The organism is Streptomyces sp. NPDC052910 (assembly GCF_055585605.1).
In genome coordinates this window covers 884,307-939,939 of record NZ_JBVJJR010000001.1, presented here as the reverse complement: position 1 = coordinate 939,939, position 55,633 = coordinate 884,307, and the positions used below count along the sequence as shown (strand labels likewise).

General features: G+C 73.0%; 54 protein-coding genes and 1 pseudogene (2 of these 55 only partly in view). 23 read left to right on the top strand and 32 right to left on the bottom strand.

Features of this window, described 5'->3' with window-relative positions; all coding sequences use genetic code 11:
- Positions 1-859, bottom strand: the 5' portion of a protein-coding gene (locus ACZ6X9_RS04010; protein ID WP_469776309.1) for an MFS transporter. 497 nt of this gene lie to the left of the window's left edge; the window shows 859 of its 1,356 coding nt (coding positions 1-859); it begins with the start codon at positions 857-859; its stop codon lies beyond the left edge, outside the window.
- 141 nt (positions 860-1,000) lie between these two features.
- Between ACZ6X9_RS04010 and ACZ6X9_RS04005 the strand changes: the two genes are divergently transcribed.
- Positions 1,001-1,975 carry a LysR family transcriptional regulator gene (locus tag ACZ6X9_RS04005; RefSeq protein ID WP_469776308.1) on the top strand — a complete coding sequence of 325 codons (975 nt, stop codon included), beginning with the start codon at positions 1,001-1,003 and terminating at the stop codon, positions 1,973-1,975.
- A 12-nt stretch (positions 1,976-1,987) separates the two neighbouring features.
- On the opposite strand, the gene ACZ6X9_RS04000 is transcribed toward ACZ6X9_RS04005, so the two are convergent.
- Positions 1,988-2,668 carry an alpha/beta hydrolase family protein gene (locus ACZ6X9_RS04000; RefSeq protein ID WP_469776307.1) on the bottom strand — a complete coding sequence of 227 codons (681 nt, stop codon included), beginning with the start codon at positions 2,666-2,668 and terminating at the stop codon, positions 1,988-1,990.
- Positions 2,669-2,985: 317 nt separating this feature from the next.
- Between ACZ6X9_RS04000 and ACZ6X9_RS03995 the strand changes: the two genes are divergently transcribed.
- Together ACZ6X9_RS03995 and ACZ6X9_RS03990 are read left to right on the top strand one after the other, a co-directional pair.
- Entirely contained in the window at positions 2,986-4,101 is a 1,116-nt protein-coding gene (locus tag ACZ6X9_RS03995) for an adenosine deaminase (protein ID WP_469776306.1), read from the top strand.
- Positions 4,102-4,292: 191 nt separating this feature from the next.
- Positions 4,293-4,691: a hypothetical protein gene (locus ACZ6X9_RS03990; RefSeq protein WP_469776305.1), complete on the top strand. Its 399-nt coding sequence runs from the start codon at positions 4,293-4,295 to the stop codon at positions 4,689-4,691.
- A 109-nt stretch (positions 4,692-4,800) separates the two neighbouring features.
- Here ACZ6X9_RS03990 and ACZ6X9_RS03985 read toward each other — a convergent pair whose 3' ends face one another.
- From ACZ6X9_RS03985 to afsQ1, 5 genes are all read right to left on the bottom strand, one after another.
- On the bottom strand, positions 4,801-5,010 hold the full coding sequence (locus ACZ6X9_RS03985) for a PspC domain-containing protein (RefSeq protein WP_469776304.1): 210 nt from the start codon (positions 5,008-5,010) through the stop codon (positions 4,801-4,803).
- 78 nt (positions 5,011-5,088) lie between these two features.
- The gene (locus tag ACZ6X9_RS03980) at positions 5,089-5,745 is read right to left on the bottom strand and encodes a VanZ family protein (RefSeq protein ID WP_469776303.1); all 657 of its coding nucleotides are present in this window, start codon (positions 5,743-5,745) and stop codon (positions 5,089-5,091) included.
- A gap of 81 nt (positions 5,746-5,826) precedes the next feature.
- Positions 5,827-6,399 carry a hypothetical protein gene (locus ACZ6X9_RS03975; protein WP_469776302.1) on the bottom strand — a complete coding sequence of 191 codons (573 nt, stop codon included), beginning with the start codon at positions 6,397-6,399 and terminating at the stop codon, positions 5,827-5,829.
- On the bottom strand, positions 6,396-8,003 hold the full coding sequence (locus ACZ6X9_RS03970) for an ATP-binding protein (protein WP_469776643.1): 1,608 nt from the start codon (positions 8,001-8,003) through the stop codon (positions 6,396-6,398). The genes ACZ6X9_RS03975 and ACZ6X9_RS03970 overlap by 4 nt, the downstream gene beginning before the upstream one ends.
- Positions 8,004-8,118: 115 nt before the next feature.
- A complete protein-coding gene (gene afsQ1 / locus ACZ6X9_RS03965; RefSeq protein ID WP_436781058.1) occupies positions 8,119-8,796 on the bottom strand; it encodes a two-component system response regulator AfsQ1 in 678 nt (225 codons plus the stop codon).
- 235 nt (positions 8,797-9,031) lie between these two features.
- On the opposite strand from afsQ1, the gene ACZ6X9_RS03960 reads away from it, so the two are divergent.
- Positions 9,032-9,808: a SigE family RNA polymerase sigma factor gene (locus ACZ6X9_RS03960; protein WP_469776301.1), complete on the top strand. Its 777-nt coding sequence runs from the start codon at positions 9,032-9,034 to the stop codon at positions 9,806-9,808.
- Positions 9,809-10,259: 451 nt separating this feature from the next.
- On the opposite strand, the gene ACZ6X9_RS03955 is transcribed toward ACZ6X9_RS03960, so the two are convergent.
- Entirely contained in the window at positions 10,260-10,928 is a 669-nt protein-coding gene (locus tag ACZ6X9_RS03955) for a uridine kinase family protein (RefSeq protein WP_469776300.1), read from the bottom strand.
- An 85-nt stretch (positions 10,929-11,013) separates the two neighbouring features.
- Between ACZ6X9_RS03955 and ACZ6X9_RS03950 the strand changes: the two genes are divergently transcribed.
- Complete coding sequence (locus ACZ6X9_RS03950; RefSeq protein ID WP_469776299.1) at positions 11,014-11,469, top strand: hypothetical protein; 456 nt, start codon at positions 11,014-11,016, stop codon at positions 11,467-11,469.
- 138 nt (positions 11,470-11,607) lie between these two features.
- On the opposite strand, the gene ACZ6X9_RS03945 is transcribed toward ACZ6X9_RS03950, so the two are convergent.
- The 3 genes from ACZ6X9_RS03945 to deoC are packed head-to-tail and all read right to left on the bottom strand — an operon-like array spanning position 11,608 to position 14,913.
- Positions 11,608-12,495 (bottom strand): aldehyde dehydrogenase family protein, encoded by an 888-nt coding sequence (locus ACZ6X9_RS03945; protein WP_469776298.1) that lies wholly within the window; start codon positions 12,493-12,495, stop codon positions 11,608-11,610.
- Complete coding sequence (locus tag ACZ6X9_RS03940; protein WP_469776297.1) at positions 12,488-13,918, bottom strand: aldehyde dehydrogenase family protein; 1,431 nt, start codon at positions 13,916-13,918, stop codon at positions 12,488-12,490. The genes ACZ6X9_RS03945 and ACZ6X9_RS03940 overlap by 8 nt, the downstream gene beginning before the upstream one ends.
- 2 nt (positions 13,919-13,920) lie before the next feature.
- Positions 13,921-14,913 (bottom strand): deoxyribose-phosphate aldolase, encoded by a 993-nt coding sequence (deoC, locus tag ACZ6X9_RS03935; protein ID WP_469776642.1) that lies wholly within the window; start codon positions 14,911-14,913, stop codon positions 13,921-13,923.
- 289 nt (positions 14,914-15,202) lie between these two features.
- On the opposite strand from deoC, the gene ACZ6X9_RS03930 reads away from it, so the two are divergent.
- Positions 15,203-15,862, top strand: coding sequence for a hypothetical protein (locus ACZ6X9_RS03930; RefSeq protein WP_469776296.1), 660 nt, complete (start codon positions 15,203-15,205; stop codon positions 15,860-15,862).
- Between the two features lie 248 nt (positions 15,863-16,110).
- Positions 16,111-16,728 carry a PH domain-containing protein gene (locus ACZ6X9_RS03925; RefSeq protein ID WP_469776295.1) on the top strand — a complete coding sequence of 206 codons (618 nt, stop codon included), beginning with the start codon at positions 16,111-16,113 and terminating at the stop codon, positions 16,726-16,728.
- A 450-nt stretch (positions 16,729-17,178) separates the two neighbouring features.
- Here ACZ6X9_RS03925 and ACZ6X9_RS03920 read toward each other — a convergent pair whose 3' ends face one another.
- Positions 17,179-18,582 (bottom strand): hypothetical protein, encoded by a 1,404-nt coding sequence (locus ACZ6X9_RS03920; protein ID WP_469776294.1) that lies wholly within the window; start codon positions 18,580-18,582, stop codon positions 17,179-17,181.
- 406 nt (positions 18,583-18,988) lie between these two features.
- On the opposite strand from ACZ6X9_RS03920, the gene ACZ6X9_RS03915 reads away from it, so the two are divergent.
- The 4 genes from ACZ6X9_RS03915 to ACZ6X9_RS03900 all read left to right on the top strand — a co-directional run bounded on the left by ACZ6X9_RS03915 (position 18,989) and on the right by ACZ6X9_RS03900 (position 21,159).
- On the top strand, positions 18,989-19,246 hold the full coding sequence (locus tag ACZ6X9_RS03915; protein ID WP_469776293.1) for a hypothetical protein: 258 nt from the start codon (positions 18,989-18,991) through the stop codon (positions 19,244-19,246).
- Positions 19,203-19,730: a DUF6879 family protein gene (locus ACZ6X9_RS03910; protein ID WP_469776292.1), complete on the top strand. Its 528-nt coding sequence runs from the start codon at positions 19,203-19,205 to the stop codon at positions 19,728-19,730. The genes ACZ6X9_RS03915 and ACZ6X9_RS03910 overlap by 44 nt, the downstream gene beginning before the upstream one ends.
- Before the next feature lie 26 nt (positions 19,731-19,756).
- A complete protein-coding gene (locus ACZ6X9_RS03905) occupies positions 19,757-20,605 on the top strand; it encodes a helix-turn-helix domain-containing protein (RefSeq protein ID WP_469776291.1) in 849 nt (282 codons plus the stop codon).
- Positions 20,606-20,826: 221 nt separating this feature from the next.
- Complete coding sequence (locus tag ACZ6X9_RS03900) at positions 20,827-21,159, top strand: DUF6415 family natural product biosynthesis protein (RefSeq protein WP_469776290.1); 333 nt, start codon at positions 20,827-20,829, stop codon at positions 21,157-21,159.
- A 46-nt stretch (positions 21,160-21,205) separates the two neighbouring features.
- Here ACZ6X9_RS03900 and ACZ6X9_RS03895 read toward each other — a convergent pair.
- From ACZ6X9_RS03895 to ACZ6X9_RS03870, 6 genes and pseudogenes are all read right to left on the bottom strand, one after another.
- Positions 21,206-21,617, bottom strand: a pseudogene (locus ACZ6X9_RS03895) (DNA-binding protein).
- Positions 21,581-21,883 (bottom strand): hypothetical protein, encoded by a 303-nt coding sequence (locus ACZ6X9_RS03890; protein ID WP_469776289.1) that lies wholly within the window; start codon positions 21,881-21,883, stop codon positions 21,581-21,583. Before ACZ6X9_RS03890 ends, ACZ6X9_RS03895 begins: the two are co-directional and overlap by 37 nt.
- Before the next feature lie 62 nt (positions 21,884-21,945).
- A complete protein-coding gene (locus ACZ6X9_RS03885) occupies positions 21,946-22,794 on the bottom strand; it encodes an SCO4651 family lipoprotein (RefSeq protein ID WP_469776288.1) in 849 nt (282 codons plus the stop codon).
- 176 nt (positions 22,795-22,970) lie between these two features.
- Positions 22,971-24,662 carry a phospho-sugar mutase gene (locus ACZ6X9_RS03880; RefSeq protein WP_469776287.1) on the bottom strand — a complete coding sequence of 564 codons (1,692 nt, stop codon included), beginning with the start codon at positions 24,660-24,662 and terminating at the stop codon, positions 22,971-22,973.
- Between the two features lie 537 nt (positions 24,663-25,199).
- Positions 25,200-26,021: a purine-nucleoside phosphorylase gene (locus tag ACZ6X9_RS03875; protein ID WP_223768620.1), complete on the bottom strand. Its 822-nt coding sequence runs from the start codon at positions 26,019-26,021 to the stop codon at positions 25,200-25,202.
- 270 nt (positions 26,022-26,291) lie between these two features.
- Positions 26,292-26,729: a gamma-glutamylcyclotransferase family protein gene (locus ACZ6X9_RS03870; protein ID WP_004943863.1), complete on the bottom strand. Its 438-nt coding sequence runs from the start codon at positions 26,727-26,729 to the stop codon at positions 26,292-26,294.
- A gap of 136 nt (positions 26,730-26,865) precedes the next feature.
- On the opposite strand from ACZ6X9_RS03870, the gene ACZ6X9_RS03865 reads away from it, so the two are divergent.
- Positions 26,866-28,287 carry an NAD(P)H-quinone dehydrogenase gene (locus ACZ6X9_RS03865; protein WP_469776286.1) on the top strand — a complete coding sequence of 474 codons (1,422 nt, stop codon included), beginning with the start codon at positions 26,866-26,868 and terminating at the stop codon, positions 28,285-28,287.
- A 179-nt stretch (positions 28,288-28,466) separates the two neighbouring features.
- Positions 28,467-29,477, top strand: a complete 1,011-nt coding sequence (locus ACZ6X9_RS03860) for a DeoR/GlpR family DNA-binding transcription regulator (RefSeq protein WP_469776641.1) — start codon at positions 28,467-28,469, stop codon at positions 29,475-29,477.
- Positions 29,478-29,800: 323 nt separating this feature from the next.
- Here ACZ6X9_RS03860 and ACZ6X9_RS03855 read toward each other — a convergent pair whose 3' ends face one another.
- Together ACZ6X9_RS03855 and ACZ6X9_RS03850 are read right to left on the bottom strand one after the other, a co-directional pair.
- Positions 29,801-30,361, bottom strand: coding sequence for a TetR/AcrR family transcriptional regulator (locus tag ACZ6X9_RS03855; RefSeq protein WP_469776640.1), 561 nt, complete (start codon positions 30,359-30,361; stop codon positions 29,801-29,803).
- A gap of 177 nt (positions 30,362-30,538) precedes the next feature.
- Positions 30,539-32,302: an acetyl/propionyl/methylcrotonyl-CoA carboxylase subunit alpha gene (locus tag ACZ6X9_RS03850; RefSeq protein ID WP_469776285.1), complete on the bottom strand. Its 1,764-nt coding sequence runs from the start codon at positions 32,300-32,302 to the stop codon at positions 30,539-30,541.
- A gap of 570 nt (positions 32,303-32,872) precedes the next feature.
- On the opposite strand from ACZ6X9_RS03850, the gene ACZ6X9_RS03845 reads away from it, so the two are divergent.
- Positions 32,873-33,652, top strand: coding sequence for a hypothetical protein (locus ACZ6X9_RS03845; RefSeq protein ID WP_469776284.1), 780 nt, complete (start codon positions 32,873-32,875; stop codon positions 33,650-33,652).
- Between the two features lie 133 nt (positions 33,653-33,785).
- Here the strand turns inward: ACZ6X9_RS03845 and ACZ6X9_RS03840 are convergent, their stop codons facing one another.
- The 5 genes from ACZ6X9_RS03840 to ACZ6X9_RS03820 form a co-directional block, all read right to left on the bottom strand.
- A complete protein-coding gene (locus ACZ6X9_RS03840; protein ID WP_469776283.1) occupies positions 33,786-34,430 on the bottom strand; it encodes a Maf family protein in 645 nt (214 codons plus the stop codon).
- 75 nt (positions 34,431-34,505) lie between these two features.
- The gene (locus ACZ6X9_RS03835) at positions 34,506-35,969 is read right to left on the bottom strand and encodes a peptidoglycan D,D-transpeptidase FtsI family protein (RefSeq protein WP_469776282.1); all 1,464 of its coding nucleotides are present in this window, start codon (positions 35,967-35,969) and stop codon (positions 34,506-34,508) included.
- Positions 35,970-36,135: 166 nt separating this feature from the next.
- Positions 36,136-36,264, bottom strand: a complete 129-nt coding sequence (mmpB, locus tag ACZ6X9_RS03830) for a morphogenic membrane protein MmpB (RefSeq protein ID WP_436784069.1) — start codon at positions 36,262-36,264, stop codon at positions 36,136-36,138.
- 79 nt (positions 36,265-36,343) lie between these two features.
- Positions 36,344-36,553 (bottom strand): acyl-CoA carboxylase epsilon subunit, encoded by a 210-nt coding sequence (locus ACZ6X9_RS03825; RefSeq protein ID WP_469776281.1) that lies wholly within the window; start codon positions 36,551-36,553, stop codon positions 36,344-36,346.
- A 155-nt stretch (positions 36,554-36,708) separates the two neighbouring features.
- Positions 36,709-38,370 (bottom strand): acyl-CoA carboxylase subunit beta, encoded by a 1,662-nt coding sequence (locus tag ACZ6X9_RS03820; protein WP_469776280.1) that lies wholly within the window; start codon positions 38,368-38,370, stop codon positions 36,709-36,711.
- Between the two features lie 434 nt (positions 38,371-38,804).
- Between ACZ6X9_RS03820 and ACZ6X9_RS03815 the strand changes: the two genes are divergently transcribed.
- The 6 genes from ACZ6X9_RS03815 to hutH all read left to right on the top strand — a co-directional run bounded on the left by ACZ6X9_RS03815 (position 38,805) and on the right by hutH (position 45,963).
- The gene (locus ACZ6X9_RS03815) at positions 38,805-39,662 is read left to right on the top strand and encodes a biotin--[acetyl-CoA-carboxylase] ligase (protein WP_469776279.1); all 858 of its coding nucleotides are present in this window, start codon (positions 38,805-38,807) and stop codon (positions 39,660-39,662) included.
- A 91-nt stretch (positions 39,663-39,753) separates the two neighbouring features.
- Positions 39,754-40,974: an adenylate/guanylate cyclase domain-containing protein gene (locus tag ACZ6X9_RS03810; RefSeq protein WP_469776278.1), complete on the top strand. Its 1,221-nt coding sequence runs from the start codon at positions 39,754-39,756 to the stop codon at positions 40,972-40,974.
- Between the two features lie 69 nt (positions 40,975-41,043).
- Positions 41,044-41,754 (top strand): ribonuclease H family protein, encoded by a 711-nt coding sequence (locus ACZ6X9_RS03805; protein ID WP_469776277.1) that lies wholly within the window; start codon positions 41,044-41,046, stop codon positions 41,752-41,754.
- A gap of 175 nt (positions 41,755-41,929) precedes the next feature.
- The gene (locus tag ACZ6X9_RS03800; RefSeq protein WP_469776639.1) at positions 41,930-42,739 is read left to right on the top strand and encodes an enoyl-CoA hydratase/isomerase family protein; all 810 of its coding nucleotides are present in this window, start codon (positions 41,930-41,932) and stop codon (positions 42,737-42,739) included.
- 206 nt (positions 42,740-42,945) lie between these two features.
- Positions 42,946-44,046 (top strand): GGDEF domain-containing protein, encoded by a 1,101-nt coding sequence (locus ACZ6X9_RS03795; protein ID WP_469776638.1) that lies wholly within the window; start codon positions 42,946-42,948, stop codon positions 44,044-44,046.
- Between the two features lie 363 nt (positions 44,047-44,409).
- Positions 44,410-45,963 (top strand): histidine ammonia-lyase, encoded by a 1,554-nt coding sequence (gene hutH, locus ACZ6X9_RS03790; RefSeq protein ID WP_469776637.1) that lies wholly within the window; start codon positions 44,410-44,412, stop codon positions 45,961-45,963.
- Between the two features lie 142 nt (positions 45,964-46,105).
- On the opposite strand, the gene ACZ6X9_RS03785 is transcribed toward hutH, so the two are convergent.
- On the bottom strand, positions 46,106-46,396 hold the full coding sequence (locus ACZ6X9_RS03785) for a hypothetical protein (protein ID WP_469776276.1): 291 nt from the start codon (positions 46,394-46,396) through the stop codon (positions 46,106-46,108).
- 342 nt (positions 46,397-46,738) lie between these two features.
- Between ACZ6X9_RS03785 and ACZ6X9_RS03780 the strand changes: the two genes are divergently transcribed.
- Positions 46,739-48,028 carry a L,D-transpeptidase gene (locus ACZ6X9_RS03780; RefSeq protein ID WP_469776275.1) on the top strand — a complete coding sequence of 430 codons (1,290 nt, stop codon included), beginning with the start codon at positions 46,739-46,741 and terminating at the stop codon, positions 48,026-48,028.
- A 148-nt stretch (positions 48,029-48,176) separates the two neighbouring features.
- Positions 48,177-49,484 carry a DUF2786 domain-containing protein gene (locus ACZ6X9_RS03775; protein ID WP_469776274.1) on the top strand — a complete coding sequence of 436 codons (1,308 nt, stop codon included), beginning with the start codon at positions 48,177-48,179 and terminating at the stop codon, positions 49,482-49,484.
- A 161-nt stretch (positions 49,485-49,645) separates the two neighbouring features.
- On the opposite strand, the gene ACZ6X9_RS03770 is transcribed toward ACZ6X9_RS03775, so the two are convergent.
- Positions 49,646-50,059 carry a hypothetical protein gene (locus ACZ6X9_RS03770; protein WP_469776273.1) on the bottom strand — a complete coding sequence of 138 codons (414 nt, stop codon included), beginning with the start codon at positions 50,057-50,059 and terminating at the stop codon, positions 49,646-49,648.
- Positions 50,060-50,360: 301 nt separating this feature from the next.
- Positions 50,361-50,696: a hypothetical protein gene (locus ACZ6X9_RS03765; protein ID WP_469776272.1), complete on the bottom strand. Its 336-nt coding sequence runs from the start codon at positions 50,694-50,696 to the stop codon at positions 50,361-50,363.
- A 519-nt stretch (positions 50,697-51,215) separates the two neighbouring features.
- Here ACZ6X9_RS03765 and ACZ6X9_RS03760 point away from each other — a divergent pair.
- A complete protein-coding gene (locus ACZ6X9_RS03760) occupies positions 51,216-52,466 on the top strand; it encodes a glycosyltransferase (RefSeq protein WP_469776271.1) in 1,251 nt (416 codons plus the stop codon).
- 427 nt (positions 52,467-52,893) lie between these two features.
- Here the strand turns inward: ACZ6X9_RS03760 and ACZ6X9_RS03755 are convergent, their stop codons facing one another.
- The 4 genes from ACZ6X9_RS03755 to ACZ6X9_RS03740 form a co-directional block, all read right to left on the bottom strand.
- Entirely contained in the window at positions 52,894-53,130 is a 237-nt protein-coding gene (locus ACZ6X9_RS03755; RefSeq protein WP_469776270.1) for a hypothetical protein, read from the bottom strand.
- Positions 53,131-53,622: 492 nt separating this feature from the next.
- Positions 53,623-54,081, bottom strand: a complete 459-nt coding sequence (locus ACZ6X9_RS03750; protein ID WP_469776269.1) for a hypothetical protein — start codon at positions 54,079-54,081, stop codon at positions 53,623-53,625.
- Positions 54,074-54,748 (bottom strand): peptide-methionine (S)-S-oxide reductase MsrA, encoded by a 675-nt coding sequence (gene msrA, locus ACZ6X9_RS03745; protein WP_469776268.1) that lies wholly within the window; start codon positions 54,746-54,748, stop codon positions 54,074-54,076. Before msrA ends, ACZ6X9_RS03750 begins: the two co-directional genes overlap by 8 nt.
- A 217-nt stretch (positions 54,749-54,965) precedes the next feature.
- Positions 54,966-55,633 carry the 3' portion of a hypothetical protein gene (locus ACZ6X9_RS03740; RefSeq protein ID WP_469776267.1) on the bottom strand. It continues 403 nt past the right edge of the window, so 668 of the gene's 1,071 nt are visible here — the last part of the coding sequence; its start codon lies off the right edge, out of view — the gene reads right to left on this strand; the stop codon is at positions 54,966-54,968.

Here is a 55,633-nt window from a genome sequence, read left to right as displayed (position 1 = left end):
CCAGGCGGTAGCCGATGACGGTGTAGACCGCGCCGAAGACGGTCATGAAGAGGGCGCCGATCAGGTACAGCCGGACGAGCAGCGGGTCGGACAGATGGCGTCCGAGCGTACGGGCCAGGTCGCGCGGGGCGACCGAACCGGGGGAGAAGTGCCGGGCCTTGGGGATCAGCAGCCGGAACACCACCGCGCACACCACCGCCAGCACGCCGACCGAGGCCAGTCCCGCGCGCCAGCCCCCCGCCTGGGCCACCCAGCCGGCGAGGATGCGGCCGGACATGCCGCCGATCGAGTTGCCCGCGACGAACAGTCCGACCGCGCCGACCAGGGCTCGCGGACGGACCTCCTCCGCCAGGTAGGCCATCGCCGACGCCGGCACGCCCGCCAGCGCCGCGCCCTGCGCCACGCGCAGCCCGGTCAGCCAGCCGAGGTCCGGGGCGAACGGCACCAGCAGTCCGAGGAACGCCGCGACGCACAGGGCGGCCGTCATCATGGCCCGCCGGCCGAACCGCTCGGACAGGGCGCTGAGCGGGACGACGGCGAGGGCGAGGCCGGCCGTCGCGCCGGAGACCGTCCAACTGGCCTGGTCCGGGGTGACGCCGAGGCCGTCGGAGATCGCGGGCAGCAGGGCCTGGGTGGAGTAGAGGAGCGCGAACGTGGCGACGCCCGCCGCGAAGAGGGCGAAGCTCATCCGGCGGTAGCCGGGGTCGCCCGGCGCGGTCCGGGAGTCCTCGGAGGAGGCCGGGGAAGAAGCCGAGGAGGCCGAGGCGGAAGCCGAGGAGGAAGAGGCGGCGGGGGACGACGAGGGAGAGGCACCCGCGCGCATGATGACGGCGGATGCCCCGGTATCGGCAGGAGGCATGACCAAACCGTATGCACGCTGCATTTGATGCGTCCAATGCACGGAATGGCCATAATCCATCCTGTGATGCATGAACGCAGGTCAGGCCCGCCTCTGTCACCGGCGCGCAACAGAAAAGACATCCCTGTTACTGGCGCGTCCTTGACGGTCGTCACCCAGACGGCAGGCGGGGGGAGCGGATCGCCCGCGCCGAGCGCCGACGTCGAGGCGGACTCCTGGGCGGTGACGCTCACCCCGCGGCTCGCCCAGTTCGTCGCCGTGGCCCGGTACGAGCACGTCACCCGCGCCGCCCAGCGGCTCGGCATGCCGCAGTCGACGCTCAGCCGCTCCATGGCCCGGCTGGAACACGACCTCGGCGTCGCCCTGTTCGCCCGGCACGGCCGTACGGTCTCGCTGACCGCCGCGGGCCGCACCTTCCTCGCCACGGTCGAGCGGGCGCTCGGCGAGGTGGACCGCGCCGCCGAGACCGTCCGGGCGGACGCCGACCCCGCCGCCGGCAAGATCGCGTTCGGCTTCCTGCACACCATGGGCTCGGAGACCGTACCCGAGCTCATCCGCGCGTTCCGGGCCGACCACCCCCGCGTCCGCTTCCAACTCGTGCAGAACTACGGCGAGGCCATGATCGAGCGGCTCCGCGACGGCGACCTCGACCTCTGTCTCACCTCACCGGTCCCGGACGCGCCCGACCTGGTCGCCCGCCGCCTCGACGAGCAGAAACTGCGGCTCGTCGTCCCCGACGACCACCCGCTCGCCGTCCGGAAGCGGATCCGCCTCGCCGAGGCGTCCACGGAGCTGTTCGTCACCCTCGAACCGGGCTACGGGCTCCGCCGCATCACCGACGCCCTCTGCGCCGAGGCCGGTTTCACCCCGAAGATCGCCTTCGAGGGGGAGGACCCCGAGACCCTGCGCGGCCTGGTCGCCGCCGGGCTCGGCGTCGCCCTCCTCCCGCCGCCCGCCGTGCCGCGCCCCGGCGTCGTGGAGCTGACCGTCACCGCGCCGCGCGCCGTCCGCGAGATCGGCGTGGCCTGGCTGGACGGCCACCCCGACACCCCGCCCGTGGCGGCGTTCAAACGCTTCCTGCTCTCCCGGCGCGGGCAGTTGCTCCTGCACCGCTGAACCCCGAGGCGCTCAGTACCCCAGCGTCTCGCCGAATCCGCAGGCCAGCGGCATCCGCAGGCCCAGCGGGGGCGGCGCCGCCAGGGCGTCGGCCAGCGGCCGGGCGCAGGGGTGGCCGAAGAGGGTGCCGCGCACGAAGTCGGCGGTGAGCGCCAGCACTTCGGGGCGGTGCTGCCGCAACCCGTGCCCGTCCGAGTGCACTTCGAACCGGCACACCTCTCGGTTGATCTTCTTGGCCCGCTCGGCGAACCGGTAGGACAGGTCCGGGTCGGTGCGCTCGTCGTTGGTCCCGTGCACCAGCAGCACCCGGCGCCCGGCCAACTGCCGTACCGGATCGGGGTCGAGGACGGCCTCCGGGTCGGGCAGCCAGAGGGCGATCGCCACCGCGCAGGTCACGGCCGGGTGGCCCGCCGCCAGCAGCGCCGCCCGGGCCCCCAGGTCCGTGCCGACCAGGCAGACCGGTACGTCGCCGTAGCGCCGCACCACCTCGTCCGCCGCCCACAGCGCGTCCCGCACCGGGTGCGCCGCCGCGCCGTTCCAGCCCCGGTGGCGGTAGCGGACGACGTGGGTGGCCAGGCCGTCGGCGCCGCCCGCGCGGGTGAGGCGGCGGGCCAGCCTGCCCTGGGCGGCGGGGATCCGGGACGGCGGGCGCCGCCGCCCCATGGCCGGCCCGCCGGGCAGCAGCAGCGCCACCCCGTTGACGGCCTCCCCGCCCCGGCCCGCCCCGAACGGCCTGCTCAGCGCGGGTTCGGCCGGCTTCAGGCGCCGTGGGCCGGGCTTCCACCTCGACAGCCCCGCAGGACCGTGCAGCCCCTCCGGCCCCGTTGATCCCTCTGGTTCTTCTGATCCCTGTGGTGACCCTTCCGGCCCCAGCGGACCGGGTTGCGGCAGCGCTTGCTGAACCATGGCAGACAACGATGGCAGAACGGCGCGAGGTGTCCACCCCGCCGACGGGTCACCGTTCCGTATCGTTCGGGTGCATCTACGCGCGTAGGGGCTAGAGTGCCGAAATGACGAGCGACACCACCACCCTCCCGACCCCCGAACAGATCCGCCGTGCCCCCAAGGTGCTCCTCCACGACCACCTGGACGGCGGCCTGCGCCCCGCCACGGTCGTCGACCTGGCCCGGGAATCCGGCTACGACCGCCTCCCCGAGACCGACCCCGAGAAGCTGGGCGTCTGGTTCCGCGAGGCCGCCGACTCCGGGTCGCTGGAGCGCTACCTGGAGACCTTCGCCCACACCTGCGCCGTCATGCAGACCCGCGAGGCCCTGGTCCGGGTGGCCGCCGAGTGCGCCGAGGACCTCGCCGCCGACGGCGTCGTCTACGCCGAGATCCGCTACGCCCCCGAGCAGCACCTGGAGGCCGGACTCACCCTCGAAGAGGTCGTCGAGGCCGTCAACGAGGGCTTCCGCGAGGGCGAGCGGCGTGCCAAGGAGGCCGGGCACCGCATCCGCGTCGGCGCCCTGCTGACCGCCATGCGGCACGCCGCCCGCGCCCTGGAGATCGCCGAACTCGCCAACCGCTACCGTGACTCCGGCGTCGTCGGCTTCGACATCGCGGGCGCCGAGGCGGGCTTCCCTCCCACCCGGCACCTCGACGCCTTCGAGTACCTCAAGCGCGAGAACAACCACTTCACCATCCACGCCGGTGAGGCGTTCGGTCTCCCGTCGATCTGGCAGGCCCTGCAGTGGTGCGGCGCCGACCGGCTCGGCCACGGTGTGCGGATCATCGACGACATCGAGGTCGCCGAGGACGGCACGGTCAAGCTCGGCCGCCTCGCCTCGTACGTCCGGGACAAGCGCATTCCCCTGGAGATGTGCCCCACCTCCAATCTCCAGACGGCGGCGGCCACCTCGTACGAGGAGCACCCGATCGGCCTGCTCCGCAAGCTGCATTTCCGGGCGACGGTGAACACCGACAATCGTCTGATGAGCGGAACGAGCATGAGCCGCGAATTCGAGCACCTGGTCAAGGCCTTCGGCTACACGCTCGACGACATGCAGTGGTTCACCGTCAATGCGATGAAGTCCGCCTTCATTCCCTTCGACGAGCGGCTCGCCATGATCAATGACGTGATCAAGCCCGGATACGCCGAGCTCAAGTCGGAGTGGCTGTTCCGTTAGGAGCGGCGGAAAGCGTCGGTGCCGCGCGTCCGCAGGCAATACGACTGACGGTCAATCGTCCCTGAATACGACTGATACGGCCGGGAATTCAAACGTCCCGGCCGTGTCATTCGGGGCGGGCCGGTCGTTCTCGTGACAGGTTGCAAAGCCTCCGGGACATCACCCTCCCCCGTCACGAGGACAGATTTCACATGAAGCAGGGAACCATCAAGACCATCGGTGCCGCCGCCCTCGGCGCTGCCATCGCCGTCACCGCGGCGGGCACCGCGTCGGCCGCGGCTCCCACGGGCCCCCTGGAGAGGGTCACCAACCTGGCCGCCGGCACCAGCAGGCAGCTCCCCATCGAGGATCTCGCGCCGATGCTCCCGGGCGGACCGGTGATCAGCGCCGCCAACCGGGCGCTGGGCTCCTCCGCGCTGCAGGCCACCGCCTCGGCCGTGGACCGCGCGGTGTTCCCGAAGCCGCCGCACAAGAGCCCGGCCGCGGAGAGCGCCCCCGGTGACAACAAGGGCAACGGGGGTCTCCTGGGCCTCGTCCCGGACGGCGCCCTGCCCAAGGGCCTCTCGACCTCCAACCTGACCGGGCACTGAGCTCCGCACCCGGCAGGCACCACGGTTCCGCACACCGGCCGCGCCCCCGCTCGGGGCGCGGCCGGTGGCGTGTGCGCGGCGGCTCGCCGACGGTGCCGGCGGACGGCCGTCACCAGGACTCGGCCGGGCGGCGACCGCCTTCCGAGGGGAGCAGCAGCCACAGGGCCAGGTAGACCAGGAACTGGGGGCCGGGCAGCAGACACGACACCAGGAAGATCACACGCATCGTGGTGCGGCTGGTGCCGAAGCGGCGGGCGAGCCCCGCGCAGACACCGGCGATCATCCGGTGGTCGCGGGGGCGGACCAGGGCGGCGGACATGACGGGATCTCCTCGCGTCGGAGCGGACGGCCCGGGCGGCGGGCCCGGGACCGGGAGCGGTCTCCCGATGCCTCCACGCTAGGACCGGACGCCCGGCAGGGCGTCACTCCAGGGGGCGACTCCGACCCTGGGGATCGTCGGGGTCGAACCCTGAGACGTCCCCTCCTCACGGAGGAACGCCCCCTCCTCACGGAGGAGGGGCAGCGGAGGGCGGGCGGCGCTCCGGCCGGTGGCGCCTCGCCCGGCGGCGGCCCGCCCGTCCCGCCCGTCCCGCCGGCGCAGCCGGGCCCGCGCCGCGGGCACCACGGCGAGGTGCGTCACCGTCACCCCGGTGACGTGGAGCAGCAGCGCGTCCAGGTCCAGCACCTGCCCCACCACACCGCCGCGGACCACCTGGAGGACCAGGGAGAGCATCGCGGAGGTGAAGACCGTACGGGCCAGCGACCCCAGCGACGACGCGTCGAGCCGGCCGCCCGCCCAGGGCAGCAGGACGCCCAGCGGCGCGAACGGCAGCAGCCCCTTGACGATGGCCCGGGTGGCGTCCCAGGGCCCGAGCGCCAGGTCGGCCCGGAGCGTGGCGAACGGCTCCAGATGCGCGGCGGAGACCCAGGGAGCGGTCAACGGCCGCATGGCCAGCCAGCCCACCACGACCAGGTGGGCGGCGAGGAGGACGCAGCCCGCGAGGCGGTAGCGGTGTCGGAGGGCGGCCGTACCGCCGTAACCATGACGCTGCACGCCCCACAGGACGCGGTGCGCGGGGCGCGCGGTTCCGGCCGCCGGACGCGCGGTCCCGGCGCGGGCTCGCGGGCCGGAGCGTCAGCCGCCCTGCAGGTTCTCCGGGTGGGCCCGGACGTCGTCCGTGCACACATAGCTCCGGGGCGCCTCCCCGCCGGGCCCGCCGAGCAGCACCGAGTGCCGGTTCCCGGCCGCCGCGGTGCCGGTGAACGTGCAGACGATCTGGGCCAGACCGAGCTGCGGGAGCTCGTCCGGCGGGGTGCTCAGCCGGAGCGTGCCGGCCGGATCGTCCCGGCGCGGGCCGCTGACGGTGAGCCGCTGCGGCACGTCCGTGGACAGCCCCGTGGCCTCCTCGGCGGAGGAGGGCTGCCGGCGGAGCTCGTCCAGCAGCGCCCGGGCCATGTCGACGGGGCGTTCCGCCCCGGGGCCGGTGTGCTGCCGGGTCACGGGAGCGAGCTGGGAGGCGCACACCAACTGCACGGTGAGCACCGGGCCGCTGGGCGAGGGCGCGGCCGGCCCCGGCCGGGTGAGGCAGGACGCCCGGGAGGGCGCGCTACCCGCGTCGACGGGGACGGCGGTGCCGCGGATGCCACAGCCGGTGGCGAGGGCGCACAGTACGGCGGTGAGCGCGGCCGTCCGCGCCGTGCGCCTCACTTCGTGCCCCCTTGAGCCGGACCGCGGCCGGACGTGCCGCCGTTCCGGGCGTTCTTCGCGTCCTTCGCGCCCTTTCCGCCCTTCAGGGGGGTGGAATCCTTCGCGCCTTCCGGCTCACTCGCCCCTCCGGCCTCTCCGGCCCCTCCCTCAACGTCCTCGTCGCCCGACGCGGACACGTCCCGCGGCAGCGTCAACGTGAACACCGCGCCGCCCTCGGGCGAATTGGCGGCCGTGATCTCGCCGCCGTGGATGTGGGCGTTCTCCAGTGCGATGGACAGGCCCAGACCGCTGCCCTCGGAGCGCGGCCGTGAGGCGCTGGCCTTGTAGAAGCGGTCGAACACGTGCGGCAGCACGTCCTCGGGGATGCCGGGTCCGTGGTCGCGGACCTCGATGATCAGTTGGTGGTCCACCGGGCGCACCCGCACCCGCACCGGCGAGCCGCCGTGCTTGAGCGCGTTGCCGATCAGGTTCGCCAGGATGACGTCCAGGCGGCGCGGGTCGAGGCGCGCCATGATGCCGCGCTCCGCGTCCAGCTCGACGGCGTCCAGCCAGGCGCGGGCGTCGATGCAGGCGGTCACCTGGTCGGCGACGTCCACGTCGTCCAGGACGAGCCGGGCCGTGCCCGCGTCGAAGCGGGTGACCTCCATCAGGTTCTCCACCAGGTCGTTCAGCCGCCGGGTCTCGCTCACCACGAGCTGCACCGCGGGTGCGATCATCGGGTCGAGGGAGTCCGCCTCGTCCTCCAGTACCTCCGTCACCGCCGTGATGGCGGTCAGCGGGGTGCGCAGCTCGTGCGACATGTCGGCGACGAACCGTCGGCTCGCCGCCTCGCGGGCGCTGAGCTCCTCGACCCGCTGCTCCAGCGACGCGGCGGCCCGGTTGAAGGTGCGCGACAGCTCGGCCAGTTCGTCGGTGCCCGAGACCTGGAGACGGGTGTCCAGCTTGCCCTCGCCCAGCCGGCTCGCCGCCTCGCCGAGCCGCTGCACCGGGCGCAGCACCGTCGAGGCCGCCGCCTGCGCGAGCAGGGCGGAGCCGATCAGGGCCAGGCCGGTGGCGATCCCCAGCGACCAGGCGAGCGAGTTGAGGTCCGCGCGCTCGTTCTCCAGCGACTTCAGCAGGTAACCGGTGGGGCCGCCGCCGATCACCTTGGCGCCGCCGACCAGGTACGGCTTGCCGTCGAGGGTGATCCGCTGCCAGTACAGGTGGTACGGGTACGGGTTGGACTCGTCGACCCTGCGCTCCCGGTTCACCGCGGTGACCAGCGTCTTGGGCACCGTCTCCAGGGTGAACAGGTCGTGGTCGGAGGGCGCCGCGCAGGTGCCGCCGCCCTTGACCTTCCCGATCAGCAGGACGGCGTACTTCTGCGAGGTACCGGACATCCGGTCGGCGGCGTCCTGGAGTTCGGGGCAGGTCGGCGTCACCGGGAGCGAGCCGGTGTTGTCCTGGAGCGACTTGCGGAAGTCGTCCAGCGCCGCGTTCTGGGTGCGGGTGAGGACCGCGTCGCGGTTCAGCCAGTAGGCGATCGCCGACGCGGACACCGCCGCCGCCAGTGCCACCAGGGCGAAGACCAGCATCAGCCGCAGCCGCAGGCTGATCCACCGCATGCTGATCTTCATCAGGCTCCCGGTGGCCCGGCTCCGGCCGGTCTCTTCCGTCACTGGGCTCTCTCTGTGGGTGTCTGTGGGGGGCCGGGGGCCCGGCGTGCCGGGGCCCGCCGGGTCACTGCGGTGAGTCAAGGCGGTAGCCGACCCCGCGGACCGTACGGATGAGGGTGGGGGAGGACGGCACGTCCTCGACCTTGGCGCGCAGCCGCTGCACACAGGCGTCCACCAGCCGCGAGTCGCCGAGGTAGTCGTGCTCCCAGACCAGCCGCAGCAACTGCTGGCGGGACAGGGCCTGGCCCGGGCGGCGGCTGAGCTCCAGCAGCAGCCGCAGCTCGGTGGGGGTGAGCTGGAGGTCCTCCCCGTTCTTGGTGACCGTCATCGCCGAGCGGTCGATCACCAGCGAGCCGAACGTGGCCGAGTCGTTCGACTCCCGCTCGCCCCGGCGCAGTACGGCGCGGATCCGGGCGTCCAGCACCCGGCCCTGCACCGGTTTGACCACGTAGTCGTCCGCGCCCGACTCCAGGCCGACGACCACGTCGATGTCGTCGTTCCGGGCCGTGAGCAGGATGATCGGGAGCTGATCGGTGCGGCGGATGCGGCGGCAGACCTCGAAGCCGTCGATACCGGGCAGCATCACGTCCAGCACGATCAGGTCCGGTCGTTGCTCGCGCAGCATCTTCAGCCCGTCCTCGCCGGACGCCGCCGTCACCACACGGTGACCCTGGCGGGACAGGGAGAACTCAAGGGCCGTACGGATGGCGTCGTCGTCCTCGATCAGCAACAGGAAAGGCACGGTGGTCATTCTGGCCTACCGCAGGGCGGTAGTTCGACTTCCGCTCCCGCGGCCCGCCGCCGCCCCCGGCCCGCGGCCCGTCACGGCCCGTCGTGAACGCCCCGCCCGCTGTTGCACGGCTGTGACAGTCGGCGGACAACGCCATGAAACTGGCCCACCAAGCTGGTGGTCACCGGGCGAGAAGCAGTCCGGAACCACACCGGACCAAGCTGGCTCCACCGACGGGGGGCGCGACATGAACACACTGCACAGCACCACCACCAGCGCAGTTCGCACGCGCCTTCACGACACCGGGCGGAGCTCCGAGAAGTCCGGTGCCGCGGGGGTACGGGGGTGTGCCCGCGGCACCGGACGCCGTACTCCGGGCGTGTACCTGACGGCCATCGACGCCGCCGTGTACGGCGAGCCGGCCGCGCCGCGCGACGCCGGGCGCGCCCCGGAGGCGACGGAGACGTTCGTCCCGGACGCGTCCCGGGCGAAGGCGGCCCGGGCGGAGGCGGAGTTCACCGCCTACGTCCAGGAGCGCCGGGCCTCCCTCTACGCGACCGCCTACCACCTCACCGGCGACCGCTACGAGGCCGAGGACCTGCTGCAGAGCGCGCTGTTCTCCACCTACCGCGCCTGGGACCGGATCACGGACAAGGCGGCGGTCGGCGGCTACCTGCGCCGCACCATGACCAACCTGCACATCAGCGCCTGGCGTCGGCGCAAGCTCAACGAGTACCCGACCGAGGAGCTGCCGGAGACGGCCGGCGACCAGGACGCGATGCGCGGCACCGAGCTGCGCGCGGTCCTCTGGCAGGCGCTCGCCCGGCTGCCCGAGCTCCAGCGCACGATGCTGGTCCTCCGCTACTACGAGGGCCGTACGGACCCGGAGATCGCGGAGATCCTGGACATCAGCGTCGGCACGGTCAAGAGCAGCATCTGGCGCTCGCTGCGCCGGCTGCGCGAAGACGAGGCCATCGGCTCCGGCCGTGGCGTCGAGGAGTCGTTCGGCGAGCTGGTGGCCTGACGGCTCGGGGGGACGGGGGAACAACGGGGGAATCGAGGGGGGAGAAAGAGGGGGGAACCACGGGGGAAAGGGAGCGGGCGGACGGCCGGGGGGTCTGTCCGCCCGCTTCCGCGTTCCACGCCGTTCCGTCGTGCGGCGACGGCCCTGGGGGGGGGGTCGGCCCCGGCCCGTCTCGGTCCACCGGTCGGCGCCGGCGCCGACCGGTGGACCGGTCCGCACCGGTCCGCACCGGTCCGCACCGGTCCGCACCGGTCCGCACCGGTCCGTATCGGCCGCTCTCGATTACCCGCAGCCGGGCTCGGTCTCCCGCGGCCCGTATCGGCCGGTCTCGGCCGGGCTCGGTCTCCCGCGGCCCGTACCGGCCGGTCTCGCTCTCCTCGGCCGGCCTCGGCCCGTCTACGCCGGCCCCGGCCCGTCCCGGTCTCTCCCGGTCCGCCCCTCCCGGCCCGTCTCAGACCTTCGCGCCCGGCCGCTCGGACCGTTCCGGCGCGCCGACCTTCTCGCAGTGCCCCGCCGCCGCGGCGGCGATCCGGCCCATCGCCGCGTCCCGGCCGCAGGCGAACGCGCCGAGCGCGGTCTGCCGGGCCACGATCCCCCGCTCGTCGCGCATCAGCCGCAGCCCCCGGCGGATCAGGTAGAGGACCGGCTTGCGGGCCTCGCGCAGGTCGCGCACCAGCCGTCGGCGGAAGGTCGTCGAGGGGCGGCCGCGCAGGCACAGCGCGTCGGCGAGTACGCCCAGGTCGCGGCAGCGGTCGATGATGTCCGCTGCGAAGATCCCCTCCGCGACGAAGAGGGGGGTGCGGCCGATGTCCAGCGTGCTCTCGCCGGTCCGCGCGCTGGTGGAGATGTCGTACAGCGGCACGTTGGTGCGCCGGGTGCGGCAGAGCGCGTCGATCGCGGCGACCGCCGCGTCCGCGTCCCACGACAGGGGGGAGTCCCAGTCGGTGCCCGTGCCGTCCGGCAGTCGGGGGAGCGTGGGGTCCGTGCCCTCCTTGTAGAAGTCGTCGAGGTTGAGCACCGGCAGGCCGGTGCCGGCGGCGAGGGACGACTTGCCGGAGCCGGACGGTCCGGTCAGCAGGATCACGCGGGCGCACGGCGTCTGGGGCGGGAGGGCAGTCACGGGAGACCAGTGTGACGCATTGGGCCGGACGGGGGATCCCCCTGGGTCGCCGGATGCGCCCAGCGTGATCGTTAAACTACGCTGCGTGGCTGAACGGTTCCGGTCCCCGGCACGGCAGGTGGTCATGGCCTCGCACGCACGTCACGCGTTCCGCCCCTCCTCACGTCTCACCCGTCCCCTGGTCCGGACGGGGCTGACCCTCACCGCGGGGGCCGCCATCGCCGTCACCGGAGCGGCCGAGGCGACCGCCAAGCCGGCCGGCCGGCACCACACCGCCCAGGCGCAGCTCGGTCAGATCGACCTTGCCGCCGCGGGAGAAGGAGTGCGGATCGGCCTCCAGAAGTCGGTGGAACCGCTGATTCCGGTGCTGCGGATGCTGCCCGTCAACCCGCTCGCGCGGACCGGCTCCGACCCGCTGGACAACGCGGTCGGCACCCAGGTCGGGGACTTCAAGCCGATCAGCACACGGGCGGTGACGGGCTCCCTGTCGGACGGCGGCAAGCTGCAGGACGTCCCGGGGCTGAACCTGCTGCCGCGCTGAGACGCCGGGCAACGCGAGAGGGCGGGACCGTACGGGTCCCGCCCTCTCGGCGTGTCGCTCGGCGGCTGCGCGGTGTCGCCCGGCGGCTTTGTGCCGCCCGGTACCCCCGGCATGCCGCCCGGTACCCCGGCGTGCCGCTCAGTAAGAGGAGCCGCCCGCGCCCAGCGACCCCGTCGGGTGCCAGACGGTCTTGGTCTCCAGGAACGCCATCAGACGTCCGGTGCCCGGCGCCGCCGCCCAGTCCACAGGCTGTGGACGGAGAACGCGCTTCAGGTTGTCCGCCGCGGCGACCTCGAGCTCGGTGGCGAGCTCGGCGCCCGCTCCGGCCAGGTCGATCGCGTTGACGTCCTGGTGCGCGGCCAGCGACGGCATGATCTCCGCCGCCCGGCCGGACAGGATGTTGACGACGCCGCCCGGCACGTCGGACGTGACCAGTACCTCGCCGAGGGAGAGCGCCGGCAGCGGCGCCTTCTCGGACGCGACCACGACGACGGTGTTGCCGGCCGCGATCACCGGGGCGATCACCGACACCAGGCCCAGGAACGACGACTCCTGCGGCGCGACCACGGCCACGACGCCCGTCGGCTCGGGGGACGAGACGTTGAAGAACGGCCCGGCCACCGGGTTGGTGCCGCCCGCGATCTGGGCGATCTTGTCCGTCCAGCCGGCGTACCAGACCCAGCGGTCGATCGCGGCGTCCACCTGCGCGGCGGCCTTGGCCTTGGACAGGCCCTCCGCGTCGGCGACCTCGGCGACGAACTGCTCCCGGCGGCCCTCCAGCATCTCGGCGACGCGGTAAAGGATCTGACCGCGGTTGTACGCGGTCGCGCCGGACCAGCCGGAGAACGCCTTGCGCGCGGCCACGACGGCGTCACGGCCGTCCTTACGGGAGGACAGGGGCGCGTTGGCGAGCCAGTTGCCCTTTGCGTCGGTCACCTCGTACACCCGCCCGCTCTCGGACCGGGGGAACTTGCCCCCGACGAACAGCTTGTAGGTCTTGAAGACGCTCAGTCGCGCATCAGACATCGAGGTACGCCTCCAGACCGTGACGGCCGCCTTCGCGACCGAAGCCCGACTCCTTGTAGCCGCCGAAGGGCGAGGTCGGGTCGAACTTGTTGAACGTGTTGGCCCAGACGACGCCGGCCCGCAGCTTGCTCGCGACGGCGAGCATGCGCGACCCCTTCTCCGTCCAGATGCCGGCCGACAGCCCGTACTGCGAGTTGTTGGCCTTGGCGACGGCCTCCGCCGGGGTGCGGAAGGTCAGCACGGACAGCACCGGGCCGAAGATCTCCTCGCGGGCGATCCGGTGGGCCTGGGTGACGTTGGTGAACACCGTCGGCGCGAACCAGTAGCCGGACGACGGCAGTTCGCAGGACGGGGCCCAGCGCTCGGCACCTTCCGCGACACCGCTGTCGGCGAGCTCGGTGATCCGGGCCAACTGCTCGGCGGAGTTGATCGCGCCGACGTCGGTGTTCTTGTCCAGCGGGTCGCCGACGCGCAGCGTGGCCATCCGGCGCTTCAGGGCGTCCAGCAGCTCGTCCTGGATCGACTCCTGCACCAGCAGGCGCGAACCGGCGCAGCAGACCTGCCCCTGGTTGAAGAAGATGCCGTTGACGATGCCCTCGACGGCCTGGTCGACCGGGGCGTCGTCGAAGACGATGTTGGCGCCCTTGCCGCCCAGCTCCAGGGTGAGCTTCTTGTCCGTGCCGGCGACGGTCCGGGCGATGGCCTTGCCGACGGCGGTGGAGCCGGTGAAGGCGACCTTGTCGATGCCGTCGTGACCGACCAGCGCGGCACCGGTCGTGCCGTCACCGGTCAGGATGTTGACGACGCCCTTGGGCAGCCCGGCCTGGCGGCAGATGTCCGCGAAGAACAGGGCGGACAGTGGCGTGGTCTCGGCCGGCTTGAGGACGACCGTGTTGCCCGCGGCCAGCGCCGGGGCGATCTTCCACGCGAGCATCAGCAGCGGGAAGTTCCACGGGATGACCTGGCCCGCGACGCCCAGCGGGCGCGGGTTCGCCCCGAAGCCGGCGTGCTCCAGCTTGTCGGCCCAGCCCGCGTAGTAGAAGAAGTGCGCGGCGACCAGCGGGAGGTCCGCGTCGCGGGTCTCCTTGATCGGCTTGCCGTTGTCCAGCGTCTCCAGGACGGCGAGCTCGCGGGAGCGCTCCTGGATGATGCGGGCGATGCGGAAGAGGTACTTGGCGCGCTCGGAGCCGGGCAGCGCCGACCACTTCTCGAACGCCTTGCGGGCGGCCTTGACGGCCGCGTCCACGTCGGCCTCGGTGGCCTGCGCGACCTCGGAGAGGACCTCCTCGGTCGACGGCGAGACGGTCTTGAAGACCTTGCCGTCGGACGCCTCGCGGAACTCGCCGTCGATGAACAGCCCGTAGGAGGGGGCGATGTCGACGACCGCGCGCGACTCGGGCGCCGGTGCGTAATCGAAAGCCATGGTCAGTCCACCGTCACGTAGTCGGGACCGGAGTAGCGCCCGGTGCTGAGCTTCTGCCGCTGCATCAGCAGGTCGTTGAGCAGGCTGGAGGCACCGAAACGGAACCACTCGTTCGTCAGCCACTCCTCGCCGACGGTCTCGTTCACCAGCACCAGGAACTTGAGCGCGTCCTTGGTGGTGCGGATGCCGCCGGCGGGCTTCACGCCGACCTGGACGCCGGTCAGCGCGTGGAAGTCGCGGACGGCCTCCAGCATCAGCAGCGTGTTGGCGGGCGTGGCGTTGACGGCGACCTTGCCGGTCGAGGTCTTGATGAAGTCGGCGCCGGCCAGCATGCCGAGCCAGGACGCGCGGCGGATGTTGTCGTACGTCGACAGCTCGCCGGTCTCGAAGATGACCTTCAGGCGGGCGGCCGTGCCGTCCTCGCGGCGGCAGGCCTCCTTGACGGCCTTGATCTCCTCGAAGACCTTCAGATAGCGCCCGGCCAGGAACGCGCCGCGGTCGATCACCATGTCGACCTCGTGCGCGCCGGCGGCGACGGCGTCCTTGGTGTCCGCCAGCTTCACCGGCAGGGCCGCCCGGCCCGCGGGGAAGGCGGTGGCGACCGACGCGACCTTCACGTCCGAGCCGCGCACGGCCTCGGCCGCGGTGGCCACCATGTCGGGGTAGACGCAGACGGCGGCGGTGCGCGGCGTGCCGCGGTCCGTCGGGTCCGGGTTGAGGGCCTTGGCGCACAGCGCCCGGACCTTGCCCGGGGTGTCCGCGCCCTCGAGGGTCGTCAGGTCGATCATCGAGATCGCCAGGTCGATGGCGTACGCCTTCGCCGTCGTCTTGATCGAGCGGGTGCCGAGCGCGGCGGCGCGGCCCTCCAGCCCGACCGGGTCGACGCCCGGGAGGCCGTGCAGGAAGCGGCGCAGCGCACCGTCGGAGGCGGTCACATCCGCCATCGACGCCAGTCGCTCCGCGGCTTCTTTGCCGTGGGAAGGAACAGTGGGCATGGTCACCTGATGAGCATATCTACGCGCGTAGCGCGTGTCACCCCCCTGGGGCGCGGAAGCGGCTCTTCCGCTGATTTCTCCGAGCGGGGGCATGACTCCGCCTTCCCGGGTAAGCGGAAGTGATTCATCCGCTCGCTGTCGAAAGCCCGTGACATTCGACGGACCGCGCGATGACACACGATCCGTAGATTTTTGCCCAGCAGCACCGCCCGACTCACCGGCCCCACACCTTGAGGAAAGCGGCATGCGGATCGTCTACCCGTCCGGCGCTCGTCACCAGGAGCCACGCATGTCCCGTCGCCGTAACACCCTGCGCATCGCCCTCGCCTCCGCCGCCGTCGCGGGGGCCGTGCTCGCCCCGGTCTCCACCGCCTTCGCCGCGCCCCACACCCCTGTCGCCGCCGCGGCGAAGTCCTCCCCGGTGCGGACCGTCAAGCTGCCCGACGGCAGCGTCGCCAAGATCTACAAGGACGCCAAGACCCGCCAGTACCGGGCCGAGCTCTTCACCTCGAACGGCGCCCGGCTCGGGGTGCTGGACGCCAAGCACCCGCAGAAGCTGATCGGCGAGGGCGGCGTCTACCTCGTCAAGCTGGACGCCCGTACCGGCAAGGTGACCGCGAACGCGCCCCTCCCGTCCGGCAAGTGCGTGGCGAAGAAGGAGCAGAGCATCGGCGCGGGCGCGATGGCCGGCCTGTACAACACGCCGCGCGGCCCGGAGGCCTGGCTCCACGTCGCGGGCGACGACGGCCGTCCCGTGTACTTCGCCCACCTGGACCGCAAGCACCCCTCCCTCCCCAAGAGCGCGGGCATCATCGCCAAGATCACCAACGTCGGCAGTGCCCAGCCGAAGTTCGTGTTCCAGACGCAGGGCGGCGCCGGCAGCCACCCGGCCACCGCGCTGTTCCCGAAGCTGCCCAAGGGCTGCGTCGTGGTGAACCACGTCAAGTAGAGGGCAAGAGCGAGTAACACCCCGCGTCACCCCGGCACCGGGGCGGGCCGTCGTCACCAGCGGCCCGCTCCGGTGCCCGGCGTTTCCCTACGCCCTGGGCCCCTACGCCCTGGGCCCCTACGCCCCGGGCCCCCGCACCCCGGGCCCCCACACCCCCGCCCCAGGCCGTACGTTCCCGCTGGTACGGGCGGTACGGGCGTTGCCGTACTGCAACGTCCGGGAGGCCCGCGGTCCGGCAGAATCGGCCCATGACGAGTTCACCAGAAGCGCCGGAGTTCGCCGAGCGCCGCTACCGCTCGGCCGCCGGCATCGCGAGCGGTGTCCTGCTGCTGGCGCTGGCCGCGTGGCTGGGCGGCGACGCGATCGTGCGGGGCACCGGGCGGACGCCCTGGCTGGCGCTGGCGGGACTGCTGTTCCTGGTGCCGCTGGTGATCGCGTTCACCGTGCGTCCCGCGGTCTGGGCCTCCGAAGACCGCCTTCTGGTGCGGAACCCCTTCCGGACGATCACCCTCCCGTGGGCGCGCGTCGCCGCCGTCCGCGCCGGATACTCCAGCGAGGTGCTGACGGAGACCGCGAAGTACCAGCTCTGGGCCATCCCAGTCTCCCTTCGCCAGCGCAAGCGGGCCGCCGGACGACAGCAGCGCGCCGCGGCGGAGGGCCTCAGCGACCGGGCGACCGTCAGCGCCGCCGACGCACCGGGCCGCACCCCCTCCGACCAGGCCATCGAGGACCTGCGCGAACTCGCCGAGCGCTGCGCCCGGCAGGAGGGCGCGCAGGGGGAGACGTCGGTCCGCTGGGCGTACGAGCTGATCGTGCCGTCGCTGGTCGGCCTGGTGTTGTGCGTGGTGCTGTACGTGACGATCTGACGGCGGGTCGCCGCCGGGCCGTACCACCGGTGGGTGATCGCCGCCGGCCGGGGAACGGGCGGCGAGACCCGCGTCATGCGCGACGGGGCCGGAGCCGGCCCGTACGGCTTTGCCGCCGGTCGCCCCGCCGAGTGCGCGATGGCGAACGCCCGATCGGCACTGCCCGCCGGAACCCGGGCGGGCGGCCTGAACAGTCGGCGACGGCGTCCGGGGCGGCACACGGCCGTCGAACGCGGACGGGGAGCAGGCGGCCGGCGACTTCGTGCGTCACCCCACCGCCTGGACCGCAAGCACCCCTCCCTCCCCTAGAGTGCGGGCATCATCGCCAAGATGACCAACGTCGGCAGTGCCCAGCCGAAGTTCGTGTTCGGACGCAGGGCGGCGCCGGCAGCCACCCGGCCACCGCGCTGTTCCCGAAGCTGCCCAAGGGCTGCGTCGTGGTGAACCACGTCAAGTGGAGGGCAAGAGCGAGTGACACCCGAGGACGACGGTCTCTTCCGGGCCTTCTTCCCGCTCCCGCCCGGCACGGCAGTCGCGGCAGAGCAGACCCGGGCGAGCCGCGCGGAAGGCGCGTTCGCAGCCGTCGCAGGTCTGGAGGGGGAGGGGCTTCGCCGTGGCCGCCTCAGGCGGTCGCGGTTCGTGGAGGGGCCCCTCGGGCAGCGCGGGCGGCAGCCCTCGGACGAGTCGGTGCCGCAACAGCCCTGCGGGCCGGGCGATCCGGCCGACGGGCAGGCCGGCGGTCAGGGCCCGGACGACGTGGACGGTTCCGACCCCACGATCCAGCCAGGCCCGCACGGCGGGGACGAGTTCCCGCACGTCGTCGACGGAGAGCAGCAGGCGGGGGTCGTGGCGGCGGAGGGAGGCGAGGAGGTCGGCGGCGGGCCGGTCGGGGGGCGCGACGGCGGTACCGTCGGGGACGTCGAGACCGTCGGGTTCGTCCGGCCCCTCTGGCCCGTCCGGCCCGTCGCCGGATCGTGCGTCCGGCTCGCCGCCGTGCGGTTCGGCGAACGCCGACTCGGTGCGGCCGGCGGAAACGGGGACCGGTGCCGCGCCTGTCCGTCGAGCCGGGGCCGAAACGAGGACCCGGCTTCCGGCGGGCACCGGCTGCACGGCCGACGCCGTTGTCGCCACCACGGCCGTTCGCGGCAAGGGAGCCGACGCGGACCGCGGATCACGGCCGGCGGAGGGCGGAACCAGCCCCGCGACGATGCCCGAAGCGAGGGCCGCGAGCGGCCCGGGGATCGTCTCCGTCACCGAATCAAGAGGAATCTTCGACTCCGTCCGCGGAGCGGACCGGGCAGGCGCCTGAGCAGCGAGAACGGACACCCGGCGGCCTCCGCCGACCGGCCCGGCACCGCCGGGTCGCACCACATCCCCTGATCTCGCCCCCGACCTCGGCCCCGACCCCAGCTCCGACGCGACGGGGACGACGGCCCGCGCCCCTGCCACCCCCACTTCGCCGGACCGCCGCGGTCCCCGCGCGCACTCCCGCGCTGCCGCCGCCCGCGGATGCTCGTTCCACCGTGTGACGGTGACGACCTGCCCGCCCTCGGTCCGGACCCGCCGCCGTTCCAGGTACCCGGCGGCCTCCAGCTCGCGCAGGCCGCGCGCGATGGTCACTTCTCCCTCGCGAAAGCGGCGGGCGAGGTCCTTGATGCCGACGTGAACGCCGTCGGGGAGTGACTGCACATACACCCCGATCCCGATCGCGACCAACGACAGTTCGCGGTGCTGCGGGAGGTGGTTGCCGACGACGGTGAAGTGACTCGTGTGCCGGTGCCGCTGGTGGATCACTCCACCGTGCGAACGCCCGGCATGCGCGGACGCCCGCGCGCTAGACTGCGCCTCAGTCATGGGGAAGGTACTGCTTCCTTGATGATCAGGCCCTCGCCCGGGATGCCCGTCCCGGCGGGGGCCGTCTGCGTTTGTCGGGGTCGTTCGCCGCGACCGTACCGCGCCACTCGGCGCACGATCCACCGCGTCACCCGATGGGGTGACGGGTGAGGGTTTGGTCGGGTATGGCTTTCCCAACTTCCTTTTCTTTCAAGGCTCCGGCCCCGCCGGGAGACGGCCCACCGGAGCTTGGAAATCGCGACGTGGCGGGGCATCGACAACCCTCGCGGGTGGGCAAGTGGATCCGCCTGTCTGTGGCGCGGTGGGCGTCGTACGCTCGCAGTGCGCTCCGGTGCGCCCTTGACGAGGCGGGACCGTCGAAGTGACGCTCGTGCCGCCAGAGAGTGGTGCCAGCAGGGGAGTTGACGTGGCGCTGGAGTTTTTCGGCAAGGATCCCAACACTGATGGCGACGAGTGTCCTACCGTTTGGGTCGATCAGAAGAACGCGGATCTGGTGTTCCAGGGGTGGAAGGCGGATGCGCAGACGGAGCGCGAGTGCCTCGAATCCGGGCACATCCCGGACAGTGAGGCGGTGATCCGGATCCCCGCCAGGATGGTTTCCCAGCTCAGGAAGGCATGCGATGCCGCAGCAGACCGCGCCAAGCTTCTCGGAGATGATCGCTGAGTGCCGCCGGTCGGCCGTTCACCTGGAGATGCGTGACGTCTACGGCATCGCGGCGGAAGCGGCCGAGTTCGAGGCGTGGAAGCGCGGTGACGACAGCAGCCGCCACGACCGGGCGGGACGCCGTCGGGAGTGGCTCGACCTCGTCGCCGAAAGCGTTGCGAGGGGCCTCACGCTGAGGCGGGCGCGCATCGTTTCCGAACCCGTCACCGAGTACATCCGGTTCGAGCACGCCGGGACCGCGCTGAACATCGAGGCGGGAGAATCCGTTCGCTGGCTGCCCCGACGTCTCGCTTCGGACATCGCCCTGCCCGGCAACGACTTCTGGCTCTTCGACGAAAAAGTGGTGAGGTTCAACCACTTCACCGGAGACGGAGCGTCGGCCGGACCGGAGGTAAGGCGCGAAGCGGAAGTGGTGCGGTTGTGCGCCACGGCTTTCGAGACCGTGTGGGAACGTGCGGTGCCGCACGCTGAGTTCAAGGTGTGAAACGCGACGCGTCCTGATCCTCTCCGATGTCGACGTCTCCGTCATCAAGTGCGCGTGCGGCCCGGCAAGCGCTGGCCGCGCGCCTGCGCGAACTGCGCCTGGACGCCGGCCTGACCGGACGCGGCCTGGCCGCCGCGTGCGGATGGCATCCAGCCAAGTCTTCGCGATTGGAAAACGCGAAGACATCACCCACCGATGACGACCTGCGTGCCTGGTGCCGTGCCTGTGAGGCGATGGACCAGGTCGCCGACCTGATCGCGGCCAACCGCACCGTCGAGTCGATGTACGTGCAGTGGCGTCGTCTGCAGCGAACGGGTCTCCGTCGGCTTCAGGAGTCCTACCTGCCCCTGTATGAACAGACGCGTCGGTTCCGCGTCTACTCCACGCGCGTGATGCCGGGGGTCCTGCAGACCGAGGATTACGCGCGTTCACTCTTGTCCGTCATCGCCGAATTCCGCGGACTCCCCGATGACACGGCCGCGGCTGCGAGAGCGCGAGCCGACCGCTCACAGATCGTTCACCGGCCAGGCCACGAGTTCGCCCTCCTCTTGGAGGAGGACGTTCTCCACTATCGGTACGGGAGCGCTTCCGTCCTGACCGAGCAACTCCACCACCTGCTCGCCGCCATGCGGCTGCCGAACGTGTCGCTGGGCATCATCCCGCGTACCGCGCAGCGTGCGATGTGGGGCCAGGAGACCTTCACGATGTTCGACGACGAGCGCGTCCACGTGGAGTTGCTCACTGCGAAGATCACTGTCACACAACCCAGCGAAGTTCGCATGTACGCACGGGCGTTCGCCGCACTCGGGCAACTGGCGGTCTACGGGCGACCCGCGCGAGAGCTGATCACATCGGCCGTTCACTCGCTCCGGTGAGCAGCCTGCAATCATCCGCAATCCCGTGGTCCGCCGATATCGATTTCTCCTAGCGTCACGACCCTGCGCACGTCACCTCTCCCCGAACCGGCGCGTCATGCGCGTCGTTCGACCACGCCTTGGTGAGGGGAACCCACCGAAGGGAGAACCGATCACTTATGTCCTCCGCCCGCGAAACTCCACCACCGCACCCGCTTCCCACCTCACCAATCGCGCCGCTGATGACGGGCGACATCGAACCGATCGATCTGGTCTCCATCCGTGCCACGGTCCGTCGCGCTCTTCAGGTGCGGGCGCGTCCGCCTCGGGCGGCGGAGGTGCGGGAGATCACTGGGGCGTTGCGGGGGCACCTGCGGCGCATGTTGCGGGTGGCGCGTAGCCGGGCGGAAGGGATCGAGCGGGGGACGATGGCGTGGATCCAGTGGACGGCGCTGATCCACCGGGCGCAGGACGACTTGGACCGTGTTCCCGGCGACGGCAATGCTGCGGCGGCGATGTACATGGACGATCTCGGGCGCACGTGCCGGCGGCTCGCGGACTGCCTTGACGAGTGAGGCGCCGGTCGAACACCGTGCCTCACCGGCGCGGCGACCGACCGGTTCACACCGCGACGAGCCGGATCCGGTCTCCGCAGAGCTTGGTCATGTCGTCGATGTCCGAGGTCAGCATCACGGTCGCCGCTGCCGGAGGGCCGTCTCGGCCACGGCCGCGTCGATGGCGTCCTTGTGGCCGTGCAGACCGGCGGCCATCAGCAGTGCCGAGGCGGCCTTTGCCTCCCCGTCGCCCACGGCGGCGACCACTCGTAGACCGGACAGCAGCCGGCGCAGCAGGGCCTTGTCGGTGCGGGCGTGGACGGTCTCGATGATGGTGAGGGGCAGATCACCACCTCCGTACCCCCCCGCCGGGCCTCCGTGACCAGGGCGACCGCTTGCTCGTCAGCGCCCGGCAGCTTGGACAGGCCCTCGCTGTCCAGGATCAGGGTCCCGTCGTGGGTCGGCTTGCGGCGGGCCATTGCTCCTCCTCGGCGAACACCTCGTCGAAGACCTGCCGCGCCTGCTTCCGCGCCTGTTCCGAAACCGGGCCTTGGCGCTGCTCGTGGACGGCCAGATACTCGTCCAGGATCCGGCCGCGCAGCTCACGCTCGACCGCTGCCGTGATGAACGCGGAGAATTCGCTCCTGCCGGCCCGCGCGCGGATCGCCTCCGCCGTCCTTTCCGGCAGCGACGGGCTCACCCGTGTTGCCGGGCCTTCGACGATGCCGTACGTCTCCTCGGCCATGCGGCCATGGTGTCTGACGAGTACGAAACCAACAAGGCGCACAGGTCGGCGCGCGGGCGGGCTCAGCCCGCCAGCGGGCCGGCGATCGTGGACGGGTCGGCGGCGGGTGCCCCCGGCGGGGCGGTGGGCGTGCGGACCGGTTTGCCGAGGTCCGAGAGGGTGAGCAGGGTCGACACCTCGCCGCCGGTGCCCGCGGACATGCCGAAGCGAGTGCGGACGACGCGGCCTTGGCGGTCGACCCAGACGTCCGCGCGGGGCAGGAGGTAGCGCCGCATGTCCTCCCAGTGGGACGCGAGCTTCGTGCGCTGCGCCGTCACCATGCGGTAGGTGAGCGTCTTGAGGTCCGGTTCGGCGCGGTAGTGCACCGTGGGCGCGCCGTTCACCTTCTCCTCGCCCACCTTCCTGGCGGACGGCAGCATCGCCACCTGGCGGAGGACATGCGTCGGGTCGTTCATGGGCGCGCGGAAGAGGTAGTGCGCCTCTGTCCCGTCCCGGCGCATGGACCGCCAGGACGTCTTGCCGGTGGGCTCCTGCGGCATCCGGAAGTACACCGTGCGGCCCGTGAAGATCTCGTCGAGGGGGACGGGCGGCCTGCCGTCGCCCTGCAACTCCACCCGCAGCTTGCCCTTGCCGCCGGCCAGGTCGAGGGCACCCCGGATGGTGAGGCCCGCTGTCGTCGTGCCGTCGCTCATGTCGATGCGCTCGTCGATCCGCGCGGTGGTACGCGCCGTCGCGGCCGCCGCGGCCCGGACCGTCGCAGCGTCGTTCGCCGGAGTGGGGGCGGGAGCGGATCGGGACGCCGAGGCGTCAGCGGCCGGTTTCCGTGCCCCCTCCTCGCCGCCGCTCCCGCCTCCGCCGCACGCGGTGCACAGCATGAGCGCACCGACGACCGACACCGTTGAACGTCGCATCACTGACCCCCCAGTGGTCGACAGGGCACCCCCGAGCCCCATGAATCGAACGTTCACTCTAACTGTGGTCGGCGTCGGACGGCGGCGCATTATGACGGCGTATGACGGCGTATGACGGCGAAGGCCCCGCCCCCCGGTGTCCGGGAGCGGGGCCCACAAGGCGTCGACGGGCCGCGTCAGATGCCCGCCGCCTCCGCCAGGTCCTTCTTGACCGACGCGAGGACGTCCGCCGCGCGGTGTCGTGCGGTCGTCAGGTCCGCCGCGGAGCCGACCGGGATCACGACCTCCAGGTAGCACTTGAGCTTGGGCTCGGTGCCGCTGGGGCGGACGATGACCCGGGCGGCCGAGACGGTGCCCTCGGCGTCACCCGAAAGGTGGTACCGCAGGCCGTCGGTCGGGGGCAGGGCCTCGGTGCCCTGCGCCAGGTCCTCCGCCGACGCGACGGCGAGGCCGGCCAGGGCGGTCGGCGGCTGCTCGCGCAGGCGGCGCATGGCGGCGGCGATCAGGGACAGGTCCTGGACGCGGACGGAGAGCTGGTCCGTGGCGTGCAGGCCGTGCTCGACCGCCAGGTCGTCGAGGAGGTCGGTCAGGGACCGGCCCCGCTCCTTGAGGCCGGCGGCCAGCTCGGCGACCAGCAGGGCGGCGGTGATGCCGTCCTTGTCCCGGACACCCGCCGGGTCGACGCAGTAGCCCAGCGCCTCCTCGTAGGCGTAGCGCAGGCCGTCGACGCGGGCCAGCCACTTGAAGCCGGTGAGGGTCTCGGTGTAGTCGACGCCGGCGCTCGCCGCGGCGATGCGGGAGAGCAGCGACGAGGAGACGATCGTCGTCGCGAACGTGCCCGTCGCGTCCTTCCGGCCCAGGTGGGCGGCGAGCAGCGCGCCGACCTCGTCGCCGCGCAGCATCCGCCAGCCCGCGTCGGCGGACGGGTCGGGGACGGCGACGGCGCAGCGGTCGGCGTCCGGGTCGTTGGCGATGACGATGTCCGGCGCCTCGCCCCGCCCGGCCGCGGCACGGGCCGTGGCGAACGCCAGGTCCATCGCGCCCGGCTCCTCCGGGTTGGGGAACGCGACCGTCGGGAAGTCCGGGTCCGGCTCGGCCTGCTCGGCGACGACGACCGGCGCCGGGAAGCCCGCGCGGGCGAAGGCGGCGGTCAGTACGGTCCGGCCGACGCCGTGCATCGGCGTGTAGACCACGCGCACGTCGCGCGCCGAGCCCTCGGTGAGGACGGCGTCGGTGCGCTTCAGGTACGCCTCGACGACCGCGTCGTCCAGCGTCTCCCAGCCCGACTCGGGGCGCGGCACGTCGTCCAGACTCGCCACGGCGGCGATCTCCGCGGCGATGCCCGCGTCGGCCGGCGGCACGATCTGCGAACCGTCGCCCAGGTAGACCTTGTAGCCGTTGTCACGCGGCGGGTTGTGGCTCGCGGTCACCTCGACGCCGGCCACGGCGCCCAGGTGGCGGATGGCGAAGGCCAGGACCGGGGTGGGCAGCGGACGCGGCAGCAGCGCCGCCTTCAGGCCCGCGCCGACCATGACGGCCGCGGTGTCGCGGGCGAAGTCCGCGCTCTTGTGACGGGCGTCGTAGCCGATGACGACGGTGCCGTTGGCGTGACCCTGCTGCTTGAGGTACGCGGCGAGGCCCGCGGCCGCCCGGATGACCACGGCGCGGTTCATCCGCATCGGGCCCGCGCCCAGCTCGCCGCGGAGGCCGGCGGTGCCGAACTGCAGGGTGCCGGCGAAGCGGGACGCCAGCTCGGGCAGGTTCTCGGCGTCGACGAGCGCGGCGAGCTCCGCGCGGGTCTCGGGGTCGGGGTCCTCGGCGAGCCAGGTCCGGGCTCGGGTGAGGAGGTCGTCTCGCTCCTGCTCCACGATGTTCCTCCGGGGGTTGTCTGAGTGCGTGTGCGGGGCCGCTGTGCGGTGCTGTTCCACGGCGGTGCGGGGTGCTGTGTGGTGCTGTACCCCGGGGGGCGGGTGTGCCCCGGGGTGGGGCGTGCGGGCCGGACGGTCGTGGGCCGGCCGCGGGGCGACGGGGTCACGGGTGTCACGGCTGTCACGGGTGTCACGGGTGTTCCCCGAAACGTCGGGATGATCGCCTGTCGGCCACCGGAGGCCACTGAGGGCCACCGGGGGGCGGCCGCCGGGAACCCCGGGAGCCGTCGGACGCCCGCCGGGACCCGGCGCGCGGGCCCGTTCGTCCGTTCGGCCGCCGGTGTGCCCCCGCCGGACCGCCGCCGGGCGCGCCCGGGCCCGTACGGCCGTGTCCGGACCGCTCGGGGCGGTACCCCAGGCCCGTCTGGGCCGTCCGGGCCCGTCGGGTCCGGCGCGACGCGCCGGAGGCGCGGGCCCGCCCACGGCGGCCCGCCGTGGGTGGATCCGCGCCTCCGGACGGACGTCACGCGCGTCCCGTCACAGGCGCGGCAGCACCTGGGCGAGCAGCGAGCCCATGCGGGCGGCCGAGTCACGGCCGGCCTGGAGCACCTCTTCGTGGTTGAGGGGCTCGCCGGTCATGCCCGCGGCCAGGTTGGTGACGAGGGAGATGCCGAGCACCTCGGCGCCCGCCTCGCGGGCCGCGATGGCCTCGAGGGTGGTGGACATGCCCACCAGGTCGGCGCCCATCAGGCGCGCCATGCGGACCTCGGCCGGGGTCTCGTAGTGCGGGCCGGGGAACTGGGCGTAGACGCCCTCCTCCAGCGTCTCGTCGACCTCCTTGCACAGGGTGCGCAGGCGGGACGAGTACAGGTCCGTGAGGTCGACGAAGTTGGCGCCGACGATCGGCGAGGTCGCCGTGAGGTTCAGGTGGTCGCTGATCAGCACCGGCTGGCCGGGGCGCATGCCGTCGCGGAGACCGCCGCAGCCGTTCGTCAGGACGACGGTCTTGCAGCCGGCGGCGACGGAGGTGCGGACGCCGTGGACGACGGCGGCGACGCCGCGGCCCTCGTAGTAGTGCGTGCGGCCGAGGAAGACCAGCGCGCGCTTGTCGTTGATCTTGTACGAGCGCACGGTGCCCGCGTGGCCGGCGACGGCGGCGGCGGAGAAGCCGGGGAGCTCGGTGACCGGGAACTCGGTCTCGGGGGTGCCGAGCGCCTCGGTCGCGGGAACCCAGCCGGAGCCCATGACCAGGGCGACGTCGTGGGTCTCGGCGCCCGTGAGCTCGCGCAGTCGGGCGGCGGCGGCGTCGGCCGCGGCGTACGGGTCGGCCTGGATGTCCGGAGTAACTGATGCGTTCACGCGGACGAGGGTAACCGGTCGGCGCCTACGCGCGTAGATGTCGCAGGTTACGGTCTTGCGACTGTTGGTTCGTGGCATCCGACGAGGGGGGTGCGGCGTACGCCTGGAGTGCCCCTGTCCCTCCCCCAGAGGGGGCACCCCCACTTCACCGTTTCCTGGGGGCAGGCCCCCAGACCCCCTGAAACCGCGCTTCGCGCGGTTGTCCTCAAGCGCCGGACGGGCTGGGTGAGGGCCGGCGTCCTCAAGCGCCGGACGGGCTGGTCACAACTCTCAGCACGGGCGCTTCCTGATTTCCATCACATAGTCGTGCGGCGCCCCCGCCGACTCCGCCGCGTCCGCGATCTCGCCCAGGTAGCGGGCGGAGGGCAGGCCGCCCTCGTAGCCGTTGAGGACGTAGATCCAGGCGGTCTCGTCGCCTTCCAGGGTGTGCACCCGGACCCGCATCCGCCGGTAGATGCCGAGGCCGACGCCCTCCCAGCGGTCCATCGACTCCTCGTCCATCGGGGCGATGTCGTAGAGGGCGACGAAGACCTGCGACCGGGGCTCCTCCACCACGGTGGCCAAGGCGCCCTCCCAGCCCATCTGCTCCCCGCCGAAGGTCAGGCGCCAGTCGGCGAGCCAGCCCGTGCCGCGCAGCGGCGAGTGCGGGGCGCGGCGCGTCATCAGCCGCGCGTCGAGGTTGCCGGCGTACGCGGCGTAGAGCGACATGGTTCTGAGGGTACGGGAGTGAGGCGGGACCGCATTTGGGATGGCAGTCTCGTAGGGGCGGCCCGAATCGGGCCCCGCGCCGCGGCGGGGAACCACCGGAGGCCCCGGAAGGAGTCGCTTTGATGGGTGCGGGACAATGGAGTACGTGACTCGGATCGTGATCATCGGTGGCGGACCCGGCGGCTATGAGGCGGCGCTCGTCGCCGCGCAGCTCGGTGCGGAGGTGACCGTCGTCGACTGCGACGGTCTGGGCGGGGCGTCGGTGCTCACCGACTGCGTGCCCTCGAAGACGCTCATAGCGACGGCGGAGGTGAGAACCTCCTTCGACTCGTCGTACGAGGAGCTGGGCATCACCGTCGAGGACGGCGCCCACATCGGGGTGGACCTGGGGAAGGTCAACCGCCGGGTGAAGCGGCTGGCGCTGGCCCAGTCGCACGACATCACCGCCTCCGTGACCCGGGCCGGCGGCCGGGTGCTGCGCGGCCGAGGCCGGCTGGACCCGGTGCGGGAGGCCGACGGCACCCGCCGGGTGATCGTGCGGACGGGCGACGGCGAGGAGACGCTGCTCGCGGACGCCGTCCTGATCGCCACCGGCGCGCACCCCCGGGAGATCCCGGACGCGCTGCCGGACGGCGAGCGGATCCTCAACTGGACCCAGGTCTACGACCTGGAGGAGCTGCCCGAGGAGCTCATCGTGGTGGGCTCGGGCGTCACCGGCGCCGAGTTCGCCGGCGCCTACCAGGCGCTGGGCTCGGAGGTCACCCTGGTCTCCTCGCGTGACCGGGTGCTGCCGGGCGAGGACCCGGACGCCGCCGCCGTGCTGGAGGACGTCTTCCGCCGCCGCGGCATGAACGTCATGGCGCGCTCGCGGGCGCAGGCCGCCAAGCGGGTGGGCGACCGGGTGGAGGTCACCCTGTCCGACGGACGGGTCATCAGCGGTACGCACTGTCTGATGGCCGTCGGTTCGATCCCCAACACCGCCGACATGGGCCTGGAGGAATCCGGCGTCCGGCTGACGGAGTCGGGCCACATCCGGACGGACCGGGTCTCGCGCACCAGCGCCCCGGGCGTCTACGCGGCCGGCGACTGCACCGGCGTGCTGGCGCTCGCCTCGGTCGCCGCCATGCAGGGCCGGATCGCGATGTACCACTTCCTGGGCGACGCGGTGGCGCCGCTCAATCTCAAGGCTGTATCCGCGAACGTATTTACGGATCCCGAGATTGCTACGGTCGGGTATTCGCAGGCGGACGTCGACAACGGCCTGATTGACGCCCGGGTCGTCAAGTTGCCGCTGCTGCGCAATCCCCGCGCGAAGATGCAGGGAATCCGGGACGGATTCGTCAAGTTGTTCTGCCGTCCCGGTACGGGCATCGTGGTCGGCGGCGTGGTGGTGGCGCCCCGCGCCAGCGAGCTGATTCATCCGATCTCGATCGCGGTCGACAACAATCTGACCGTGGAACAGATCGCGAACGCGTTCACCGTGTACCCGTCCCTGTCCGGGTCTGTCGCGGAAGTGGCGCGTCAGCTCCACACGCGGAAGGCCCAGCGGGAAGGCTGAGGGCCGTCGGGGTCCTGGGGGACCGGAGGGGGTGGCTCTCCTTCCGGTTCCCTATACCACTTCTTGGGCAGGGCGGCGAACAACTTCCGTTAGTTGGTGCAACCTGCTGAAAGCAGATGGTCGTTGGCGTTACTGTCGGTTTCGTGTTCGCTGCAGAACGTCGTCAATTGATCCTCGAAATGGTGCGCGCCAACGGAGCGGTATCGCTGCGTGAGCTCGCCCGCGTCGTCCAGACCTCCGAAGTGACCGTACGGCGTGACGTACGGGCGCTCGAAGCCGAAGGGCTGCTCGACCGCCGGCACGGCGGTGCGGTGCTGCCGGGCGGTTTCACCAGGGAGTCCGGCTTCCCGCAGAAATCCCATCTAGCGACCGCGGAGAAGACGGCCATCGCCGACCTCGCGGCGAGCTTCGTCGAGGAGGGCGAGGCCGTCGTCGTCGGCGCCGGTACCACCACGCAGGAGCTGGCCCGCCGGCTCGCGCGGGTGCCGGGGCTCACCGTGGTGACCAACTCCCTGCTCGTCGCCCAGGCACTCGCCCACGCCAACCGGGTCGAGGTCGTGATGACCGGTGGCACCCTGCGCGGCTCCAACTACGCGCTGGTCGGCAGCGGCGCCGAGCAGTCCCTCCAGGGGCTGCGGGTCTCCCGGGCGTTCCTCTCCGGGAGCGGCCTGACCGCCGAACGCGGCCTGTCCACCTCGAACATGCTCTCCGCCAGCGTCGACCGGGCCCTGGTGCAGGCGGCGGCCGAGGTCGTGGTCCTCGCGGACCACAGCAAGCTCGGCACCGACACCATGTTCCAGACCGTCCCGACGGACGTGATCACCAGACTCGTGACCGACGAGCCCCCGCCGCACGACGAGCGGGCGGCCACGGAACTCCAGGCGCTCGCCGACCAGGGCGTGCACATCTCGGTCGCGGGCCCGGGCGCGCAGCCGGGCCCCCACGGCGAGCCCGGCCCGCCCGCCCGCCGCCGGGACGCGCCGCCCCTGCCGGGGCAGCGGCGGGCCCACCCGCTGGGCGGCGAGGGCGGCCGGCACGGCTCCCACGGCGGCCCGCACGGCCAGCCCTACCCCGGGGCCGGCCAGGGCGGACCGCCCGGGATGCAGGCGCAACTGCGCGGGCCCGGAGCCGGGGCCCTGGGCGACCAGCCGCCGGCCCGCGTCGCGGACCTGGCACCGCGGCGGCGCTGAGCGGCGTCCGCAGTGCCGCGGCCGGGTTGGAGAGGCGTGGACGGACGGTCGGGTGCGCGGCCTGACCGACGACCCGGGCGGACGGTCGACGGCCCGGCGGCGGGTGTACGGCCGAGTGGTCGGCGTGCGTGCGGGCGGACGGCCGGGTGCGCGGTCTGGCCGTAGACCCCGGCGGACGGTCGACGGCCGGGCGGCGGGTATGCGCGGCCGAGTGGTCGGCGCACGGACGGCCGGCGGTCGGCCGCCGCCCTGAAGGGCCGCCCTGAAGAGCACCCATTCGGGTGAATGCCGAAGAGGGAACGCCGACCGGACCCGTCAGTCCCTTAGTCCGCGCGGCGTTCCGGCCGGATGCCGCGCAGCGTCAGGGTGAGCAGGCGGTCGGCCAACTCCGGGTCCTCAGGTGTCTGTTCGACCGCCAGTGCGATGGCATTGGTCAACTGCAGCAGATCGGTGACGCTCACGTCCTCGCGGACCACCCCGGCCCGTTGCGCGCGGGCGAGCAGGGTGCCGCCCGCCTCGCGCATCGGCAGGCTGCACCGGGCGAGCGCGGACGCGTCGTCCGACTGCGCGGCCATCAGGGCCCGGGCGAGCCCCCGGTAGGTGCTGGCGTGCGCGATGACGGCCCGCAGCCAGTCCACGAGCGCCCGGCACGGCTCGGGCGCGGCCAGCAGTTCCCGCGAGCGCGCCAGCAGCCCGTCGACCTCGCCCTGGAAGACCGCGCACATCAGCGCCGTGCGGTTGGGGAAGTGCCGGTAGAGCGTGCCGATGCCCACCCCGGCCCGCCGGGCGACGTCCTCCAGCGAGGCGTCCGTGCCGTGTGCGGTGAAGGCGGTCCGCGCCTCCGCGAGCAGCCGTTCGTAGTTGCGCCGGGCGTCCGCCCGCATGGGTCGTGCTGACGTCCGTGCCGTCTCGGTCGTCATGTCCGTCCGTCCCTCCGGTCGCTCCCCGCGGTGTCAAGGATGTCATGGGGGCGGCGACGGCCGGTTGTCGCGCCTGGGGTGCGCACGCACGCGGGCCCCGGCCGAGGGAACGGCCGGGGCCCGCGTGCGTCGTGCCGGACGTCAGTCCTTGATCTCGCAGATCACCGCACCGGACGACACCGAAGCGCCGATCTCCGCCGTGATGCCCTTCACCGTGCCCGCGCGGTGGGCGTTGATGGGCTGCTCCATCTTCATGGCCTCCAGGACCACGATGAGGTCGCCCGCGTCGACCTGCTGGCCCTCCTCGACCGCGACCTTGACGATCGTGCCCTGCATGGGCGACGTCAGGGCGTCGCCGGAGGCGGCGGAACCGGCCTTCTTGGCGGCGCGGCGCTTGGGGCGGGCGCCCCCTGCGGCGGCGGTGCGGGCGATGGTCATGCCCAGCGAGGACGGGAGGGAGACCTCCAGGCGCTTGCCGCCGACCTCGACCACGACGGTCTCGCGGCCGGGGGCCTCGTCCTCGTCCTCGGCGGCGGTACCCGTGAACGGCGGGATCGTGTTCTCGAACTCGGTCTCGATCCAGCGCGTGTGCACCTTGAACGGCGTGCCGTCGGCCGGGGCGAACGCCGGGTCGGCGACCACCGCGCGGTGGAACGGGATGGCCGTGGCCATGCCCTCGACCTGGAACTCGCCGAGCGCGCGGGCGGCCCGCTGGAGGGCCTGCTCACGGGTGGCACCGGTGACGATCAGCTTGGCCAGCAGGGAGTCCCAGGCCGGGCCGATGACGCTGCCGGCCTCGACGCCCGCGTCCAGCCGGACGCCCGGGCCGGACGGCGCGTCGAAGCGGGTGACGGTGCCGGGGGCGGGCAGGAAGTTGCGGCCCGGGTCCTCGCCGTTGATGCGGAACTCGAACGAGTGACCCCGCAGCGGCGGGTCGTCGTAGCCGAGCTCCTCGCCGTCGGCGATGCGGAACATCTCGCGGACGAGGTCGATCCCGCTGACCTCCTCGGTGACCGGGTGCTCGACCTGGAGCCGGGTGTTGACCTCCAGGAAGGAGATCGTGCCGTCCTGGCCCACCAGGAACTCGCAGGTGCCGGCGCCCTCGTAGCCCGCCTCGCGGAGGATGGCCTTGGACGCGCGGTACAGCTCGGCGTTCTGCTCCTCGGACAGGAACGGCGCGGGCGCCTCCTCGACGAGCTTCTGGTGCCGGCGCTGGAGGGAGCAGTCGCGGGTGGAGACCACGACGACGTTGCCGTGCTTGTCGGCCAGGCACTGGGTCTCGACGTGCCGGGGACGGTCCAGGTAACGCTCGACGAAGCACTCGCCGCGGCCGAAGGCGGCGACCGCCTCGCGGACGGCGGAGTCGTAGAGCTCCGGCACCTCCTCCAGCGTGCGGGCGACCTTCAGGCCGCGCCCGCCGCCGCCGAAGGCGGCCTTGATGGCGATCGGCAGGCCGTGCTCCTCGGCGAAGGCCACGACCTCGTCGGCGCCCGAGACCGGGTCGGCCGTGCCGGCGACCAGCGGCGCGCCGGCGCGCTGGGCGATGTGACGGGCCGCCACCTTGTCACCCAGGTCGCGGATGGCGTGCGGCGGCGGGCCGATCCAGGTCAGGCCCGCGTCCAGGACGGCCTGCGCGAACTCCGCGTTCTCGGAGAGAAAGCCGTATCCCGGGTGGATCGCGTCCGCCCCGGACTCCGCCGCGGCGGCGAGCACCTTGGCCATGTCGAGGTAGCTGGCCGCAGGAGTGTCACCACCCAGCGCGTAAGCCTCATCCGCCACCCGGACGTGCAGGGCGTCCCGGTCCGGATCGGCGTAGACCGCCACACTTGCGATCCCGGCGTCCCGGCACGCACGAGCAACGCGGACAGCGATTTCGCCACGATTGGCGATGAGCACCTTGCGCACGATGGCTCCCTCCTTGAAACAAGGTGAGTTTAGGTACTGGCGACACTCTGTGCCGACCCGACGTCGAGGGTGACCTTGCCCACACGGAGCGTGAAGCACGCGTTCCACGCACCCCGGAGACCCTTGATGTCCCACGGTACGCCGCTCTTACCGGCCTGCCGACGGAATCCGCGTGTGGTCAAGGTCTCGGCGATCATCCGGGTGCGCCGGGGCGCATTCTTTGTGGGGTCCCTACGAACGGGCGACGGAAAGTTTGCGGTGCGGCACGTCCGGAGGAGGGGCCTCCGGGGCGGGCGCGGGCGGTCGGCGCCCTCCGGGGGCGGACGGGAGCGCGGGTTCGGGGGCGCGGGGCGTGCGAGCCGTGGGGCGGGGTGGACGCGAGTGATGCGGACGGTCGCCAACTGCCGCTCTCGCGGCGCGAGTCAGGACCGGTGCTCGGCGGCCTGGGGCTCGCACACAGGCGGGGGAGGGGTGAAGTACGTGCGATTTTCGGGGTGTTCCGTTGGGCGGGGCGGGTTGCGTGGGCATTCGGGGCAGTGACCGTTATGGCCGGACATCGTTGAAGAAGTCATGATCAAGCGCATCGCAGCCGCCGCCGCCCTGGCCGGGGCCGCCCTCTCCGTGACCACCGCCGCCACCGCGTCCGCCGCACCGCTGCCGTTGCCGCAGCCGCAGGGGCCGACGGCGAGCGCGGACGACGTCACCGCGCCGCCGGCCGCCGCCACCCCGGACCGGGCGGCTGCCACTCCGGACCGGGCGGCCGCCACGCGGAACGCGCCGCAGCAGGCAGCGCAGCGGAAAGCGCAGCACACGGCACAGCAGCACACGGCCCAGGAGGCCGGTCGGAAGGCGGCCGGCGACGAGCCGGCGTCCGCCCCGCGGAAGACCGACGCGCACAAGGCGTCCGGTGCGAACAAGGCGTCCGGTGCGCACAAGGCGACCGGCGCACGGAAGACGGGTGCCGCGCACAAGGCGGCCGGAGCCAAGAAGGCGGCCCCCGCCCGTTCCGCGGCCGGCCCGCGCCATGCGGCGGGGCCCCGCCATGCCGCCGGCCCGCGTCACGCCGCCGGAAAGCAGCGGCCGAGCGCACCCCAGACGGCCCGGACGCCCCAGGCGCCGCAGACGTCCATGACCCAGCCGCAGTCCCAGCCGCAGCCTCAGCTCCAGCCGCAGTCCCAGCAGCCTCAGGCGCCTACGCCGCCCCAGGCTCCCACCCCGCCGCAGGCCGCCGAGCCGCCGAAGAACCCGCCCACCAGCATCTACCCGGACGCGATCAACGAACTGGGCAAGCTGGGCGAGCTCAAGCAACTGGGGAAGGTCGGCCAGGCCACGAAGCAACTGCCGCTCTGACCCCACGCACCCTATCGGCACCCAGGCCACCCGGCCACCCGGCACCCGGTCACCCAGGCCCCCGGCCGTCAAGGACACCGCGCCCACGCGCGGTACGGGCGGGGCGCCCCGGAGGCGTCGTGCTCCGCGGGCGTCACGCCCACAGGTCGGTGATCGCGATCCCCAGCTCTCCCAGCAGCCCGCGGAGGAGCGGCAGCGACAGGCCGATCACATTGCCCGGGTCGCCGTCGATCCCCTCGACGAAGGGGGCCGACCGGCCGTCCAGGGTGAAGGCCCCGGCCACGTACAACGGTTCGCCGGAGGCCACGTACGCGGCGATCTCGGCGTCGGTCGGCTCACCGAAGCGGACCGTCGTCGAGGCGGTCGCCGAGGTGCGCCGGCCGGTCGCCGTGTCGATCACACAGTGACCGGTCCGCAGCACACCCGAGCGTCCCCGCATCGACTTCCAGCGCGCCGTGGCGTCCTCCGCGTCCGCCGGCTTGCCGAGCGCCCGGCCGTCCAGGTCCAGCACCGAGTCGCAGCCGACCACGAGCGCCCCCGCCGCCTCCGGGCGCGCGGCCACCGCCGCGGCCTTGGCCTCGGCCAGTACCAGCGCCAGCGTCCCGGGGTCGGGCGCGGTGAGCGCGTCCTCGTCCACCCCGCTCACGATCACCTCGGGGGCCAGCCCGGCCTGGCGCAGCAGGCCGAGGCGGGCGGGGGACTGGGAGGCCAGCACGAGGCGGCGGGCGGGTGTGGCGGGGGAGCCGGCGGGGGCGGCGGAGTCGGGCGTGGCAGTCATAAGGGCCAGGCTAAGGGAGACGCGGCGCGGCGCTCCCGCTCCACCGGCGCGCGGGCCGCGCCCCCGTCCGGGCCGTCACTTCTTGAGCACGGCCTGCATGATCTTCTTCGCGATGGGCCCCGCGAGACCGCCGCCCGAGACGTCCTCGCGGTTGATGTCCGAGCCCTCCGGGTCGATGAAGACGGCCACCGCGACCGGCGAGCCGTCCCCCTGCTTGGCGTAGGAGACGAACCAGGCGTACGGGATCTTGCTGTTGTTGACGCCGTGCTGCGCGGTGCCGGTCTTGCCGCCGACCGTCACCCCGTCGATCCGCGCGGCCTTGCCGGTGCCCTCCTGGGCGGTGAACTCCATCATCTGCTGGACCTTGCGGGCGGTGTCCGCCGAGACCGGGCGTGACATCTCCTCGGGCTCGTGCTTCTCGACCGTGGACAGGTCGGGGGAGCGCAGGCTGTCGACCAGGTAGGGCTTCATCATCTTGCCGTCGTTGGCGAGGGCCGCGGTCATCATCGCGATCTGGAGCGGGGTGGCGGCGAGGCTGCCCTGGCCGATGCCGGTGAGCGCGGTCTGCGGCCGGTTGATGTCCTTCGGGTAGACGCTCTTGACGACTCCCACCGGCATGAACAGGCTCTGGTTGAAGCCGAACTTCTCGGCCGTCTCCCGCATCTTGTCCTTGCCCAGCTCGGCGGCGATCTTGGCGAAGACGTTGTTACACGAGTACTGCATCGCCACCTTGAGGGAGGCGTTGCGGCAGGGCGCGTTGTCGTTCTCGTTCTTCATCGGCGTGACCGTGTCCGGGAGGTTCCAGGGGTACGGCGAGTCCGTCGGCGAGTCGACGTCGTGGTAGCGCCCGTGGTCGAGGGCGGCCGCGGCGGTGAGGATCTTGAAGGTCGAACCCGCCGGGTACAGCTCCTTGATCGCCCGGTTGGCGAGCGGCTTGTCCTTGTCCTTCTCCAGGGCCTGCCAGGCTTCGGAGTCCTTGTTGCGCTCCCCGGAGAAGACCGACGGGTCGTACGACGGGGTGGAGGCCAGGGCGAGGATCTTCCCGGTGTGCGGCTCGATCGCCACGGCGGCGCCCTTGTACTTCGACAGGCCCTCGTAGGCCGCCTTCTGCGCCTCGGGGACGATGGTCGTGACCACGTCACCGCCCTCCGGCTTCTTCCCGGTCAGCATCCGGGTGGTGTTCCGCAGGAACAGCCGGTCGTCGTCGCCGGTGAGGAACCGGTTGTAGACGTACTCGAGTTGGCTGTTCGTATAGATCTGCGACGAGTAACCGGTCACGGGCGCGTACATCGGCCCGTTCTTGTACGTGCGTTTGTACTTCAGGTCGCCCGCGGGCGTCGGCGTGGAGCCGGTCACCGGACTGCCGCCGACGATGATGTCGCCGCGCGGATGGGCGTAGGCGGCTATCTTCACCCGCCGGTTCTTCTCGTCGTGCGCGAGTTCGTCGGCCTGGACGAACTGCACCCACGTACTGCGCACCAGCAGCGCGAAGACCAGCAGGCCGGTGAAGATCGCTACGTGTCGCACGGGCTTGTTCATGGCATGACCACTCCCCGGTTCGCGGTGGATCCCCCAGGAGAGGATGCGGAACCGGAGGGATCTGGTTGCGGGGGCCATCAAACCTGTGAGGCGCCTGTGCAAAGAGAGGCGTCGCCCAGGGGTCGGGAGTGCCGCTCGGGGTCCGAGGGGCCGCGCGGACGCGCGTTCACACCGCCCCGAGCAACAGGAACAGCACCACCATCCCGACGGCCAGCAGCACCCCGGCCCGCCGCAGCATGGCCTGGGCCTCGCGGAGCTCGTCGGGGGGTTCGTCGGACGGGTCGGACCACAGCACACCACCATGGTCCGGCGCACGTGCCCGTCCGGCCTGAGTACGGGTACTCAGGCCGGGATGTGAACCGGGTCTCCCGGGCTCAGGCCGGCCAGTAGGACGTGCGCCAGGCGCGCGGTCCGGGCGCCGGCGCGCGCCGGGTCCTGGCCAGCCGGGCCGGACTGGCCCACTCCGGGCGCACGGTCTCGTCCGGCGCGACGGCGTTCGCCCGGGCCGCCGCGCGGGCCTGGACCACCGCCAGTGCGGCGGCCAACTCCTCCGGTGTGGGGTTGCCGCGTACCACCCTGATCACCTGACGCTCCCTTCACCCGCTGCCACGTTTACGCGCCGCCACGCCCGTGGCTCGCGCCCTGTCCTCGCCGCGCACGGCTGCCCGCCGCACCGGCCGCCCACGCCCGAACGGCCGGACGGGCCGGGTCCGCAGCGCCCCCTTGGTACAGCCGACCGCTACAGCGGGATGTTCCCGTGCTTCTTGGGCGGCAACACCTCGCGCTTGTCGCGCAGCGTGCGCAGGCCCCGGACGATGTGCCGGCGGGTGTCCGACGGCATGATCACCGCGTCCACGTAACCGCGTTCGGCCGCCGTGTACGGATTCAGCAGCGTGTCCTCGTAGTCGGCGATCAGCCGGGCGCGCAGCTCCTCGCGCTCCTCGTCCGACTCGACCGCCGCCAGCGCCCGCCGGTGCAGGATGTTGACCGCGCCCTGGGCGCCCATGACGGCGATCTGGGCGGTCGGCCAGGCCAGGTTGAGGTCCGCGCCGAGGTGCTTGGAGCCCATCACGTCGTACGCGCCGCCGAACGCCTTGCGGGTGATCACCGTGATCAGCGGGACGGTGGCCTCCGCGTAGGCGTAGATCAGCTTGGCGCCGCGCCGGATGATGCCGTTGTACTCCTGGTCGGTGCCGGGCAGGAAGCCCGGGACGTCGACGAAGGTGAGCACCGGGACGTTGAACGCGTCGCAGGTGCGGACGAAACGTGCCGCCTTCTCGCTGGCGTCGATGTCCAGGCAGCCGGCGAACTGCATCGGCTGGTTGGCGACGATGCCCACCGGGTGGCCCTCGACGCGGCCGAAGCCGGTGATGATGTTCGGCGCGAACAGGGCCTGGGTCTCCAGGAACTCCCCGTCGTCCAGCACGTGTTCGATCGCCGTGTGCATGTCGTACGGCTGGTTGGCCGAGTCCGGGATGAGCGTGTCCAGCTCCCGGTCGGTGTCCGAGACCTCCAGGTCGGCCTCCTCGGGGAAGGCGGGCGGCTCGGAGAGGTTGTTGGACGGCAGGTAGGAGAGCAGCGCCTTGACGTACTCGATGGCCTCCTTCTCGTCGCCCGCCATGTGGTGGGCCACGCCGGAGGTCGCGTTGTGGGTGCGCGCGCCGCCCAGCTCCTCGAAGCCGACGTCCTCACCGGTGACGGTCTTGATGACGTCGGGGCCGGTGATGAACATGTGCGAGGTCCGGTCGACCATGACCGTGAAGTCGGTGATCGCCGGGGAGTAGACCGCGCCGCCCGCGCAGGGGCCGACGATCAGGGAGATCTGCGGGATCACCCCGGAGCCGTGCACGTTGCGGCGGAAGATCTCGGCGAACAGGCCGAGGGCGACCACGCCTTCCTGGATCCGCGCGCCGCCGCCGTCGTTGATGCCGACGACCGGGCAGCCGGTCTTCAGGGCGAAGTCCATCACCTTGACGATCTTCTCGCCGTAGACCTCGCCCAGCGAGCCGCCGAAGATGGTGAAGTCCTGCGAGTACACGCAGACCGTGCGGCCGTCGACCGTGCCGTAGCCGGTGACGACGCCGTCGCCGTACGGCCGGTTCTTCTCGATGCCGAAGTTGGTGGAGCGGTGCCGCGCGAACTCGTCGAGCTCGACGAACGACCCCTCGTCCAGCAGCAGCTCGATCCGCTCCCGTGCGGTCAGCTTGCCCTTGGCGTGCTGCTTCTCCACCGCCCGCGCGGACCCGGCGTGCGTCGCCTCGTCGATCCTGCGCCGGAGGTCGGCGAGCTTGCCCGCGGTCGTGTGGATGTCGATCCCGTCGGTCCCGGGGGCGCCTTCGGCGCCGGAGGAACCGGCGGCGTCGGGGCGGAGGGCGGCGGGCTGGGCGGCTGACTCGGACATCGGGCTGCGGCTCCTGTGTGTCCTGAGATGGGCGGTGGTCCGGAGAAGCGTGGGGGGTGAGGGAAAGGGGGACGGGCGGTGGGAACGACGAGCTCTGGACGTGCGGGATCCGGCCGTCGGAGCGGACCGGATCGGGGCTACCGGGACGTAGCGTATCGGCGCGGCTGCCTTCCGGGAGTGCGGCGTTGGCCACACCTCCCGGGACGCGTGGGACCTCGGACGACGGGGGTTTCGAGGTGCCGGTGGGCGGGGTAGGAGAGGCGGCCCGCGGGGGCGCCGGCCTGCCGCCGGGCGGGGCCGCGAGGCGAGCGGCCGCGCCGCGACGGGCCGTACGGTGTCCGGGCCGTCCGTCCGGAGGCGTCCGCCGGGCCGTCTTCCGCGGTGTCTCCGGAGGTGTCCGAGGAGGTGCTCTCCGAGGTGTCTAAGGTGACGGCATGACTCCGCCCGACGCCTCCGGAAACCGCTGGTCCGACCTGGACCGGCCCCCGCTGAACGCCACCGCGCTCCGGCGCGCGCTGCTGCGGCCCGGAGGGCTGTGGACCTCGCTGGACGTGGTCGCGAACACCGGGTCCACCAACACCGACCTCGCCGCCGCCGGCGGTGCCGAGGGCGCCGTGCTCGTCGCCGAGGAGCAGTCCGCGGGCCGCGGCCGGCTGGACCGCGCCTGGTCCGCCCCGGCCCGCTCCGGGCTGTTCTTCTCCGTCCGGCTCACCCCCGGGCCGGACGTCCCCGTCCACCGCTGGGGCTGGCTGCCACTGCTGGCCGGCGTCGCCACCGCGTCCGCGCTGTCCCGGGCCGCCGGTGTCGACACCGCCCTGAAGTGGCCCAACGACCTCCTCGTCACCGTCGACGGCCGGGAGCGCAAGACCGGCGGCATCCTCGCCGAGCGGGCCGGCGACTCCGTCGTCGTCGGCATCGGTGTCAACGTCACCCTGCGCGCCGACGAACTCCCCGTGCCCACCGCGGGCTCACTGGCCCTGGCCGGCGCCGGACGGCTCGACCGCGACCCGCTGCTGCGGGCCGTGCTCCGCTCCCTGGAGGACTGGTACACGCTCTGGCGCGGCGCCGACGGCGACCCGGCGGCCTGCCGGCTCCAGGAGGCGTACGCGGCCGGCTGCGCCACGCTGGGCCGGACCGTACGGGCCGAACTGCCCGGCGACCGGGCGCTGGTCGGGGAGGCGGTGGCGGTCGACGGCGACGGCCGGCTGGTGCTCGCCACCGAGCACGGGGTGCGGCGGCCGGTGGACGCGGGCGACATCGTTCATCTGCGTCCGGCGTCGTCAGGAGAGTGAGCTAGGGCACACCTGCCGTATCGTGGTGACCGGAAAGCGAGTGAGCGGCGATCGGCAGGGCAGTGCGCACGGATCGGACAGGGGGCGGGCGGTGACCGCCGACGGTGGGGGTACCTCCCGTTCCGTAGCGGCCGGGGAGGTCTCGGGGGCCGACGCGGAGGCGCGGGCCGCGCGGGGGCCTGGTGCCCAGGGCGACAGGGCGGAACGGGCCGGCAGGCCCGCGGAGCTCGACTCCGCAGCCGACGAGGGCGGCGACCCGCTCGCGCTCCGGCTGGAGGCGCTGATCCTCGGCGCGGAGCGGCGGTACACCCCGTTCCAGGCCGCCCGCGCGGCGGGCGTCTCCATGGACCTGGCCGCGCGCTTCTGGCGGGCCATGGGCTTCGCCGACATCGGCCAGGCCAAGGCGCTCACCGAAGCGGACGTCCTGGCCCTCCGGCGGCTGGCCGGCCTGGTCGAGGCCGGACTGCTGAGCGAGCCCATGGCCGTCCAGGTGGCCCGCTCCACCGGCCAGACCACGGCCCGGCTCGCCGACTGGCAGATCGACTCCTTCCTGGAGGGCCTGACCGAGCCTCAGGAACCGGGCCTGACCCGGGCGGAGATCACCTACCCCCTCGTCGAGCTGCTCCTCCCGGAGCTGGAGGAGTTCCTCATCTACGTCTGGCGGCGCCAGTTGGCCGCCGCGACCGGCCGCGTGGTCCAGGCACAGGACGACGCGGAGATGGTCGACCGCAGGCTCGCCGTCGGCTTCGCCGACCTCGTGGGGTTCACCCGGCTGACCCGCCGGCTGGAGGAGGAGGAGCTCGGCGAGCTCGTCGAGGCGTTCGAGACCACGGCCGCGGACCTGGTCGCCGCGCACGGCGGCCGGCTGATCAAGACCCTGGGCGACGAGGTCCTCTACGCGGCCGACGACGCGGGGACGGCCGCCGAGATCGGCCTGCGGCTGATCGAGACCCTCGGCCACGACGAGACCATGCCGGAACTGCGCGTGGGCATGGCCTTCGGCACCGTGACGACGCGCATGGGCGACGTCTTCGGCACCACGGTAAACCTGGCCAGCCGGCTGACGTCGATAGCGCCGAAGGACGCGGTGCTGGTGGACGGCGCCCTGGCGGAGGAGCTGCTGCGCAGCGGGGACGCCCCCAAGTCCGAGGCGGAGGTGGCCGCGGCCATGGCCGCGGCGGAGGCGGAGGGCGGGGCGGCGGGAGCCGCGGCCCACAAGTACCGCTTCGCGCTGCAGCCGATGTGGCAGCGGCCGGTGCGCGGACTGGGCGTCGTCGAGCCGTGGTTGCTCACGCGGCGGGAGCAGGGCTGAGCCGGACGGCGCGGGTGCGGCGTTCTGCGGGTGTCTTCCGAGGGCCGCGTTCCTGACATCATCGGAGCCATGCTCGATCGCATCATCGCCGCTTGTGACGGCGCTTCGAAGGGGAACCCCGGGCCGGCCGCCTGGGCGTGGGTGGTGGCCGACGCCGACGGGCGGCCGGAGCGCTGGGAGGCCGGCCCGCTCGGCCGGGCCACCAACAACATCGCCGAGCTGACCGCGCTGCGACGGGTGTTGGAGGCCACCGACCCGGCCGTCCCGGTCGAGGTCCGCCTCGACTCGCAGTACGCGATGAACGCGGTGACCAAGTGGCTGCCGGGCTGGAAGCGGAACGGCTGGAAGACGGCGGCCGGGAAGCCGGTCGCCAACCAGGAGCTGGTCCTGAGCATCGACGCGCTGCTGACCGGGCGCGAGGTCGAGTTCCGCTACGTCCCGGCACACCAGCAGGGCGGCGACCCGCTGAACGCCATCGCCGACCAGGCCGCCAGCGACGCCGCGGTCTCCCAGCGCGCGGCGGGCACGGCCCACGGCGACACGGAGTTCCCCGTCCCGGACACGTCCCGCGCGGCCCCGCCGCGCCCCCGGCGGACCGGCGGCGGGGCGGGCGGTGCGGCGGGCGGGTCCGGCACGTCCGGCGCGAAGCCGGCCCGCTCCCGGGGCACCCTCAAGGCGAAGTTCCCGGGCCGGTGTGCCTGCGGCACGTCGTACGCGGCGGGCGAGCAGATCGCCAAGAACCAGCAGGGGTGGGGGCACGTGGCGTGCCGGGCGAACTGAGAGCCGGCCCGCCCGGTGCTTGAGGGGCGCTGCCGCCGCGAGAAACGGTGAAGGGGGGAGGTGCACCCCGCGGCGGGCGCGGCCCGCGAAGCCGGGGCACCGGCCGGGCACCCCCCACGGGTATGGCCTCCACCCCGACCGCCGGTGCATGATCGTGGCCACAGCCGAGGAGAGGGTGAATCGCGTGAGCGAACAGCGCTTTGGTGAGTGGGTGGCGGTCCGCGCACACGAGGACGGCCGCGTGGCCGAGCTCGTACTCGACCGGCCGAAGGCCATGAACGCCGTGTCCACCGAAATGGGCCGCTCGATCGCCGAGGCGACCGCCGCGCTCGCCGCCGACCGGGCCGTCCGCGCCGTCGTCCTGACCTCCACGCACGAGCGGGCGTTCTGCGTCGGCGCCGATCTGAAGGAGCGCAACTCCTTCACCGACGCCGACCTCTCCCGGCAGCGCCCGCACGCCCGTGCCGCGTACACCGGCGTCCTGGAACTGCCCGTGCCGGCCATCGCCGCCGTGCACGGGTTCGCCCTCGGCGGCGGCTTCGAGCTCGCGCTGTCCTGCGACATCATCGTCGCGGACGAGACCGCCGTGGTGGGCCTCCCCGAGGTGTCCGTCGGCGTGATCCCGGGCGGGGGCGGTACGCAGTTGCTGCCGCGCCGCGTGGGAGCGGCCCGCGCCGCCGAGCTGATCTTCAGCGCGCGGCGGGTCCAGGCCGCCGAGGCGCGGGAGACGGGCCTGATCGACCGGCTCGTGCCGGCCGGACAAGACCGCGACGAGGCATTGGCCCTGGCCGCCCGGATCGCCGTGAACTCGCCCGTCGGCCTGCGGGCCGCCAAGCGCGCCCTGCGCCTCGGACACGGTCTGGACCTGCGGGCCGGTCTGGAGGTCGAGGACGCGGCCTGGCGCACGGTGGCCTTCTCCGGGGACCGCGCGGAGGGCGTGGCCGCGTTCAACGAGAAGCGGACCCCGGACTGGCCCGGCGAGTGACGGGCCCGCCGGGGGACCGGACCGGCGTCGAGTAAAGGGGATCACCCGGGGCAGCGGATACCGCGGAAGCCCCGCAAGGCGGAATGAGCGCACCATTCCTACGCTGGAGTGCGAGGGCTGCGCGCAGCGGTGGAATGTGAGGCTCTGTGGCTGGTGACGCGGATCGTGACGACCGCCTGTCCGCCGTGGTGGAGCTGGCGCAGGCGATGGCGGCGGCGCAGTCCCCGCTCGACACGGTGACCGCCGCCGCGGAGCGGGCCCTGCGCGCCCTGAACGGCTCCTTCGCCGCGGTCTCCGTCTGGGAACGCGAGAGCGGCCGGCTCCGCGTCCTGGTCAACGCGGGGCAGCGGGACCCGGACGAGGAACGGTTCCCCGAGGACGAGACGTACCCGGTGCACAACTTCCCGGAAGTCGCCGAGTTCCTGCACGAGGAGTGGGTGGGCGGACGACCGCACGCCTGGGTGGAGAACCTGGACGACGCCGGGACCGGGCCGGACGCCCTCCCCGTGGGCCACCGGGTCGAGGTGCTGCGCCGCCGGCGCCGGGGAAGCTGCGTGATCGCCCCCATCGTGCTGCACGGCCGGGCCTGGGGCGAGCTGTACGTGGCGCGGCCCCTGGGCGCGCCCGCGTTCCGCCGCGCCGACGCGGACTTCGCGGCCGTCCTCGCCGCCGTCACCGCCGCCGGCATCATCCAGACCGAGCGGCTGGAGGAGGCCCGCCGGCTGGCCTACACCGACCCCCTGACCGGTCTGGGCAACCGCCGCGCCGTCGACGCGCGCCTCGACGAGGCCGTCGAACGGCACCTCGCGGAGGGCGTCGTCGTCAGCCTGGTCGTCTGCGACCTCAACGGCCTGAAACGAGTCAACGACACCCTCGGGCACGCCCAGGGCGACCGGCTGCTGGAACGATTCGGCTCGCTGCTCTCCCTGTGCGGGGCGCGGCTGCCCGGCGCGCTCGCGGCCCGGCTCGGCGGCGACGAGTTCTGCCTGCTCACCGTCGGCCCGTCGGCCGACGAGGTGGTCCGCGCCGCCGAGGAACTCTGCCGACGCGCACGCCGGTTGGAGCTCGGGGAGGGCGTCGCCTGCGGCATCGCGTCCACGGGCGACCCCATAGGTCCCGTCCGCACCGCCCGCCGCCTCTTCCGCCTCGCCGACGCGGCCCAGTACCGCGCGAAGGCGGCGGCCGCCGAGAAACCCGTGGTGGCCGGCCGCGAGGGCGGCCCCGACGACCCGGTCGTCCGCCTCGCGGACCGGCCGCCCGAACCGCCTCGGGCGGAACGGCGGAGATTCCGGGGGCAGAGGCCGTAGACACTGGTGCTCTGGGCTCTGAGGGGGCGCACGGCGCGCTTAGGGGGGCGGGGGCGCCACCCTCGCAAGAAACGATGAAAGGGCTGGGCGGGGGCGCCCTGGGCGGGGCTCAGCCCGCACCCGGTAGGCGTCAGCCCGTTCCCCGCGCCTGCTCCCCGCGCCCGTTCCCTGCGCACGCCCCTCGCGCCCGCTCCCCGCGTACGCCCGTCGCGGCCGGTCGGCCGCCAAGGCCCCGGCATTCCCACGTCCCCCACGACGTTGCACAGAACAGCGGGAGCAAGCCCTGGGTGACCCGCCGCAAGCCGACCGCCATGCACCTAGTGACAGGCGGCGATTCAGACCCTAGGGTGCCTGAATATGGATATGCAGATGCGCGTGGACACCGACGTGGTGGTGGGACCCTCCGGAACGACCGCGAACGACGTGATCGCCGTGGCGCGCCACGACGCGCGCGTCGTCGTGTCCCCCGAGGCCCTGGCCGCCGTCGCCGCCTCCCGGCAGGTCATCGAGGACCTGGCGGCCAAGCCGGACCCGGTCTACGGCGTCTCCACCGGCTTCGGCGCCCTCGCCGTCCGCCACATCAGCCCCGAACTCCGCGCCCAGCTCCAACGCAACATCGTGCGCTCGCACGCGGCGGGCATGGGACCGCGCGTGGAGCGGGAGGTCGTGCGCGCGCTGATGTTCCTGCGCCTCAAGACCCTGGCCTCCGGCCGCACCGGCGTCCGGCCGGTCGTCGTCGAGACGATGGCCGCCCTGCTCAACGCGGGGATCACCCCCGTCGTCCACGAGTACGGCTCGCTCGGCTGCTCAGGAGACCTCGCGCCGCTCTCGCACTGCGCGCTCACGCTCATGGGCGAGGGCGAGGCGGAGGGCCCCGACGGCGTCCTCGCGCCCGCCGCCGAGCTGCTCGCCGCGCACGGCATCGAGCCCGTCGAACTCCGCGAGAAGGAGGGGCTCGCGCTCCTCAACGGCACCGACGGCATGCTCGGCATGCTCGTCATGGCCTGCGCCGACCTCGCCCGTCTGATCACCTCCGCCGACGTCACGGCCGCGCTCTCCCTGGAGGCCCTGCTCGGCTCCGAGAAGGTCCTCGCCCCCGAGCTGCACGCCATCCGCCCGCACCCCGGCCAGGGGACCAGTGCCGACAACATGCTGCGCGTGCTCGCCGGTTCGGGGATGACCGGGCACCACCAGGACGACGCGCCGCGGGTCCAGGACGCGTACTCGATCCGCTGTGCGCCCCAGGTCGCCGGCGCCGGGCGCGACACCCTCGCGCACGCCCGGCTCGTCGCCGACCGCGAACTGGCCTCCGCCGTCGACAACCCGGTGGTCCTGCCCGACGGACGCGTCGAGTCCAACGGCAACTTCCACGGCGCGCCCGTCGCGTACGTCCTCGACTTCCTTGCCATCGCCGCCGCCGACCTGGCGTCCATCGCCGAGCGGCGCACCGACCGGCTGCTGGACAAGAACCGTTCGCACGGCCTGCCGCCGTTCCTCGCGGACGACCCCGGGGTCGACTCCGGCCTCATGATCGCCCAGTACACGCAGGCGGCCCTGGTCAGCGAGATGAAGCGGCTCGCCGCACCCGCGTCGGTGGACTCCATCCCGTCCTCGGCGATGCAGGAGGACCACGTCTCGATGGGGTGGTCCGCGGCGCGCAAGCTGCGCACCGCGCTGGACGCTCTTGCCCGGGTCATCGCCGTCGAGCTCGTCGCCGCCACCCGCGCCGTCGAGCTGCGGGCCGGGCTGACGCCTTCGCCGGCCACCGCCGCCGTGCTGCGCGCGGTGCGTGAGGCGGGGGTGGAGGGACCGGGGGCGGACCGGTTCCTCGCGCCGGATCTGGCGGCGGCGGAGAAGTTCGTGCGGCGTGGGGGGCTTGTGGAGGCCGTGGAGGGGGTTGTCGGGGAGCTGGGCTGATCTTCCGGTCTTCCGGGCTCGGGGCTGGTCTTCCGGTCTTCCGGGCTGCGGGCTGGTCTTCCGGTCTTCCGGGCTCGGCGGGGGCCGGGCCCCCGCCCCCCGAAGCGCGCTGCGCGCTCCCTCGGAGGGGTGCCCCCGGTCCTCAGACGCCGGGCGGGCCGGCGTGGCGGCCCGCCGTGCGGGACCGCCGCACCGCCACCGTCACCAGCGCCCCGCCCGCCGCCACGAAGCCCAGCCCCCCGTACACATACGGCGTGGTGTCCACACTGCCCGAGTCCGCGAGTCGGCGGCCTTCGCCCGGAGCGGGCGCGGACGGGTGGGTGGCGTGTGGCGCGGGGTGGGCGGGGGTCGCGTTCGCGGCGGGGACCAGCCAGCCCGCGCACAGCAGCGCACCGGCGGCGACGGCGGTCAGCAGCGGGCGGCGAGCGGTCACGGCAAGGCATCCCCTCAGCGGCGGCGGGACGCGCGGGCCCCGGTCGAACAGATGGTAGTGACACGCCCGCGCGGTGCGGAAGGCACGGGTGCCACCGGGCTTCCGTCGCGCTCCCCGGCCCCCTGACCACCCGGCTTGGGCGTAGGCGCCCGGAGGGTCTTTACTGGCGTGGTCTTCCCCACACTTTGCGCGTGGGTGGAACGGGCGAATCGGGTCAGGCGTTCCCTAAGCAGTAGCCGGGACCGGTGGGCACGCGTGGGATGCCCCCGGTGTGCCGGTGAAGGCCGAGGGGCCGGATCGTGCCCCCGTGGCCCGGTTCGGGGATTTTCGGGGTCCAGAGCGATGGAGATGCGTGTGATGAAGGACGGCAAGCGCCGCAAGGGCCTGGTGGCCGCGGCCGCCGTGCTCGGTGGTGTGCTCACTCTCGCCGCCTGCGGCGGTGGCGACGACGGCGACAACAAGGGCGGTGGCTCCGGCAAGGAGAAGTCGCAGCAGAACGTCGACGCGGCCGCCGCCAAGGACGCCTCCACGGCGCAGATCAAGATCACGCCCAAGGGCGGGACCGCCAACGCCGGGACCGCCGTGGACGCCGTCAAGGTCACCGTCAGCGACGGTGAGCTCACGAGCGTCAAGATGACGGACGAGACGGACGTCAAGAAGGTTCACCCGGTCGAGGGGACCCTGGCGCCGGACAAGAAGAGCTGGAAGCTCGACAAGCCGCTGGAGCGGTCCTCCAAGTACAAGATCGTCGCCGAGGCGAAGGACGACAAGGGCCGCCGCGCCACGGAGAACTCCTCGTTCTCCACGGTCTCGCCGAACAACAGCTTCATCGGCAGCTTCACCCCCGAGGACGGCCAGACCGTCGGCGTCGGCATGCCGGTCTCGATCAACTTCGACAAGCCGATCAAGGACCGCAAGGCCGTCCAGTCCCACCTGAAGGTGACCTCCAGCAGTGGCCAGCAGGTCGTCGGCCACTGGTTCAACGACCAGCGCCTCGACTTTCGCCCGAAGGAGTACTGGAAGGCGAATTCGGAGGTCACTCTGAAGATGGAGCTCGGCGACGTCTACGCCGCGCCGGGCATCAAGGGCCTGCAGAACAAGACGGTCAAGTTCCGGGTCGGCCACTCCCAGGTCTCCACGGTGGACGTCAAGACCCACCAGATGACCGTGGTCCGTGACGGGAAGGTCCTCAAGACCATTCCGATCTCGGCCGGCAGCCCCTCCAACCCCACGTACAACGGCAAGATGGTGATCTCGGAGAAGTTCACCGAGACCCGCATGGACGGCTCCACCGTGGGCTTCTCCAAGGCCAACGGCAAGGGCGAGTACGACATCAAGGACGTCCCGCACGCCATGCGGCTGTCCACGTCGGGCACCTTCATCCACGGCAACTACTGGGGCGGCGGCATCTTCGGCGTCGAGAACACCAGCCACGGCTGCGTCGGCCTGGAGGACAAGCAGGGCGCCGACGACCCGAACACCCCGGGCGCCTGGTTCTTCAAGAACTCCCAGATCGGCGATGTCGTCGTGGTGAAGAACTCCGACGACAAGACGATCTCCCCGGACAACGGCCTCAACGGCTGGAACATGAGCTGGCAGGAGTGGGTCAAGGGCAGCGCCACCGGCGCCTGATCCGGACCCGACCCCGCCGCCGGGCGGCGGCCGCCCCACGCGGCCGTCGTCCGGCGGTTTCGCGTACGGGACGGGGGCCGGGCACCGCCCGTCGACCCCCCTCCTCCCTCCACCACCACAGTCACACCGGCGTCCCCAGGAGGAACCCGTGGGCAAGCGCCCGGGAAGCGACCGGCCCGACGAGGCCGCCGACCCGCGGCCCGCCGTCGAAGCGGCCGTGCGCCGGCTCCGCGCGCTGCCCGCGCACGCCGCCGCGGACGTCGAGGCCGTCGAGGACGCCGCCTACGCCGAGGCCTCCGTCCTCGCCGCCGCGCCCGCCGGGCCCACGGCCGTCGGCCGGGCCCTGCTCGCCACGGCGGAGACGGAGCTCCGGCGCGCCTGGGAACGCGGCTGGCAGCCCGCCGACGTCCTCCGGCCGGCCCGCCGGGACGCGACCGGACCCACCGTCCGCTTCCTCCTCGCCGCCGTGGCCGCCGAGGCCCGCCGGTACGCCCCCGACGCCCTGCCCCCGCGCTGGGCCGGTCAGCTCCGCGACCTGGACGCGACGGTGTGGTGGCCGGACGACGACGCGTTCCTGGACGGCTTCGCACGCCGCGAGCGCCTGAGCCGCTTCGAGACGGTCACCACCGCGCTTCTCGCCCTGCGGTTCGTCGCCCGCCTCCCGCACATCGGAACGGTCGGACCACTGCCGGGCGCCGTAACCGGCGGCACCGGGAGTACCGGGAGGCCGGACGGCCGGACCGCGGCCGTCGAACCGAAGACACTCGCCCGGATCCGGGCGCTGCTCGCCAAGGCCGAGTCGACCGACTTCCCCGACGAGGCCGAGGCGTTCTCCGCCAAGGCGCAGGAGCTCATGGCGCGCCACTCGCTCGACGAGGCGCTCCTCGCCTCCACCCCCGGGGCGGCGGGCGACGGGCCCGGGACCTGCCGGCTCGGAGTCGAGGGGCCGTACGAATCCGCGAAGGCCCTGCTGCTCCACGCCGTCGCCGAAGCCAACCACTGCCATGCGGTGTGGTCCGGCGAGCACGGCTTCTCGACCGTCGTCGGCTTCGAAGCCGATCTCGAACTGGTCGAGCTGATGTACACCTCGTTGCTGGTGCAGGCGGACACGGCCATGCGGCGCGCCGCCGACGCGCACCACCGGGGCGCGAACGAACGCGGCGGACGGGCCCGTTCGGGCCGCCGGACCCGCGACTTCCGTGAGTCGTTCCTCATCGCCTACGCCGCCCGGATCGGCGACCGGCTGTCGGTCGCCGCCCGCGACGTCACCGAGCACGCCACCCGCCCCGAGGTCCTGCCCGCGCTCGCGGCCAGGGACGTCGCCGTCGGCGAGGCGGCCGGACGCCTCTTCCCCGAAACCACCTCCCACCGGCTGCGCGGCCGGGACGCGGAGGGCTGGGCCCGCGGAACGGAGGCGGCCGACGCGGCCCGCCTGGGGCGGCGCCCGGCGGGGTGAGGCCGTCGGCTTGAGGGGCCGGGTCTGAGGGGTGGGGCTTGGGGGGTCGGAGTTGAGGGGCTGGGTCTGAGGGGCCGGGCTTGAGGGGGGCGGCCGCTCACCCGCTCGCTACGCGTACTCCCACCACCGCCACACCTCGTCGTCGGTGACCTCCTCGGCTTTCACCGCCGCGCCCAGCACCTCCGGCTCGGCTCGGCCGCGCGGGCACAGTGCCCGACGACCTCGTCCGCGAGCAGCTTCCGTGAGCAGCTTCCGGGCCAGGACACCGCCCGGAACCGCGCCAGGGCCTCCACCAGGCCGGCCGGCACCGTCGGCACGTCCGGCCCGTAGGCGCTGCCGGTCACGGCGGGCGGGGGTTCGAGGGTGCGGTCGAGGCCGTGCCGGATCGCAGCGAGGGCGGCGGCGAGCGCGAGGTACGGATTGCGTCGGTGCCGGGCGGCCGGATCTCCGGGTGAAGGCCCTTGCCCCGGCCGACGACCCGGACCGCGCAGCTCGGATCCCAGGTGCGGCGCCTTCGCCAGGGTCAGGGCGAGCGTGGACGACGGCTTCCGCTTGCCCGACTCCGACTTCCGCACATCGCTCGGGGGTCCGCACAGAGCTCGGGGGTCCGCACAGAGCTCGGGGAGACGGCGACCTTCTGTGCCGACTGGGCGGCGGACAGCCCGCGTGCGCGACGGGCGATGCGGAGGCGGTCCCCGGGGGTGGGCCGGTGGCGCGGCGGCGGGCCGATCTCGCCCTGATCAAGCGCTCCCCTGAGACCGGTGAACGGGCGTCCGACGCTTCCCCTTTGCCGGGGGATCCCGCCGACCGGTCGGGACGCCTTCACCGTCCGTTCCGCGCCTCCTGCCCGTCCATGCGCCGTATGCCGGTCGTCGGTCAGGTGATCAAGTGCACCGCCTGCCACACGAGGACCCCGTGAGCCAGTGCGCATGTGGTCCAGCCGGTGGCGCCACGCGCCCTGTGGCGGACCACCCCCGCCCAGCCTGCCGCGAGCAGGACCGCGGAAAGGCCCCAGAAGACCCAGGCCGTGGCGTACGAGAAGGTGCCCGGAGTGTCGGTGAGGAGGGTCAGACAGGCGGTGGGGGCGATCGCCAGGAGCGCCAGTCCCCAGGTGCCTTCGCTCACCTTGTCGTCGTTCGCCTTGGTGCCGTGTGCTCTGTCGCCACGTGCGTCGGCGTCGTTCGCGTCGTCGTCGGCGGCCGGGGGTGTCATGGTGCTCCGTCCTCCTCGGGTTGCTTCCGCACGGAGCGGTGTGCCGGGGCGGCCGCGGCCTCGGGAATGCCGCGACCGCCCCGTCCCGTCACTTCCCGGACCTCGGGCTCGTCGCTGTCGAGTACCGACCGGGCGGTCTCCTGGGCTTCTTCCCGGGTGACGGCGCACAGATCCTCCTCGGGGGGATCGTCGATGGTGGCATGAAGCTAGCCCACTCCTGTGGCGATGCCCCAGAGGGTGCGGCGGAGCTGATGGGTGGCTTCAACTATGCATCTCGCGCATCCGGTTGCGATACGGAGTAATGGTGATGGGGCGTAAATAGGGCGATGTGGCAGGACGTGGTCGCCGTTGTGCCGCACCGTCCGTCGTGGGCGCTTGGCGCTTGGCGCCCGGCGCCCGACGCTCGGCGTTCAATCCGGCTCGGCGCGCGCCCGTCCGGTGTCCCTCGGGCGGGTCGCGGCAGTCTCGCGTCCTCGAACCTGTGGGCGGCGGCTGCCCGGGAGCGGCATACTGCGGGTCATGCGAGTGGCGCTGATGACCGGGGGGTCGCGGGGCGATGTGGCGCCCTTCACGGGTCTGGGACGCGCCCTGGCCCAGGCCGGGCACGAGGTCACGCTGGTCACGCACGGATGTTTCGCACCACTGGCCGAGGCCGCGGGGCTCGGCTTCCACGCCCTGCCGGTGGACCCGCGGGCCGAGCTGGACACCGAGCGCGGCCGGGCCCTCCAGGAGAGCTCGACCGGCGTCGGGCAGATGGTACGGATGGGGCCGCTCGCCCGGGAGGCCGCCGAGCGCATGGTCGACGACCTGCTGTGGGCGGCCGAGCGGGCGGACGTGCTGCTGCTGTCGAGCGGGATCGGCACGCTGGGGCACACCATCGCCACCGGCCTCGGCCTCCCCAGCCGGGGCGTCTACCTACAACCACACGCCCCCACCGGTGCGTTCGCGCCGCCGCTCGTCACCGCCGGTTCCTGGGGGCCCACCGTGAACCGGCTGGCCGGGCGGGCCGTGGGCGCCGCCGTGGACAGCCTCTTCGTCCCCGCCCTGCGCACCGTGCGGGCCCGGCTCGGTCTGCCGCCCCTCGGCTCACGCGCCGCCCGCCGGATCCGGGAGCGCCAGGACTGGCCCGTGCACCACGGCTTCAGCCCCCTCGTCGTCCCCCGCCCGGCCGACTGGCGCCCGGGCCTCACCGTCGACGGCTACTGGTGGCCGTACACCGCGCCCGGTACGGAACTGCCCGCGCCGGTGCGGGACTTCCTCGCGGCCGGCCCGCCGCCGGTCTTCGTCGGGTTGGGCAGCGTCACCCTGCCCCACCCCGAGCGCCTCGCGGCGACCTTCGTGCGCGCGCTGCGCGCGGCCGGCCTGCGGGGCATCGTCCAGCGGGGCTGGACCGGTCTTGAGGCCGAGGGCGACGACCTGCTCACCATTGACGAACTGCCGCACGCCGCGCTGTTCCCGCACCTGGCGGCTGTGGTGCACCACGCGGGTGCGGGCACCACGGCGGCCGGTCTGCGCGCGGGCGTCCCGGCGGTGCCCGTCCCCGTCCAGTTCGACGCCCACTTCTGGTCCGCCCGCCTCACCGCCCTCGGCGTCTCCCCGGGTCCCGTCCCCCTCCGTCGCCTCACCGCCCCCGCCCTCACCACGGCCCTCCGCAGCGTGACCACCGACCCCGGCTACCGCACCCGCGCCCGGGAGGTGGCCGCCCGCCTCGCCGAGGAGGACGGTGCGGCGCCGGTGGTCACAGCGGTGAACCGGCTCGCGGGGGCGTGAGGGGGCGCGGCCCTTCCGGCAAGCGCCGTACGGGGTCCCTGAAACCACGGCGGACGGCTCCCGGCCACACGCCCCCGACCACACGGCAGCGACCGGAAACCGGCACACGCTCCCCGCTCGCGTCGGAGACGGCTCCGGACACCGGACGCCCACACCTGCCGATGCCCGACGCCTCATTGGTACACCTCGGACGGAAGCGTCCGTCGTGATGGCCGAGAGGAAGACGGACAGTGGTACTCCTCGATCTCCAGGTGCTCCGATCCGAGACCGGCGCCCCGGTCCGCCCGCTACCAGCGGTGCGTACACGACTTCCGCGGCGAGGTGAGCGCCTACACCGGCAACCGGGCCGCAGCGGAGTTCAACGAACACGTCACCCAGGCGCTTGGTTGCCCGGCTTGATGAGGAGTGAGGGTCCCAACGGCCGCCGTCATTCCCGAGGAGCGTTCCCGTCCCGCAGGGAGGCGATCCGCCGCGCGTACGACTCCGCCGGACGCCCACCGACGGACGCGTTCCGTATGAGCCGGGTGGTCATGGTGAACTCCTGGATCCGGCGCGGCGTCGGGTAGCCGGACCGCTCGCGACGGTCCCGTCCGTAGGCGGAGACGAACGCGGCGAACCGTTCCCGCGTCTGCCATCCCAGGCGCTGACGTTCGACTGTGGTCACCTTCAGGTCCCACTCCGGGTGGTCGAAGCCGAAGCCTTCGAAGTCGATGAAGACCGCCTGCCCTTGTCCTCCACCACGAGGTTCCGCACGTGCGCGTCACCGTGCGCGGGCCCCCGGCGAGCCGAACCGCAGTTTCGCCACCGCACCGCGCAACTCGGCGTGGAGGATACGGAGGAAACGCCGATCGTCTTCCGGCATCCCGGGCGCCCGCTCGATACGGAGAGCCGGCCGCCCGAACGCGTCGTACGGCGGCAAGTCGAGCCCGGTCGGTGGGGTCAGTCCGTGGAGCCCACGCAGCAGGCCCCCCCGGCTCCCCGTAGGCAGGTCTGCGACCGTCACCGCGGATCAGGTGCCGGAAGGTCACCGGATGCCCGTCCACGACGCGGGGCTGTTCCAGGTCCTCCACCGCTCGGCCGGCGGGGCCCCCTCCCGGTGCAGCCGGCGCGCCACGGCGACTTCCCCCGAACGCCGGGTGCTGCCGCCCGAAACGACTCAGGACTGCGCCATTGCGCCCCAGTCGTAGACATAGCGGTTGGTGGAACGGTCGAAGGCAGCGCTGATCGGATGAGGTGGGAGCGCGAATTCTTGCTCGGCCCAGAGGAGCAGGGCCGCCGCCAGGCCCTCGGGCTGGTAGTCCGCCTCAGGGAATCGGACGCGATGGACCGTGACCAGGGTGTGGTGGCTTGAAGGGAGAGCGGCGGTGAGGGCCGGAGCTGCCAGGGCGAGCCCGTGACGCAGCCAGGCCGCTTCGTCGGGTGAGAGCCGCTTGTCCCCGTGGCCTTCGGGTGAGTGTGTGAGGACGGGGGTGGCATCGAGCCACACCCCGTCCGAGACCCGCGCACTGTGCGCCGGTACTTCGGGGGCCGTCACGGCCGAGGCTGTCAGCTCGATCCAGATGCCCCAAGTTGCCCGACGGAGCCGGTACAGGGTCGTGCGCGGTTCCTCAGGCATCCGGGGACGGAGCGTCGGCGACCCCGATCGGGCAGCTCACGCCCGTCCCGCCGATGCCGCAGTAGCCGCCCGGGTTCTTGTCGAGGTACTGCTGGTGGTGTTCCTCGGCCCAGTAGAAGGGGCCGGCCGGGGCGATCTCCGTGGTGATGTCGCCGTGGCCGGAGGCGCGGAGGACCGTCTGGTAGGCGTCGCGGGAGGACTCGGCGGCCCGCTGCTGGGCGGGGGAGTGGGTGTAGATCGCGGAGCGGTACTGGGTGCCGCGGTCGTTGCCCTGGCGGAAGCCCTGGGTGGGGTCGTGGGACTCCCAGAAGACCTTGAGCAGCGTCTCGTAGGGGACGACCGCCGGGTCGAAAACCACCCGGACCGCCTCCGTGTGCCCGGTCAGGCCGCTGCAGACCTCGTCGTACGTCGGATTCGGGGTGATGCCGCCCTGGTAGCCGACGAGGGTCGTCCATACGCCGGGCGTCTGCCAGAAGCGGCGCTCTGCGCCCCAGAAGCAGCCCAGGCCGAAGTCGGCGACGACCAGGCCCTCGGGGTAGGGACCGGCCGGCGGGGTGCCGAGGACGGTGTGGCGGCCGGCGAGGGGGAAGGCCGGCTCGGGGCGGCCCTTGAGGGCCTCTTCCTCGGTGGGCAGGCGGTGGTCATGGCGGAGGTGGGGGAAGAGCATCACGACTCCAGGGCGGCGGCGGTCGACGGTGCGGTGCGGTGCGGTGCGGTGCGGTCTGCGGATCAGGGGAACGCGCGGCCCGGGGGTCGGAATTCCCGGTTCCCCCGCCGTCCTCGACCTGTCCGTTCCCGGTCCGTCCGCCCGCGCCCGTCCGGCCCGCGCCCGTCCGTCCCCACTCCCGTCCGGCTCGCGCCCATCCGTCCCCCGCCCGTCCCGGTCAGTACCCGGACGCCGCACGCGCCCGGTATGCCGTGTACACGGCGACCGGGTCCTCCTCGTACGTCCACGGGATGGCGCCGATGTGGCCGTCCACCGCGCGCAACTGCTCCAGGGCCTCGGTGTGCCGCCCGGCGTTGACCAGGAACCAGACCAGCAGGTGCCGCACGTGGGGCAGCACGGGGTGGTCGGCCGGGGCGTGCACGGCCGCGTACTGGGCCGCCTCGATCGCGTCCCGGACCACGACGCTCTCGTACAGGCCGTGCACGAGGTTGACGTCGGGCAGGTGGTCGTACACGGCGAAGAGCGGCAGCGCGGGCAGCAGGCTGCCCGCGGGGGCGGACGCGGCGGCCCGCCGGGCGAAGGCATCGGCCTGCTCCTGCGAGCCGTGCCACTTCGCGCTCCAGTAGCGCAGCGCCACCAGATGCGCCCCCATGTGCCCCGGTGCGCGGGAGGTCACGGTCTCCCAGACGGACTGGAACTCCGCCTCGCTCGCCCCGAGCCCCCGCTCGACGTTCAGCCGGACGATGTACGGGACCGGGTCGCCCGGTGCGAGCAGCGCGGCCTCGGCGCACACCGTCCGGGCCTCCTCCAGGATCATGCGGTAGTCCTGCGACGAGGGGTCGCGCATCGCCTGCTGGACCAGGAACTCGGCCTGCACGGCCGCCC

Coding starts and splice junctions, on each gene's coding strand:
- ACZ6X9_RS03925 (WP_469776295.1), top strand. CDS start 16,111: ATGACGAGTTCACCAGAAGCGCCGGAGTTCGCCGAGCGCCGCTACCGC.
- ACZ6X9_RS03945 (WP_469776298.1), bottom strand. CDS start 12,495: ATGTCTGATGCGCGACTGAGCGTCTTCAAGACCTACAAGCTGTTCGTC.
- ACZ6X9_RS03870 (WP_004943863.1), bottom strand. CDS start 26,729: ATGTCGCTCTACGCCGCGTACGCCGGCAACCTCGACGCGCGGCTGATG.
- ACZ6X9_RS03815 (WP_469776279.1), top strand. CDS start 38,805: ATGACTCCGCCCGACGCCTCCGGAAACCGCTGGTCCGACCTGGACCGG.
- ACZ6X9_RS03795 (WP_469776638.1), top strand. CDS start 42,946: ATGGCGGCGGCGCAGTCCCCGCTCGACACGGTGACCGCCGCCGCGGAG.
- ACZ6X9_RS03885 (WP_469776288.1), bottom strand. CDS start 22,794: ATGCGACGTTCAACGGTGTCGGTCGTCGGTGCGCTCATGCTGTGCACC.
- ACZ6X9_RS03805 (WP_469776277.1), top strand. CDS start 41,044: ATGCTCGATCGCATCATCGCCGCTTGTGACGGCGCTTCGAAGGGGAAC.
- ACZ6X9_RS03835 (WP_469776282.1), bottom strand. CDS start 35,969: ATGAACAAGCCCGTGCGACACGTAGCGATCTTCACCGGCCTGCTGGTC.
- deoC (WP_469776642.1), bottom strand. CDS start 14,913: ATGCCCACTGTTCCTTCCCACGGCAAAGAAGCCGCGGAGCGACTGGCG.
- ACZ6X9_RS03750 (WP_469776269.1), bottom strand. CDS start 54,081: ATGCCTGAGGAACCGCGCACGACCCTGTACCGGCTCCGTCGGGCAACT.
- ACZ6X9_RS03900 (WP_469776290.1), top strand. CDS start 20,827: ATGACGGGCGACATCGAACCGATCGATCTGGTCTCCATCCGTGCCACG.
- ACZ6X9_RS03995 (WP_469776306.1), top strand. CDS start 2,986: ATGACGAGCGACACCACCACCCTCCCGACCCCCGAACAGATCCGCCGT.
- msrA (WP_469776268.1), bottom strand. CDS start 54,748: ATGCTCTTCCCCCACCTCCGCCATGACCACCGCCTGCCCACCGAGGAA.
- ACZ6X9_RS03990 (WP_469776305.1), top strand. CDS start 4,293: ATGAAGCAGGGAACCATCAAGACCATCGGTGCCGCCGCCCTCGGCGCT.
- ACZ6X9_RS03820 (WP_469776280.1), bottom strand. CDS start 38,370: ATGTCCGAGTCAGCCGCCCAGCCCGCCGCCCTCCGCCCCGACGCCGCC.
- ACZ6X9_RS03765 (WP_469776272.1), bottom strand. CDS start 50,696: ATGACACCCCCGGCCGCCGACGACGACGCGAACGACGCCGACGCACGT.
- hutH (WP_469776637.1), top strand. CDS start 44,410: ATGCAGATGCGCGTGGACACCGACGTGGTGGTGGGACCCTCCGGAACG.
- ACZ6X9_RS03780 (WP_469776275.1), top strand. CDS start 46,739: ATGGAGATGCGTGTGATGAAGGACGGCAAGCGCCGCAAGGGCCTGGTG.
- ACZ6X9_RS03930 (WP_469776296.1), top strand. CDS start 15,203: ATGTCCCGTCGCCGTAACACCCTGCGCATCGCCCTCGCCTCCGCCGCC.
- ACZ6X9_RS03840 (WP_469776283.1), bottom strand. CDS start 34,430: ATGACTGCCACGCCCGACTCCGCCGCCCCCGCCGGCTCCCCCGCCACA.
- ACZ6X9_RS03890 (WP_469776289.1), bottom strand. CDS start 21,883: ATGGCCGAGGAGACGTACGGCATCGTCGAAGGCCCGGCAACACGGGTG.
- ACZ6X9_RS03845 (WP_469776284.1), top strand. CDS start 32,873: ATGATCAAGCGCATCGCAGCCGCCGCCGCCCTGGCCGGGGCCGCCCTC.
- ACZ6X9_RS03905 (WP_469776291.1), top strand. CDS start 19,757: ATGTCGACGTCTCCGTCATCAAGTGCGCGTGCGGCCCGGCAAGCGCTG.
- ACZ6X9_RS03970 (WP_469776643.1), bottom strand. CDS start 8,003: ATGCGGTGGATCAGCCTGCGGCTGCGGCTGATGCTGGTCTTCGCCCTG.
- ACZ6X9_RS03865 (WP_469776286.1), top strand. CDS start 26,866: ATGGAGTACGTGACTCGGATCGTGATCATCGGTGGCGGACCCGGCGGC.
- ACZ6X9_RS03855 (WP_469776640.1), bottom strand. CDS start 30,361: ATGCGGGCGGACGCCCGGCGCAACTACGAACGGCTGCTCGCGGAGGCG.
- ACZ6X9_RS03940 (WP_469776297.1), bottom strand. CDS start 13,918: ATGGCTTTCGATTACGCACCGGCGCCCGAGTCGCGCGCGGTCGTCGAC.
- ACZ6X9_RS03960 (WP_469776301.1), top strand. CDS start 9,032: ATGAACACACTGCACAGCACCACCACCAGCGCAGTTCGCACGCGCCTT.
- ACZ6X9_RS03920 (WP_469776294.1), bottom strand. CDS start 18,582: ATGACTGAGGCGCAGTCTAGCGCGCGGGCGTCCGCGCATGCCGGGCGT.
- ACZ6X9_RS03985 (WP_469776304.1), bottom strand. CDS start 5,010: ATGTCCGCCGCCCTGGTCCGCCCCCGCGACCACCGGATGATCGCCGGT.
- ACZ6X9_RS03860 (WP_469776641.1), top strand. CDS start 28,467: ATGGTGCGCGCCAACGGAGCGGTATCGCTGCGTGAGCTCGCCCGCGTC.
- ACZ6X9_RS03760 (WP_469776271.1), top strand. CDS start 51,216: ATGCGAGTGGCGCTGATGACCGGGGGGTCGCGGGGCGATGTGGCGCCC.
- ACZ6X9_RS03910 (WP_469776292.1), top strand. CDS start 19,203: ATGCCGCAGCAGACCGCGCCAAGCTTCTCGGAGATGATCGCTGAGTGC.